Genomic DNA, 55,937 nt, shown 5'->3' with positions numbered 1-55,937 from the left:
TCGCGCCCTCCGGGATCCGCTCGGCCACCACCGCGCAGTTGAGCAGGTGCCGCTCCCAGATCCGGGGCGCCTCGCGGGGCCCGATCAGGCCGCGGACCACGCCGTCGGTGACCAGCAGCTCGGCGTACGCGGCGGCCAGGTCGATCCGCTCGCCGAAGAGGGTGCGCGCCGCACCTGCCAGCTCCGGCGGCAGCACCGCGTCGGCCGGCGAGGGGACGCGGCCCTCGGCCGTCCCCGGGGCGGCATCGGCGGGTGCGGGCGAGCCGGGCCGGGCAGGCGACGGCCCGGGCGGCGTGCCACCCGGGCCGGCCGCGGCGCCGGCCGCGGTGTCGTCGTGGGTCACCCGGTCAGTCCGCCGGCCGGACGATGATGCGCCGGTTCGGTTCGACGCCCTCGGACTCGCTCTCCACGCCGCTCATCGCGTTGACGACGTCGTGCACGCACTTGCGCTCGAACGCGGACATCGGCTCCAGACGCACGGGCTCGCCGTACTCCTTGACCTTCTCGACGGCGTTCTTGGCGACGGCCGCCAGCTCCTTGCGGCGGTTCGCCCGGTAGCCGCCGACGTCGAGCAGCAGCCGGCTCGGCGTGCCGGTCTGCCGGAAGACGGCGAGCCGGGCGAGCTCCTGGAGCGCCTCCAGGGTGGCGCCACGCTGGCCGACCAGATTCTGCAGCCGGCCACCGACCACCTCGACGACCGGCCGGCCGCCGGAGACCAGCTCGTCGATGTCACCGTCGTAGTCGAGGATGTCGAGCAGGCCCTCGACGTAGTCGGCCGCGATCTCGCTCTGCCGGAACAGGTCGCTCTCGCCGACGGGCTTCTTCTCCTTGGTGCCCGGCTCCTCGTCGGTCTCCTCGGTCTCGCCGTTCACCGCAGTCGGCTCGATCCCCTCGGCGTCCAGGGACTGCTCAGCGCGGGGGGTGCTGGTGTCGGTCACGGTCTCATCTCCGTAGTCGCTCGGCCGGACCGTCGGGTCCGCTGGTTTCCCGGGGCCGGCGGGAGGTCGCCGGTGCCCACGGGCACGTCTGTCGTACGGGCAGTCTCGCCCGTGACCGCGCCGCGCGCGGCCGGTTCCGCCCGGCGCCGGCCGTACGGCGGCTGCGCGGTGCGGAACGGGCCGCCGCCGGTTCCCCGACGGCGGCCCGGAGGTCCTCAGCCCTGCCGCTTGGCGGGGCGGCCCTTCTTGGGGTTGGCCGGCTTGGCGCCCGGCTTGGGGCCGGCGACCTTCGGCGCGGCCGGCTTGGCCGGGGCCTGGGGGGCCGGCTTGGCGCGGCCCAGCAGACCACCGGTCTTGACCGGCTGCACCGGGTTGCGGGGCGAGGCACCCGGCTTGCTGGTGGCGGTCGCCGGCGGCGGGAACTTGCGCAGCACCCACTGCTGCTGGCCGAGGGTGAAGAGGTTGTTGGTGACCCAGTAGATGATCACACCGATCGGGAAGATCGCGCCGGAGATGAGCAGCGACAGCGGGATGCCGTAGAGCATCAGCTTCTGGATCATCCGCTGCTGCGGGTCCTCGGCCCAGCCGGTCTTGAGAATCATCTGGCGGCTGGTCAGGTACGTCGTGCCCATCATGATCAGGACCAGGATGCCGGCGATGACCTTGACGGTGGTGCCGTTGGCGCCGAGGCGGGCGAGCTCGTCGGCGGTCGACCCGAACTTGCCGGCGATCGGGGCGGTGAAGAGCTTCGCGGCCGACGCGCTCTCGAACTGCCCGACCGTCCACCCGTAGAGGGTCTTGCCGCCGTTGGCCGGGTCGAGCCGGCGGAGCACGTGGAAGAGACCGAGGAAGACCGGGATCTGGAGGAACATCGGAAGGCAGCCCATGAGCGGGTTGGCCTTTTCCTTCCGGTAGAGCTCCATCATCTCCTTCTGGAGCGTCTCCCGGTCACCCTTGTGCTTCTCCTGCAGCGCCTTCACCTGTGGCTGGAGCGCCTGCATCGCCCGCTGCGACTTGATCTGCTTGACGAAGACGGGGAAGAGGATCACCCGGACGGTGACCACCAGGAAGACGATGGCGAGGATCCAGGCCCAGTTGGTGCCGATCACCGCCGCGTCCGGCACCCCGATGGCGTCCCAGGCCCCATGCCAGGCCAGCAGGATCCACGAAATCGCGTAGTAGATCCAGTCGAGACTCAATTCTCAGGCTCCAGTCACATCGGCACGGCGGCGGCCGCCCGGCTCCGGCACCGGGTCGTGTCCACCTGGGTGGAAGGGGTGGCAGCGCAACAACCGCCGGACCGTCAGGCCAGCTCCCCGGATCGCGCCGTGCCGGCCCACCGCCTCCAGGGCGTAGGCGCTGCACGACGGGTAGAACCGACAGCGGGCCGGCAGCGCCGGACTTATCCACCGACGGTACGCGATGATGGGCCCGCTCAGCACCCGGGCACCGATCGTCGCGGGCCGCGGCGCGGCCGGTCCGGCGGTCACCGGGACCGCCTGCCCCGGGGTGCCCGCGCGGCGGCGATCGCCGCGTCCAGGTCGGCTCCGAGCCGCGGGTACGACGCCTCGGCCGCGGCCGGCAGCGCGCGTACGACCAGGGTGCTCCCCGAGGGCAGCTCCGCCAGCCGCTCCCGGACCAGGTGGCGCAGGCGGCGGCGGACCCGGTTGCGGACCACGGCGTTCCCGACGGCCTTGGACACGACGAAGCCGGCGCGGGCCGGCACGGAGGGTTGCTCCGCACCGCTGCTCCGCGCCGGCTCCGGCGAGGTTGCTGTCGCTGCGTCGGGGGTCGACGGCAGGCTCAGGTGGACCACGAGCGCGCCGCGGCCGGCGCGGCGGCCACCCCGGACCGCTGCGGCGAAGTCAGTGCTGCGCCGCAGTCGCTGTGCGGCCGCCAGCACGACTGCCCACGTCCCCCGGACCGGACCCGGTCGGCCTCAGGCCGACAGGCGGGCGCGGCCCTTGGAGCGACGGGTCGAGATGATGGCGCGGCCGGCACGGGTGCGCATGCGCAGCCGGAAGCCGTGGGTCTTCGCGCGCCGGCGGGTGTTCGGCTGGTAGGTGCGCTTGCTCACGTCAGGCTCTCCGTTTTCGTACGCCCCGGGCGAGGGGTCGCCGGGGTCGTGTGGTGGTCCAGGCCACCTCGGCGGTGGCCCCCGATCGGTGCTGCCCGGCGATGCGGGACCTCGGCGATGCGGGGAAGCGACCGCGGACAGCAAGCACCCATCACCCTAGCAGAGGGCGAGAGAGCAGCCGTTCCAGCCTACGCAGGGGGGCAACCACCGTCAAACACCCCCAGCAGGGCGGACACCGGCACCCGGCCGCCGGCCGAAGCGGCGGTTTTCGCTGATGCCGCCAAGGGTCGCCGCGCGTCGGCGGTTGATGGCGCGGCGACAACGCTGTTACCGTGCCCGATTGCGGTCAGCGTCGAAAGGTCCGGTCGTCGCTGGGCGGGCAAGACCGGACAGGGTAGTGAATCGTTCGGCACGGTGAACCCGCTTCAGCGCCCGTTCAGGCAGGGGGCAGGTCCGACCCGCGTCCGGCGGGCGGCCACAATCGGTACGTACACAGGCTGTGGATAACTTGTGGACGAGGACCGGTGGGTCGTCCGGGTGGGTGTCGTTCCAGCCGTGGACGCGGCGGGCCCGGGACGGCCGACCGGAGAAGACGGCGGCGTCCGGAGCAGAGGCGAGGGGGGTGGCACGACGGTGACCGGCACGACCGACCTTGCCGCGGTGTGGACGGCGACGACCGACGAACTCGCCGACGAGATCATCTCCGCGCAGCAGCGGGCGTACCTGCGGTTGACCCGGCTGCGGGCCATCGTCGAGGACACGGCGCTGCTCTCCGTCCCGGACGCCTTCACCCGGGACGTGATCGAGTCCCGGCTGCGCCCCGCGATCACCGAGGCGCTCACCCGCCGGCTGGGCCGGCCGATCCAGGTGGCGGTGACCGTACGCGTGGCCGACGACGCCTCCGGGCGCCCCGCGGGCACCGTCTACCGCAGCGCCCCGGAGCCCGGACCGGCCGACCACGACGGCGGGCCGCGCGACTTCGGCGACGGGCCGGTGGCGTTCGACGGCGCCGCGGGGGGCTTCCTGGACGGCACGGCCCTCGACGCAGGGCAGCAGCCGCCGCTCATCCCCGAGCAGGCGCACCCGGAGCGGCGGCCCGACGGGCCGATCCCGGCCGACGTGGGGCTCCGCCCCGGCCCGGGTGACCGGGACGGCCAGGAGGCCCTGTTCAGCACGGCCTTCGCCGAGCCGCCGCGGCACGACCGGCCGGCGCCTGCCCGACGCGCGCCGGAGCGACGCGGCTTCGACGAGCAGGCCGCCCGGCTGGACCCGCCCACCGCCGACACCCGCGGCTTCGAGGCGCGTTACCGCGAGGACGCCGTCTCCCCCCGGGACCAGCACGTGATCCGGGCGCTGCCCCGGGACACCGGCACCGACAGCGGGCCCGGCCGGGGTGGCATGGATCACCGTCCGGGCGGCCGGGACGACCGGCGGCTGCCCGGCGGCGCCGAGAGTGGCGGCAACCGGCTCAACCCGAAGTACATGTTCGAGACGTTCGTCATCGGCTCGTCCAACCGGTTCGCCCACGCGGCGAGCGTGGCGGTGGCCGAGTCGCCGGCGAAGGCGTACAACCCGCTGTTCATCTACGGCAGCTCGGGGCTGGGCAAGACGCACCTGCTGCACGCCATCGGGCACTACGCCACGACGCTGGGCAACGCCCGCTCGGTCCGGTACGTCTCGACCGAGGAATTCACCAACGACTTCATCAACTCGCTCCGGGACGACAAGACCAGCGCGTTCCAGCGGCGCTACCGCGACGTCGACATCCTGCTGATCGACGACATCCAGTTCCTGGAGACCCGCGAGCGCACCCAGGAGGAGTTCTTCCACACCTTCAACACCCTGCACAACGCCAACAAGCAGATCGTGATCACCTCCGACCGGTCGCCGAAGCAGCTCGCCACGCTGGAGGACCGGCTGCGTACCCGGTTCGAGTGGGGGCTGCTCGCCGACATCCAGCCGCCGGACCTGGAGACCCGGATCGCGATCCTGCAGAAGAAGGCGGCGCAGGAGCGTCTCTACGCCCCGCCGGACGTGCTGGAGTTCATCGCCTCGCGGGTGTCGAACTCGATCCGGGAGTTGGAGGGCGCGCTGATCCGGGTGACGGCGTTCGCCAGCCTGACCCGGTCCACGGTCGAGCTGTCGCTCGCCGAGGAGGTGCTGCGGGACTTCATCCCCGACGGCGCCGGCCCGGAGATCACCGCCGACCAGATCATGGTCTCGACCGCGGACTACTTCGGGGTGAGCCTGGAGGACCTGCGGGGGCACTCCCGCTCCCGGGTGCTGGTGAACGCCCGCCAGGTGGCCATGTACCTGTGCCGGGAGCTGACCGACCTGTCGCTGCCCCGGATCGGGCAGGCCTTCGGCGGGCGGGACCACACGACGGTCATGCACGCCGACCGCAAGATCCGTCAGCAGATGGCCGAACGCCGCTCGCTCTACAACCAGATCGCCGAGCTGACGAACCGGATCAAGCAGAACACCTGAGGCGTACGCCCGCCGTCGCGTGGCGGACGACGGCGACGAGGACGCCCGGCCGGACCATCGGCCGGGCTTTTTTCGTTCTCCACAGCCGCCCGGGCTTGACCCTCGACATGGTGGAGACCACAGCATCTGGGGCGTGTCCGTCCACCGCCCCGATCGTTGTCCACATCTCGTTGTCCACTGCCTGTGGACAACTACCGTCCGTCCACCGCACGGTTACCCACAGGTTGTGGACAAACCCTGGGGACGAGGCTGTGGACGCCTGGGGACAACCCGTCCGTTGTCCACCGACGACGGTCGGCCTGTGGGCGAGCTGTTGAAGGTTCTGGGGATGAAGCCCGTCGGCCGGGTTCCGGCTGTCCACAGGACTGGGGAGAAAGCCGGTGGATTACCGGTGGACAACCGGTGGACAACGGTGGACAACCTGGGGGCGGACGCCGCCTGTGGATCGCGACACGGGTTGTACCCCCCGGTTCTCCACAGCCAAACCACCGGTGGATAACGTGTCTGACCTGCGCGAACGCGGGTTCTCCACAGTTTGCACAGGTGCGATGAAGATGACGAGTTATCTCTTCTAAGACAACAAAAACCAATCACCACCGTTGGGCTTTCTGTGGATCGGCCGGATCCGCCGTGGGCGGAGGCCGGCGGCACCTGGAAGTCCACGGGGTCGGGCGCACAGCCGATGCCCGCGCGCCCTAAGGTGCGATGGGTACCCGCACGGACAGGCGGGTCGGTAGGCAGCGGTCGGCATGAGAGAGTTGTCGCTGACGTCGACGCGGAGGCATTGATGAAGTTCCGAGTGGAGCGCGACGCGCTCGCCGAGGCCGTGGCCTGGACCGCGAAGAGCCTGCCAAGCCGGCCGTCCGTACCGGTGCTCGCCGGCGTGATGCTGCGCGTCACCGACGGGAACCTGCAGGTCTCCGGCTTCGACTACGAGGTCTCCAGCCAGGTGACCGTCGAGGTGCAGGGTGACGCCGACGGGGCCGCCCTGGTCTCCGGCCGGCTGCTCGCCGAGATCACCAAGGCGCTGCCCGCCAAGCCGGTGGACATCGCCGCCGTTGGCGCGCACCTCGAACTGGTCTGCGGCAGCGCCCGGTTCACCCTGCCCACCATGCCGGTCGAGGACTACCCGTCCCTGCCGGAGATGCCGGAGAGCGCCGGCACCGTCGACGCGGCCGCCTTCGCCGCCGCGGTGGCCCAGGTGGCCGTGGCCGCCGGCCGGGACGAGACGCTGCCGATGATGACCGGCGTACGCATCGAGCTCTCCGGCGGCACGCTGGCCATGCTCGCCACCGACCGCTACCGGCTGGCCCTGCGCGAGATGGAGTGGAACCCGGACGACCCCGAGGTGAGCATCAACGCCCTCGTGCCGGCCCGGACCCTGAACGACACCGCCAAGGCCCTCGGCCCGCTCGGCGGTCAGGTCACCATGGCGCTGTCCCAGGGCGCGGCCGGCGAGGGGATGATCGGCTTCGCGGGCGGCACCCGGCGCACCACCAGCCGGTTGCTCGACGGCGCGAACTACCCGCCGGTGCGCTCGCTCTTCCCGGCCACCCACAACGCCGAGGCCCGGGTGCCCGTCAGCACCCTGATCGAGGTCGTCAAGCGGGTCGCCCTGGTGGCCGAGCGGACCACGCCGGTGCTGCTCAGCTTCAGCGCCGACGGCCTGGTGGTCGAGGCCGGCGGCACCGAGGAGGCGCGCGCCAGCGAGGCGATGGAGGCCACCTTCACCGGCGACCCGCTGACCATCGGCTTCAACCCGCAGTACCTGATCGACGGCCTCGCCAACATGGGGGCCCAGTTCGCCGTGCTGTCGTTCGTCGACGCCTTCAAGCCGGCGGTGATTTCGCCCGCCGGCGAGGATGGCGAGGTCATCCCCGGGTACCGCTACCTCATCATGCCGATCCGCGTCTCCCGCTGATCGCGCCCGAGAAGACCCCGACGCACGGAGGTAGGAACACATGCAGCTCGGCCTGGTAGGGCTCGGCCGGATGGGCGGCAACATGCGCGAGCGGTTGCGCGCCGCCGGGCACGAGGTGGTCGGCTTCGACCACAACGCGGAGCTGAGCGACGTCGCGAGCCTGGCGGAGCTGGCGGAGAAGCTGGAGTCGCCGCGCGCGGTGTGGGTCATGGTCCCCGCCGGCGTCACCGACACGACCATCGACGAACTGGCCGGCGTCCTCGGCGAGGGCGACATCATCATCGACGGCGGCAACTCGCGGTTCAGCGACGACGCGCCCCGCGCCGAGCGGCTCAACGAGCAGGGCATCGGCTACCTCGACGTGGGCGTCTCCGGCGGCGTCTGGGGCCGGCAGAACGGCTACGCGCTGATGGTCGGTGGCGCCCAGGAACACGTCGACCGGCTCATGCCGATCTTCGATTCGCTGAAGCCGGCGGGCGAGTTCGGCTTCGTGCACGCCGGGCCGGTCGGCGCCGGACACTACGCCAAGATGGTGCACAACGGCATCGAGTACGGCCTGATGCACGCCTACGCCGAGGGCTACGAGCTGCTGGCGAAGTCCGAGCTGGTCACCAACGTGCCGGGCGTCTTCAAGTCCTGGCGCGAGGGCACCGTCGTCCGCTCCTGGCTGCTCGACCTGCTCGACCGGGCCCTCGACGAGGACCCGGAGTTGGCCGAGCTGAGCGGCTACACCGAGGACACCGGCGAGGGCCGGTGGACGGTCGACGAGGCGGTCCGGCTCGCCGTGCCGCTGAACGTCATCACCGCCTCGCTCTTCGCCCGCTTCGCCTCCCGCCAGGACGACTCGCCGGCCATGAAGGCCGTCGCCGCGCTGCGCCAGCAGTTCGGCGGGCACGCCGTCCACAAGCGCTGACCGGTATCCACAGCCTGTGTACGTCCGCCGGCTCGAACTGGTCGACTTCCGCTCGTACGAGCGGGTCGGCGTGGACCTGGAGCCGGGGGCGAACGTCCTGATCGGCGCCAACGGCGTCGGCAAGACGAACCTGGTCGAGGCGCTGGGCTACGTGGCGACCCTGGATTCGCACCGGGTCGCCACGGACGCCCCCCTCGTCCGGATGGGCGCCGCCTCGGCGGTGATCCGCTGCGCCGTGGTCCACGAGGGGCGCGAGCTGCTGGTCGAGCTGGAGATCGTCCCGGGCAAGGCCAACCGGGCCCGGCTGGGCCGCTCCCCGGCCCGCCGGGCGCGGGACGTCCTCGGCGCGTTGCGGCTCGTGCTGTTCGCCCCGGAGGATCTGGAACTCGTCCGGGGCGATCCGGCGGAACGCCGCCGTTACCTCGACGACCTGCTGGTCAGCCGCCAGCCCCGCTACGCCGGGGTGCGCGCCGACTACGAGCGGGTGGTCAAGCAGCGCAACGCCCTGCTGCGCACCGCGTACCTGGCCCGCAAGACGGGCGGGACGCGGGGCGGGGACCTGTCGACGCTGGCCGTCTGGGACACCCACCTGGCCCGGCACGGCGCGGAGCTGCTCGCCGGCCGGCTGGAGCTGGTCGCCGCGCTGGCCCCGCACGTCAGCAAGGCGTACGACGCGGTGGCGGCGGGCCGGGGGGCCGCCGGGATCGCGTACCGGCCCTCGGTGGAGCTGGCGGAGCCGACCACCGACCGGGAGACGCTCGCGGCGGCGTTGACCGCCGCGCTCGCCGAGTCCCGCTCCGCCGAGGTCGAGCGGGGCACCACGCTGGTGGGCCCGCACCGCGACGAGCTGGCGCTGACCCTCGGCCCGCTGCCCGCCAAGGGGTACGCCAGCCACGGCGAGTCCTGGTCGTACGCGCTCGCGCTGCGGCTGGCCGGGTACGACCTGCTCCGCTCCGACGGCATCGAGCCGGTGCTGGTGCTCGACGACGTCTTCGCCGAGCTGGACGCCGGGCGCCGGGAGCGGCTGGCCGGGCTGGTCGGCGGGGCGAGCCAACTGCTGGTGACCTGCGCGGTCGACGACGACGTGCCGGCGTCCCTGCGCGGCACCCGCTACGCCGTCGGCGAGGGGGCGGTGCGACGTGTCGGATGAGCAGCTTCCGCCCGCCCGTCTGGGCCCCGGCCGCGGCGGGCCGGTCGGCGGCGACACCGCCAAGCCGACCGGCGACGCCGGCGGCACGCTGGGCGGCGGGGACGCGCCGGCCGGCACCACCGGGCCGGAGCTGGCCCGGGCGGTGCTGGACGCGGCCCGGGCGCGCCGGGAGGCGGCGGCGCGCACGCGTCGGCGTACCCCCGGCGGCGGTGCGGGTGGCGACGGCGACGGCGGCTCGCAACGGCGGCTGCGCGGCTACTCCGGCCCGGGGCCGGACCCGCGCGACCCGCAGCCCCTCGGCGCGGTGCTCAACCGGTTGGTGAAGGCGCGCGGCTGGCAGCAGCCGGCGGCCGAGGCGACGGTGTTCGGCGCCTGGGAGCGGGTGGTGGGCCCGGAGGTGGCCCAGCACAGCCGGCCGGTGAAGCTGGAGGACGGCGAGTTGACCGTGGAGGCCCGCTCGACCGCCTGGGCCACCCAACTGCGGCTGCTGGCCGGCTCGCTGCTGAAGCAGATCGCCAGCGAGGTCGGCCACAACGTGGTGCGCAAGCTGCACATCCACGGCCCCGCCGCGCCGTCCTGGTCGAAGGGCCCGCGCCGGGTGCGCGGCCGCGGCCCCCGGGACACCTACGGCTGACGGTCAGCGACCGCCGCGCCGCGCCTCGCGCTCGGCGCGCTTGCGTTCCCGCTGCTCGCGACTCCACTGCTTGCGCCTCTCCAGGTCCTGCTTCCACGCCTCCCGGGCCTGGTTCGAGCCGCCCTGCACCGCGCCCTGCACCTCCGGAGGGCCCGCCAGGTGGCGGAAGGCCCAGGCCATGAAGCGCCCGCCCTCGCCCGGGGCCTTCGGTGCCGGCTTCTCCTCGCTCATGCCCGACCCTTCCGTTGGTGTGCAAACTATTGGTACCCCAATCGTTGGTACGATCGCAACGACGAGAGGAGGGAGCACCGTGCCCGACCAGTTCGACGACGATCCCCTGGCGCTGGAGCAGCAGGTGTGCTTCGCGCTCTCGGTCGCCGCGCGTGGGGTGGTCGCCGTCTACCGACCGCTGTTGGAGCCCATGGGGCTGACCCATCCGCAGTACCTGGTGATGCTCGCCCTCTGGCAGCACGCGCCCCTGTCCGGGCGCGAGCTCAGCCGCCTGTTGCAGCTCGACCCCGGCACGCTGTCGCCCCTGCTCAAGCGCCTGGAGGCGAACGGCTACGTCCGCCGGGAGCGGGACCCTACGGACGAGCGGAGCCTGGCGGTGACACTGACGGCGGCCGGCGAGGCCCTCCGGGCGCGCGCCGAGGCGATCCCGCCCGCGATCGTCGAGCGGCTCGGCCTGCCGATCGAGGACCTGCGGCACCTGCACGCCGCGCTCACCCGCGTCATCGCCGCCGCCAACCGCGCCGAGGCCACGACCCCGCCGGGTGCGGGCGGCCCGGGCGACCCCCGTCCGGCCGGCGCGGGCGGTCCGGTCGACGTCCCGGTGCCGGGCGACGCTCCGGTGCCGGGCGACCAGTGGGGGGCAACCCGGTCCGGCTGACGGGCGAGGTCCGGTCGGCGGGCCCGAGTCGGCAGACCCGCCCGGTCAGGCGTCGGCGTAGACGGCGAAGCCGCGGTCGGCGCAGCGCCGGTAGAAGGCCGCCAGCACGCTCAGCTCGGCGCAGGTGAAGTTCCACTGCGGCGGCGCCCCGCTCTCGTCACGCAGCGCGTCCAGCCGGCTGTCGAGCCAGCGCAGCTGCTGCTCGGCCAGCCGCCCGTCGGCCAGCAGCGACCGCAGCACCTGGCTGACCGAGTCGAAGGTCACCGCCTCGCCGTGCGGGCGGTGGCCCGCCACGAACCGTTCGATGCCGCCGGCGATCCAGGCACAGCCGTCCGGGTCGATCACCGGGTCCTCGTCCTCGGCGGCGGCGTCCGTGGCGTAGAGCACACCTTCCAGCCCGAGCAGCAGGTCCACCAGCTCGGTGTACGCGGTCGCCCGGACGGTTCCGGTCTTGGCGATCAGTTCGGCGAGCGCCGCGGTCGGCGCGGAGATGCGCGGCATGTCGACGATGTCGCCGAAGTCGACGAACTCCGCCGGCGCGACCGGGTCGTAGAAGCGGCCGGTCCGCGGCCACTGCACCGCGACGTTGTCCAGCCCCATCTGGCGTCACCTCATAACGAGCGTGTGTCGGTTCGATCGGGTCGATCGTCCGGTTCCGGCCGGAAAAGATCAAGGCCGCGCCACCGGCGCGGCGGGGCGGGTGTCTCCGGCCCGCCGGCCGACACCGATCGTCGGCCGGTCGCGCCCTCGATCGGACCCGTGCGTGTAGGGGGAGTCGCGGGCGGCGCGGTTCGGCCGGCTACGTCGGTCTGAGACGCCCCGCAGGGGTGCCGAGTGGTGGTTCTGTCGCTGGCGCACAGTAAGATTGACCCCGAGACGAAGACCCGGTGCGGAGCGACGAGACACGGGCCCGGTGCGGGGCCCGCGATCATTGTCCACGTCGGGTCGAGCCGATCGCGATCCGCGGGCAACCGCGGCGACCGGCGTGTGCGACCCGTACCCCGGATTGTCCCCGGTGCCGGTCCGCGCGCCGACGTCGCGTCCTGTCCGCCGAACCCGCGCCCGACGCGCCACCAGGCGCGGACGGCGCGAGAAAGTGGCCGAGGGTGGCAGCGCAGGACAAGCAGGAGTACGGCGCAGAGTCGATCACCGTTCTCGAGGGTCTGGAGGCGGTCCGCAAGCGGCCCGGCATGTACATCGGGTCGACCGGCGAGCGTGGTCTGCACCACCTGGTGTGGGAGGTCGTCGACAACGCGGTGGACGAGGCGCTGGCCGGGCACTGCGACACCATCGACGTGGTGCTGCTCGCCGACGGCGGGGTTCGCGTCACCGACAACGGCCGGGGCTTCCCGGTCGACCTGCACCCGAAGCTGAAGAAGCCGGGCGTCGAGGTGGCGCTGACCGTGCTGCACGCGGGCGGCAAGTTCGACGGCAAGGCGTACGCGGTCTCCGGCGGTCTGCACGGTGTGGGCGTGTCCGTGGTGAACGCCCTCAGCACGAAGATGGCGGTGGAGATCCACAAGTCCGGGTTCGTCTGGCGCCAGCAGTACCACAACTCCAAGCCGACCCCACTGGAGAAGGGCGAGGCGACCGACCGGACGGGCTCCGCGGTCTCCTTCTGGCCCGACGCGGACGTGTTCGAGACGGTCGACTTCGACCTCCAGACCATCTACCGCCGGCTCCAGGAGATGGCCTTCCTCACCCGCGGTCTCACCATCCACCTGCTCGACGAGCGGGTCCCGGAGGGCGAGGAGGGCAAGATCCGCGAGGTGACCTTCCGCTACGAGGGCGGCATCGCGGACTTCGTCCGGCACCTCAACGCCTCGAAGAACCCGATCCACAAGACGGTGGTCGAGTTCGGCGCCGAGGAGGAGGGCATGTCGGTTGAGATCGCCATGCAGTGGAACGAGTCGTACGGCGAGTCGGTCTACACCTTCGCCAACAACATCAACACGCACGAGGGCGGCACCCACGAGGAGGGCTTCCGCGCCGCGCTGACCAGCGTGGTCAACCGGTACGGCACCGAGAAGAAGCTGCTCAAGGGTGACGAGAAGCTCTCCGGCGAGGACATCCGCGAGGGCCTGGCCGCGATCATCTCGGTCAAGCTCACCAACCCGCAGTTCGAGGGCCAGACCAAGACCAAGCTCGGCAACACCCCGGTGAAGAGCTTCGTGCAGCGGGTCTGCAACGAGTGGCTGGTGGACTGGTTCGACCGGAACCCGGCCGAGGCGAAGATCATCATTCAGAAGGCGTCCCAGGCCGCCCGGGCCCGGATCGCCGCCCAGCAGGCGCGCAAGCTGGCCCGGCGCAAGTCGCTGCTGGAGTCCGGTTCGATGCCGGGCAAGCTGGCCGACTGCCAGTCCACCGACCCGCGCGAGTCGGAGGTCTTCATCGTCGAGGGCGACTCGGCGGGCGGCTCGGCGAAGCAGGGGCGCGACCCGCGGACCCAGGCGATCCTGCCGATCCGCGGCAAGATCCTCAACGTGGAGAAGGCCCGGATCGACCGGGTGCTCAAGAACAACGAGGTCCAGGCGCTGATCACGGCGCTGGGCACCGGCATCCACGACGACTTCGACATCGAGAAGCTGCGCTACCACAAGATCGTGCTGATGGCCGACGCGGACGTCGACGGCCAGCACATCCAGACGCTGCTGCTCACCCTGCTCTTCCGCTTCATGCGCCCGCTGGTCGAGCTGGGTCACGTCTACCTGGCCGCCCCGCCGCTCTACAAGATCAAGTGGAACAAGCGGGGCGACGACGCCCAGTACGCGTACTCGGACCGGGAGCGGGACGGGCTGATCGCGCTGCGCCAGCAGAAGAAGCCGAACGCGAAGCCGGACGACATCCAGCGGTTCAAGGGTCTCGGCGAGATGAACTACCCCGAGCTGTGGGAGACCACGATGAACCCGGCGACGCGTACGCTGCGTCAGGTCACTCTGGACGACGCGGCCACCGCCGACGAGTTGTTCAGCGTGCTGATGGGTGAGGACGTCGAGGCGCGCCGCTCGTTCATCCAGCGCAACGCCAAGGACGTCCGGTTCCTGGACATCTGACGGGGCTCGGCGGGCCGGCCGGTCATCCACCGGCCGACCTGCCGATCCACAGAGTTATCCACAGCATGGCCGGTTTCCACAGCCGTTATCCACAGCACGAAAACGACTCTGAGTCTGATAAGGGTTAACAGTGACCGATACCCCCGAGTCCACACCGAGCGAGCCCGAGGTTCCCGAGACCGTCGCCGCTGTCGTCGCGCACGACCGCATCGAACCGGTCGGGCTCGAGGTGGAGATGCAGCGCTCCTACCTCGACTACGCCATGAGCGTCATCGTCGGGCGGGCGCTGCCGGACGTCCGGGACGGGCTCAAGCCGGTCCACCGCAAGATCCTCTACGCCATGTTCGACTCCGGCTACCGGCCGGACCGGGGCTACGTGAAGTGCTCCCGCGTCGTCGGCGACGTGATGGGTCAGTTCCACCCGCACGGCGACTCCGCCATCTACGACGCGCTGGTCCGGATGGCGCAGCCCTGGTCGCTGCGCTACCCGCTGGTCGACGGCAACGGCAACTTCGGCTCGCCCGGCAACGACCCGGCCGCCGCCATGCGGTACACGGAGTGCAAGCTCGACCCGCTGGCGATGGAGATGCTGCGGGACATCGACGAGGACACCGTCGACCTGCAGGACAACTACGACGGCCGGGCCAAGGAGCCCACCATCCTGCCGTCGCGGATCCCCAACCTCCTGGTCAACGGGTCCGAGGGCATCGCGGTCGGCATGGCCACCAAGATCCCGCCGCACAACCTGCGCGAGATCGGCGCGGCGGTGCAGTGGTGCCTGGAGCACCCGGACGAGGACGAGGCCACCACCCTCGACGCGCTGCTCGGCATCGTCAAGGGGCCGGACTTCCCCACCCACGGCCTGATCGTCGGCACCCAGGCGATCCAGGACGCGTACCGCACCGGGCGCGGGTCGATCCGGATGCGGGCCGTGGTGGAGGTCGAGGAGGACAAGCGCGGCCGCCCCTGCCTGGTCGTCAGCGAGCTGCCCTACCAGGTGAACCCGGACAACCTGGCCGAGCGGATCGCCGAGCTGATCAAGGAGGGCAAGCTCGCCGGCATCGCCGACATCCGCGACGAGTCCTCCGGGCGCACCGGCATGCGCATCGTGCTCGTGCTCAAGCGCGACGCGGTCGCGAAGGTCGTGCTGAACAACCTCTACAAGCACACCCAGCTCCAGGAGACCTTCGGCGCCAACATGCTGGCGCTGGTCGACGGGGTGCCGCGCACGCTCAACCTGGCCCAGTTCATCCGCTACTACGTCGAGCACCAGATCGACGTGATCCGCCGGCGGACCGCGTTCCGGCTCCGCAAGGCCGAGGAACGGGCGCACATCCTGCGCGGTCTGGCCAAGGCGCTGGACGCCCTCGACGAGGTGATCGCCCTGATCCGGCGCTCGCCCACGGTCGAGGACGCCCGGCAGGGCCTGATCCGGCTGCTGGAGATCGACGAGATCCAGGCGACCGCGATCCTGGACATGCAGCTGCGCCGGCTCGCCGCGCTGGAGCGGCAGCGGATCCTCGACGACCTCACCAAGCTGGAACTGGAGATCGCCGACCTCAAGGACATCCTCGCCAAGCCCGAGCGGCAGCGGAGGATCGTCTCGGAGGAGCTCGGCGAGATCGTCGCGAAGTGGGGCGACGACCGGCGTACGCAGATCGTGCCGTTCGAGGGCGAGGTCTCGATGGAGGACCTCATCGCCCGCGAGGACGTGGTCGTCACGATCACCCGCACCGGCTACGCCAAGCGGACCAAGGTCGACCTCTACCGCTCGCAGCGGCGCGGCGGCAAGGGCGTCAGCGGCGCCAGCCTGCGGCAGGACGACATCGTCAGCCACTTCTTCGTCTGCTCGACCCACGACTGGATCCTGTTCTTCACCAACAAGGGTCGCGTCTACCGGGCCAAGGCGTACGAGCTGCCCGAGGCCAGTAGGGTGGCCAAGGGCCAGCACGTGGCGAACCTGCTCGCGTTCCAGCCTGACGAGCAGATCGCACAGATCATCGAGATCCCGAACTACCAGGTGGCTCCCTACCTGGTACTTGCCACGAAGAACGGCCTGGTGAAGAAGACTCGGCTCGAGGAGTTCGACTCCCCCCGATCCGGCGGCATCATCGCGATCAACCTGCGCGACGAGGACGAGCTGGTCGGGGCGGCGCTCGTCGCCCCGGAGGAGGACCTGCTGCTGGTCTCCAAGAACGCGCAGGCGATCCGGTTCAACGCGAGCGACGAGGCGCTGCGGCCGATGGGCCGGGCCACCTCGGGCGTGATCGGCATGCGCTTCAGCGAGGACGACGTCCTGCTGGCCATGGAGGTGGTCCGCGAAGGGCTGGACGTCCTGGTGGCCACGAACGGGGGATACGCGAAACGTACCCCGATCGAGGAATACCCGGTCCAGGGCCGGGGAGGTAAGGGCGTGCTGACTGCGAAGATCACCGAGCGACGTGGTGGTCTGGTCGGCGCGGTGGTGATCGACCCGGACGACGAGCTGTTCGCGATCACCAGCAACGGTGGTGTCATCCGGACTCCGGTGAAGCCTGTACGCCGTACGCGTGATCGGAACACAATGGGGGTCAAGCTGATGGACCTTCCGGACGGCGTGACTATCGTGGCGATTGCTCGCAATGCCGACGAGCCTGACGAACAGGACTAGTTGAATGACGGAGACACAGGCGAAGTCGGGGAACACGGGGACCTCGGCCAACCCGGTCGACGAGGAGGCCGCCAAGAGCGGCACACCAGCGACCGGCCGCGCGGCCGTGGGCCGGGCGACGGTCCCCGCCGACGCGCCTGCCCCGAAATTCACCCGGGCTCCCGGCATGACACCGCCGCCGGACAAGCCCTCCGAGGACGGGGACGCGGCGGACAAGACCGAGACGGTGGGGGTCGACAAGCCGGCCCCCGCCGCCACGGCGACCGCCGCCAAGCCGACGACGACCCAGCCGTTGAAGGTCGGTGCCGGCCAGTCGACCGGCACCACCGGCACGCAGCCGCGGATCACGGGCGCCACCGGCACCCAGCCCCGCGTCACCGGCACGGCCAAGCCGCAACCGGACGGCGGGCGGCCGACGGCGGCCGGCCGACCGGCCAACGGCGGTGGCCTGCCGCCGGGCATCAGCGGCGCGGCCGCCGTCGGGGCCGCGCGCGTCGGTGAGGCGGTACGCGCCGCGCGTACGTCGGTCAGCTCGGCCGCGTCGCGCGGACCGCGCCGGGCCCGGCTGAACCTCAAGCGCATCGACCCCTGGTCCGTGATGAAGTTCGCCTTCGCCGTCTCGGTGGTGCTCTTCATCGTCGTGGTCGTGGCCACCTCCGTGCTCTACCTGGCCCTCGACGCGATGGGCGTGTTCACCAGCGTCAACGACAGCCTGACCGACCTCGTCAGCGCCGGCGGTGGCCAGAGCACCAGCGGGTTCCAGATCACCGCCAAGGGCGTGATCCTCAGCTCGGCGCTGATCGGACTGGTCAACGTCGTGCTGTTCACGGCGCTCGCCACGCTCGGGGCGTTCGTCTACAACGTCTGCGCCGACCTGGTCGGCGGCATCGAGCTGACCCTCGCCGAGCGCGACTGAACCACCTCGGAAGCCGGGGCACCGCCGCCGCGCGGGCCCCGGCTTCCGTGCGTTCCCGGCACGCGCCGGACACCGAGCGACGTGGCACGGGCGGCGAAATCACCTGGGCCGGACACGGCGCCTCCGGTAGGTTCAGGGGGCGACGGTGACGCCGGATGTCCGGGTGGCCCCCGATTTGGGGGCGGGCGGGCGGATGGGTTAATGTTGCTCGTCGCTACGCGGGGCTATAGCTCAGTCGGTTAGAGCGCAGAGCTGATAACTCTGAGGTCGCTGGTTCGATTCCAGCTAGCCCCACCGCACATCGTCCGACGGCAGTCGAGCGCGAGGGGTAGGCCCCAATGTTCAAGAAGCTTCTGATCCTGGCCGGCGTCGTCGGGGTCGCGGCCGTCGTCGCCAAGAAGATCAAGGCTTCCAACGACGAGCGCGCTCTCTGGCACGAGGCGACCACCGCGCCCGACCTGCGCTGAGCACACCGCCACGGCCAACACCGGCGGCGTCGTCCGCCTCCCGGGGCCCTAGCTCAACTGGCAGAGCACTGCCTTTGCAAGGCAGGGGTTAGGGGTTCGAGTCCCCTGGGCTCCACCAGCACTTTCCTTGGTTGACCTCGGCCCCGAGTACAGCCATTCGTACAGCCAAGCGGTCCCGCCATTGCCTCCTTGCCAAGGATCCGGTCGATGGCCGAGGCCGCCTGGCGCGCCCGCGCCGGCGGGACGTGCCCGTAGGTGTCGGCCGTCATCCGGATCGTGGAGTGCCCGAGCAACTCCGTCACCGTGCGCAGCTCCTCGCCCTGGTCGAGCAGGAACGTGGCGAACGCCTGCCGCAGGTCGTGCAGGTGCAGCCATTCCAGCCCGGCCGTCGCGCGGAGCTGCTCGAAGCGCCGGCTCACGTTCCGCGGCTCCATTGGCCTGCCGATCGTGGGCGAACACCAGGCCGAGATCCGACCGCACCTCGCCGGCCGCAAGCCGTTCCTTCGCCTGACGCACCCGCTGCGACTCTAACGGCCGGACAGGCCAGTGCCGACGGCGGCAGCGGACGGCTCGACGTTGCGGAGATGTTGGGCCGCGGTGCGGACAACTACCACTTCGAAGAGCATCTAAGCTCTACACGCGGCGCGACCGTAACGGAGGAACATGGGTGATCAAGGCCGTCTTCTTTGATGTCGGCGGGGTAATTCTCGACGAGTCCCGAGAGTTCGGAACCTGGGCGGACTGGCTCGGTGTCCCACGGCATACGTTCTCGGCGGTCTTCGGTGCGGCGATCGCCCGGGGTCTGGACTGGCAGGAACCGTTCCGGGTCTTCCGGCCCGGTTTCGATCTCGCGGCCGAGCTCGAACGCCGAGCAGCCGCTGGTAAACCGGAGTCGTTCGGCGAAGAGGATCTCTACCCCGACGCGCGATCGTGTCTCACCGCCTTGAAGGACCAGGGCCTGCTCGTCGGCCTGGCCGGCAACCAGCCAGCTCATGCCGAGGCGACCCTCCGCGCGCTCGACCTGGCCGTGGATGTGATCGGCACGTCCCACGGTTGGGGCGTGGCGAAGCCGTCACCGGCCTTTTTTGAGCACGTCATCCGCGAAGGCGGCGGGGACGCGTCTTCGATCCTGTACGTCGGCGATCGGCCGGACAACGATGCACGCCCGGCCAAGGAAGCCGGCATGAAGACGTGCCTGATCCGGCGCTCTCCGTGGGGTCACATCCTCGACATGCCAGCCGTGTCTGAGCAGTGCCTGTTCCGCATCGATTCGCTGGACGAACTGCCTGCCCTGGTTGCGAAACACAACGCGGCACGCGGCTAGCTCGCCGATGGTGCGACGAAGCAAGGTGTTCAGAGGTTCGGGTCCTCTGGGCTCCACCAGCACTTCCCTTGGTCGATCCCGTTCCGAGTACAGCCGGCGGCCATGCGGTCACGCCGTCCAGGACGGCACGTAGGGTCGGCGCCATGCTTGAGTCCCAACGCGAAGCCGTGCCGAGCAACGACGGCGGCGAGCTCGATACCGCCCTCGCCTTCCTGTCCTTCGCGCGAAGCTGCGTGCTGAAGAAGGTCGCCGGTCTGAGCGAGGAACAGTTGCGGCGCCGCCTGGTCGTCTCCGACACCACACTGCTGGGCCTGGTGCAGCACCTGACGGATGCCGAACGGTACTGGTTCGGCTACACGTTCGCCGGTGACGCCCGCTACGCCAACGTCGACTTCGCGATGGTGGTCGGGCCGGACCGGGCCGCGGCTGAAATCATCGCCGGCTATCGGGCCGCGATCGCCGAGAGCGACGCCCACATCGTCGCAGCCGCCGACCCCGACGCCCGTACCGCGCAGCCGGTTTCCGACTCGCCTCGTACGCTTCGCTGGGTGCTCGCCCACATGACGGGCGAGACGGTCCGGCATGCCGGTCACGCCGACATCCTGCGGGAGCTCGTCGACGGTGCCACCGGCCGGTAGGAGATCGTGACTCGGGGCCGAGCGAGGACGTTCAGAAGGTGAGTTCGGCAGGCGCACCCTCGCCCACCCGACCGTCCACCGCCTCGCGCAGGAGGTCGGCGTGCCCGGTGTGCCGCGGTTCGAGTCCCCCGCATGCCACATGAGGTGGATGGTCGACGCGAGGATCTATTTCCCTGCGGCCCACGCCCGCACCTCGTGGGTCAGCCCCGCCGCGCTCACCGCCTGCCGTCGCCACGCCACGGCGGCAGCCGCGCGGGGACGCCGGCCCACCCGGTGGTCAGCCGGTCATCGTCCGCGGCTACCGGTTGAAGCGCAGCGGCGCATGCCGGACCAGTGCCGACAGCGCGTCCTCGGGGCACCGGCCCGAACTCCGTCAGCCTCGGGCCGGCCCACAGTCCACCTGACGCAGCAGGGCCAGCAGCCCGTGGCCGTCCTCGATCCGGGCGTCCGGTTCGACGCCCGGCAGCGGGGCCTCCCGGTCCGTGCGGGGAGACCGCATCAGGATGGCCGCGCCCGTGCCGGCGCGTCGGGCGCAGACGACGTCGCGGTGCACGCTGTCGCCGACGAACCAGCAGTCGCCGACCGGCACCCCGACGGCTCGGGCGGCCAGGAGCGCCAGCTGCGGGTTGGGCTTGCGGGGCCCGGCCTCGTCGCTGTAGAACTCCGCCGCGAAGAGCCCGGAGAGCCCGGCGGCGGCCAGGAAGTCGCGGTGGGCGGCACCGCAGAGCGTGTTGCTGACGACCGCCATCGGGAGCCCGGCGTCGGCGGCGTGGCGCAACGCCTCGGGGATGCCGGGACGTACCGCCCAGCGCTCCCGCCAGGTCCAGGCGTACGCCAGCGGGGTCGCCTCCCGCTCGACGGCGTCCCGGGCGGCCTGCGGCCAGGAGCGGGTCACGAAGTCGGCCCACACCTGGCCGTGCGGCAGCTCGACGGGATCGCCGGTCCTGCCCACGTCGTCGCGCCACAGGGCGTACGCCCGCGCGCCCTCGGCGAGGTCCCGGGCGATTTGCTCGTTTGGAACCGCGCCGTCGACGAGTGCGGCGAGGCGCCGCACCAGCCCCGGCGGGGCCGGCGGTTGGGCGGGCGCGTCGGCCAGGACGCCGCCGAAGTCCAGCAGGAGCGCCCGGGGGGTACGAAGCATGCCGCCATCCTCGCGCACCGGACGGGGGTGAGGAAGGAGCCTGCGGGCTGCTCGACGTGACCCGGGGAACGGTCGGGCACGCGCGACACCGCTGGCCGACCTGTACGGTTCGGCGGCCCATCGACTGCGGGTCCGTGGGCGGGATCCGGGGCGACTGTGGCAGGCGTTCGAGCGGGCTGGCGGCCGGGTCAGGATGGACCGCGAGGCCGTCGCCGGGCGTGGGTGGTGCCCGGGCGGTCACAGTTCCGCACGGCCGCCCACGAGCCGCCCGCCCCGGCAGGTTAGCGTCCCAGGTGTGACCACCGGATCCCCGCGCGTACTCCCGGCCGACAGCGGCATCGCCGAGGCCGCCTCCGTCCTGCGTACCGGCGGGCTGGTGGCCTTCCCCACCGAGACCGTCTACGGGCTCGGCGCGAGCGCGCTGGACGCCCGCGCGGCCGCCCGGATCTTCGAGGCGAAGGCGCGGCCGAGCTTCGACCCGCTGATCACGCACCTCGCCGACGCCGGCGAGTTGGAGAAGCTGGTCGGGGCGGTGCCACCGGCGGTGGCGGCGCTGGCCGAGCGCTTCTGGCCGGGGCCGCTGACGCTGATCGTGGACCGACCGGCCGCGATCCCCCCGATCGTCACCTCCGGGCTGGCGACGATGGCCGTCCGGGTGCCGGACAACGCGTACGCGCGGGCGCTGATCGCGGCGGCCGGGGTGCCGGTGGCCGCGCCGAGCGCCAACCGGTTCGGCCAGCTCAGCCCCACGCGGGCCGAGCACGTGGTGCGGGGCCTGGGGGCCGCCGTGGACGTGGTGCTCGACGGCGGGCCGACGCGGTGCGGGATCGAGTCGACCATCGTGGACGCCCGGGGTGGGCAGCCGGTCGTGCTGCGCCTCGGCGCGCTGCCGCTGGAGGCGCTGGAGGAGGCCGCCGGCCCGGTGACCGTACGACCGGGCAGCTCCGGGCAGCCCGTCGCGCCCGGCACGCTGGCGGCGCACTACGCGCCGCGTACGCCGCTGCGGTTGGCGTCGGGCGGGGAGCCGCCGGTGGCCGACGGGGTCCGGCGCGGCTTCCTGGCCTTCCGGGAGCGGCCGGCGGGCGACTGGGCGGCGGTCGAGGTGCTCTCCGCGGCCGGTGACCTGACCGAGGCCGCCGCGCGGCTGTTCGACGCGCTGCACGAGCTGGACGCCACGGGGGTCGGCGAGATCGTGGTCGAGCCGGTCCCGGAGGTCGGGGTCGGCCGTGCCATCAACGACCGGTTGCGTCGGGCCGCGGCCACCTGGCAACCGACGGAGTGAGGCCGGCGCGGGACACCGCGTGGGTTCGCCGGGGCGACGGTATCCGGCCGGCGGGTGCATGGGCCGGGGCGGCGAGGGTAGGAGAAACGGCAACAACCCCCCGGAAGTGAGGTGTCATGCCAATGCCGACCGCACGCGAGATCATGACGAACGACGTGACCTGCATCCGTGAGCAGGACGACCTCAGGACGGCCGCCAAGCAGATGGCCCAGCTGGGCGTGGGATCGCTGCCGATCTGCGGGGACGACAACCGGCTCAAGGGCATGCTGACCGACCGCGACATCGTGGTCAAGGTGCTCGCCGAGGGCCGGGACCCGGGCAGCGTCACCGCCGGTGAGCTGGCCCAGGGCGAGGCGGTGACGATCGGCGCCGACGACGACGCGGCCGAGATCCTGCGGACCATGAGCCAGCACAAGGTGCGCCGGCTGCCGGTGATCGACGGGCACGAACTCGTCGGGATCGTGGCCGTCGCCGACGTGGCCCGCTCCCTGCCCGAGCGCCCGGTGGGCGACCTCATCGAGGCAATCTCCGAGCGCGCCTGACCGCCCGCACGACCCGATCGCCGCCCTCCCGGCCCGGCCGGGTAGGCGGCGATCGGCGTACGCGGGGCAGCCCGGCATCGGTCCCGGATGGTGCTGCCGGCTCAGGCCGGCGGTGTGAGCGGGACGGTCTCGCCCCGGGCGATGGTGCGGACGCTCCGGGCGAAGCCGCGCCGGCGGGCCTCCGCCACGAAGTGGCCCAGCGGCGAGCGGAACACCGGATAGTCGTCGTAGTGGATCGGCACCGTGAGCCTCGGCCGGACCAGCTCGACCAGGTCCGCGCCCTGCCGGGCATCCATCGTGAGCAGGATACCGGCGACCCGCGTGCCGCCGAGGTGGATCAGCATCGCGTCGATGTCCGGGTACCGCTCGGGGATCTCGGCCAGCATCGGCCGGTTCAGCGTGTCCCCGGTGACGTACAGGCGGAACTCGCGGGTGCCGGCGCGCTCCAGGTCGATCATCGTGCCCATCACGTCGGGCAGCAGCAGGTCGAGCGCGCCCGGCCCGTGCTTCCCCGGCATCGAGGTCAGCCGCAGCGTCTCGGCGTCCCGGCGCAGCTCACGGGAGCGCCAGGTGGGCAGACCCTCGGCGGCCCGGAATCCCCAGCGGCGCAGCTTTCGCTCGGCGGCGGGGGTGGTGACGATCGGCAGCTCCCGGTCGAGTTCCCGGCGGGCCACCCGGTCGAAGTGGTCCCCGTGCAGGTGGGACAGGACCACCGCGTCCAGCGACGGCAGTTGGGCGATCCGCAGCGCCGGGTCGGTGCGCCGGCGCGACCACAGCCCCTTGCCCAGGTACGCGCGCTGCCCCCGGTGCAGGAAGTTGGGGTCGGTCAGCAGGGTGAACCCGCCGATCCGCAGCACCGTCGTGGCGGTGCCGATGAACGTGACCCCCGGCTGCGTCGTCAACATGCCCACCTCCACGGGAAGCCGTACCCGTGATCGGCGCGGCCATGCGGACCGGCGACGGTCACCGCCCCGACGCCGCGTCGCCCGCGCCGGCCGGGGTCTCCCCGTCGGAGCCGGGCCGGTCCGGCTCGTGGCCGGACCTCGGCAGGCGTTCCACCAGGCGGGTGAGCGCGCCGTTGGCGAAGGTCGCGCCGAGCGCCGAGCCCGTGGCGATCGTCCAGCCGACCGGCCCGAGCGGGGTGCAGCCGAAGAACTGGCTGAGCCCCGGCGTCTGCACGACCGCCACCAGCACCCCGGCCGAGGCGGCGGTGGAGGCGAGCACGGCCGGGCTGGTGCCGCCGGCCAGCATCGTCTGCCCGAGCTGGGTGCCGACCAGCGAGACCAGCGCGACGGTCCCCGCGCGCCTGCGCCGCCCGGTGTAGCGGGCCAGCGTCCAACCGGCGGTGGCGCCCAGCGTGGTGGCGGCGGCACGCAACCCGATCTCCCGGGTCATCGTCTCGCCGAGCGAGGTGTCCGGGCCCTCCCGGAGCAGGCCGTTGGCGTGGTCCGCGTCGGGGGGCCGGATCGCGATCGCCAACGCCGGGGCCAGGTCGGTGAGCAGGTTGACCAGGAGGAGCTGCCGTCCGGTGAGCGCCGACCGGCCGGTGGCGGCGGCGGTGAGCACGCTGAACGCGATCTCGCCCAGATTGCCGCCGACCAGGATGCTGAGCGCGTGGCGTACCGAGGACCACATCGCCCGGCCCTCGACCAGCGTGGCGATGATGGTCTCCAGCCGGTCGTCGGTGACCACCAGGTCGGCCGCCGCCCGGGCCGCCGGGGTGCCCCGTTGGCCGAGGGCGATGCCGACGTCGGCCAGCCGGATCGCCGGCGCGTCGTTGGCTCCGTCGCCGGTCATCGCGACCGTACGCCCGCACTTCTGCAACGCCTGGATGATGCGCACCTTGTGCGCGGGGGTGCACCGGGCGACCACGTCGGTGGCCGCGAGCCGCGCCGCGAGGGCGCCGTCGTCGAGCTGGTCGAGTTCCGTCGCCGTGACCACCCGCTGCTCGTCGTGGTCGCTGATGGTGGCCGCGATCGCCTCGGCGGTGGCCGGGTGGTCGCCGGTGATCATGATGGTGTGCACGCCGGCCTGGCGGATCCGGCGTACGGCGGGGGCGGCGCTCTCGCGCACCCCGTCGGCGAGGGCCAGGAAGCCGAGGAAGGTCAGGGCGTGCACCTGCTCGTCCGTGACGCCCGGCGAGGAGACCCGGCACTCGGCCACGGCCAGGATCCGGTGTCCCGCCCCGGCCCGGTCGGCGAGCATCGCGTGCAGCCCGGCGCGCCCCTGCTCGTCGAGCGGCTCGTCGCGTCCCCTCCGGGTCCGCCAGGCGGAGCACCGGGGCAGCACGGACTCCGGCGCCCCCTTCACGCTGAGCAGCAGCCGGTCCCCGGCGCGGCCGACCGTGGCGTGGTAGCCGCGGGACGGCTCGAACGGCAGGCCGCCGACCGGCTCCCACCCGTCCGCGCCGGTCTGCTCGGTCACCCCCGCCGCCTGGGCGCCGTAGCGGACCGCCCGGTCGGTCTGCTGGGGCAGCTCACGAGGGTCGGCGGCGGCCGGGGTGGCGCGCAGGGCGGCGGCGAGGGTCTCCGGCAGGCCGCCGTCGAGCTGGTCGACCGGCGCGTACCGGCCGTCGTCGCCGACCCCGGCGAGCATCAGCTGCCCCTCCGTGAGGGTCCCGGTCTTGTCGAAGCAGAGCACGTCCACCCGACCGAGCGCCTCGATGGTGCGCGGGTTGCGGACCAGCGCGCCGTGCTCCGCCAGCCGTCGTGCGGCGGCCAACTGGGCGGCGCTGACCAGGAACGGCAGACCCTCCGGCACGGAGGCGACGGCCAGGTTCGCGGCGGTGGCGGCCGTCTCCGCCAGCGGCACGCCCCGCGCCAGCCCCGCGCCGGCCACCGCCACCGCCGAGCTGGCGGCCAGCGGGAGCGCCGCCCGGGTCAGCCTGCCCAGCCGGGCCTCCACGCCGCTCGGCGGCGGGGCCTGCCGGGCCATCGCCAGGCTCCGCCCGGCCTCGGTCTCCGCGCCGGTGGCCACCACCACCGCCGTCCCGTGGCCGGCGGCGACCGTGGTGCCCTCGTACAGCATCGACCGCCGGTCGGCGACGGCGGCGGCGACGACCGGCTGGTCGGTCTTGGCGACCGGCAGCGACTCGCCCGTGAGCGAGGACTCGTCCGTCTCCAGGCCGGCCGACTCCAGCACCCGGCAGTCGGCCGGTACGGCGTCGCCCGACTCGAGGAGGACGACGTCCCCGGGCACCAGGTCCTCGGCCGGCAGCACCCGTTCGCCGCCGTCCCGACGCACCCGGGCGGTTACGGCCGAGCGGGACAGCAGCTCGGCGAGCGACCGCTCGGTGTTGTGCTGGTGCACCGCCCCGAGCAGGGCGGACCCGCCGACCACCCCGCCGACCAGGGCGGCGTCGACCAGCGAGCCGAAGGTCGCGGAGAGCACCGCCCCGGCGGCCAGCACCGGGGTGAGCGGGTTGGCCAGCTCGTCGACGAAGGCGCGCAACAGCCCGGTCGGTCCGGAGGGCTGCGCGGTCCCGTCGCCCCGGCGGCGCTCGGCCTCGACCGTGGTGAGCCCGTCCGGGCCGGTGCCGAGCTGGTCGAGGACGGCCGAGGACGGCATCAGGTGCCAGGCGGTGATCGTCGGCGCCGGGGACTCCGCCCGGTCGGGCAGCCGGTGCGCCCGTACGACGCCGTGCGCGAAGGCCAGCGCGGCCGCGCCGTTCACGGCGGAGAGGGACCTGCCCGGCAACCGCGCGGGCGCGGCGGTGAACGCCCCCAGCGCGCCGAGGCTCGTGCCGGCCAGGGCCAGGCCGATGTTCTGCCGGGTCATCCGGCGGGCCACCCCGGTCGCCTCGATCACCAGCGCCACCACGCCCAGGTCGGTGCCGACCAGCAGGTGCGCGCCCCAGGGCGGCAAACCCTCGGGGGCGGACATCCCCAGGCCGCAGTCGGCGACGCCGAGCGCGGCCCGGTTGCCGGAGACCACCATGACCACCGCCCCGCCGAACTGCAATGTCCGCACCGACTCGGCCAGCCGGTCGCCGCCGGGCAGGTGGGCGTCGGCGAAGCCGTACCGCCGGTCGTCGTCGCCGGCCACGACCACCCGCAGGCCGGCCTGGCGGGCGGCGGCCGGCAGGGCGTCGACGCCCGGCGCGGGCTCCGGCTCGAACCGCAGCACCGCGGCGAGGGTGTCGCCGTCGGCCAGGCCGAGCAGGGGGCCGCCGGCCTCGCGCAGCCGGCGGCTGTCCGCGGTGTCGCCCGGATGCTCGGCGTCCAGCGCGTCCAGCGGCCCGAGCCGCCAGCCGTCGGCGTGCCGCAGCTCGGCCGGGGCGGCCGGGTCGAAGAGCGCGATCGCGCGGGCCGCCACCTGCCCGGTGTCCGCCCCGGCCAGCGGCGCCAGGTCCGCGAGCACGCCGCGGTCGGAGCCGAGCACGGCGGCGTCCAGCACCACGGTGTCGATCTGGTCGAGTTCGCGCAGCACGCTGCGGTCCATCGCGATCACCCCGCGCCGGGCGAGGATCCGGCCGAGCTGTGCGGCGTACCCCTCGCGGCCGCTGCCGGGAGCCTTCGGCAGCGCGGAGAGCCCCAGCGCGGCGGCCCGCTTCCGGCCGACGACCGGCGTCGCGGCGGCCGCGGCGGCGGCGCCGGCGGCGAGCATCCGGGCGGCGTACCTCTCGACGGGGCCGTCCGGCTTCGGGCGGGGGCGCTCGACCTTCGGCGCCCGGGCGACCGCCCGCTCCGGATCGCCGGTCAGCCGCGGCTCCGCCCGCGTCCAGGCCCGGAGCTGGGCCCGGGCCTCGCCCCACTGCACGACCCGCTGCGCCCCGTCGAGCACGATTCCGGTCCACCCGCCGGTGAGGCCCTGCACGACCGCCTCGGCGAGCGGGAACAGCAGCTCGGCGCGGGGGTCGGCGCGCAGGCCCCGGTCGGCCAGCGCGTGCAGCTTCGGGTGCAGGTCGACCGCGCCGAGCAGCCCGGCGACCTCCGCGGGCACCGGGGTGAACGGCAGGATCCGGGTGGCGGCGGAGATGGTCAGGCCCAGGGCGTCGGAGGCCAGCGCGCCGAGGGTGCGCGGCGTGCGGGGCCCCTCCTCGGGCGGGTGCGGCGGGGGGATCTCGGGGTCCGGCTCGTGCGGGCAGGTGCGTTCCGCGCGGGCGACGGTGGCGATCAGGTCGCGCAGCTTCGGCTCCGGCGTGCCGACGGCCACGACCACCCGGCCGGACGGGGCGTTGACGCGGGCCCATGCCACCCCCGGCACCCGCTCCAGCGCCGCCTCGACCTGGCGGGCGAGGGTGTCGCCGCCGTTCTGGCAGACGCCGTGCACCTCGATGTGGTGCCGGCCGGGGCGGGACCAGACCCGACGCTTGGTCAGCCCTGCCACCCGGGCCAGCCGGGCAGCGGCGGCACCGACGCTCCGGGACGCCTCGCCGACGACCTGCGGCACGGCGACCGGCGGCAGGAGCCGGCCGGCGGCGGCGCCGACGCTCCGGGACGCCTCGCCGACGACCTGCGGCACGGCGACCGGCGGCAGGAGTCGGCCGGCGGCGCGGCCGAGCGAGGTCATCGAGGCGTACGACCGGACAGGCGCCGGCCAGGCCCCCCGCTGCCGCTGCTCCCGTCGTACGCCATCTCGCCTCCCACGCCTCCGCTCCGGCGGCCTGGTTTCCCGGCGGACCGCCCGTTATGCCCTCCGAGCAGGGGAAGTTTCTCCCGGGGAAGGGTTGGAGGCGGACGGGGAGAGACGGGTCACCCTTGACCTCAAGCCCGCTTGAGGTCCGAGGCTGACGGCATGTCGATCGCACTGCTCCGCCCCGAGGTGGACGCGTCGGACCAACGGGTCCGCGCCGACCGTCGACCGCTCCGGCTGCCGCTCCCGGCGGGTCGGCGGTGACCGCCACGGCGGCGCCGACCGTTCCGGTCCCGCCCGCGGCGGGGCTCTTCGCGCCCCGGCTGCGGGCGATGACGGTCGGCAGCGTCGCGCTGGTCTCGCTGCTCGCGTTCGAGGCGCTGGCGGTGGGCACCGCGATGCCGACCGTCGCCCGCAGCCTCGACGGGCTGGCCCTCTACGGGATCGCCTTCGGGGGGCCGTTCGCGGCCGGCGTGCTCGCGATGGTCGCCTCCGGCATCTGGTGCGACGCACGGGGACCCCGGGCGCCGATGTGGCACGGGCTGGTCTGGTTCGTGGTGGGGCTGTTCGTGGCCGGCAGCGCCACGGCCATGGGTGCCCTGGTGGCCGGTCGGATCCTGCAGGGGTTCGGGTCCGGCCTGCTGTCGGTGGCGCTCTACGTCATCGTCGGTCAGGCGTACCCGGAGGCGCTGCACCGGCGGATCTTCGCGGCGTTCGCCGCCGCGTGGGTCGTGCCGTCGCTGGTCGGGCCGGCACTGGCCGGGCTGATCGTGGAGCACCTCGGCTGGCGGTGGGTCTTCCTGGCGGTGCCGGTGGTGGCCGTGCCGGCGGTGCTGCTGATCCACCCCGGGCTGCGCGCGATCGGCGCGGGCACGACGACGGGGGTGCCCGCCGGGGCGACCGCCCGGATCGGCTGGGCCTGCGGGGCGGCGGTGAGCGCCGCACTGTTGCACATCGGGGGGCAGCAGCGCGGCGGCGCCGCCGCCGGGCTGGTGGCGGCGGCGCTGGTCGGGCTGCTGGTCTGCGCGCCGCGGCTGCTGCCGGCGGGATTCCTGCGCGCGGGCCGGGGCCTGCCGACGGTGATCGGGCTGCGTGGTCTCGCCTCGGCGGCGTTCGTCGGCGCCGAGGTGGTGATCCCGCTGATGCTCTCCCGGGAGCGCGGCCTGTCGCCGACGGCGGCCGGTCTCGTCCTCACCACCGGCGCGCTCGCCTGGTCGGCGGGCTCCTGGGCGCAGGGGCGGATGCCCGCGCCGCGCTCCCGGGCCACCCTGCCGAGGGCCGGGCTCGCCTGCATCGCGGCCGGTACCGCCGTGGTGACGCTCGCCGTCGTGCCGGCGGTGCCGGTGTGGGTCGGGGTGCTCGGCTGGGCCGGCGCGGGACTCGGCATGGGGCTGCTCTACCCGTCGCTGTCGGTGCTCACCCTGGAGCTGTCCGCCCCCGGCGAGCAGGGGCGCAACAGCTCGTCCCTGCAACTGGGCGACTCGCTCTTCGCGGCGACCGTGCTGGCACTCACCGGCGCCGTGCTCGCCGCCGGCGCGGCCCCGGGACCGGGCAGCTACGCCGGCACGCTCGCGGTGGCGTCCGGGCTGGCCCTGCTGGGCGTCCTGATCGCCGGCCGGGTGGTGCCCGGCCCGGCCGCGATCCGCGCGACCGGCTGACCCCCGCCTCCGCGGCGGGCGGAAGCCACCCGGGCCGGTTCGGGGATGTGGTGAATCGGCCCGGGCCGGTGGGTGCGGCCGGGAGGATGGGCGGGCGATGAACTTCCTGACCATCCTGCCGATGGCCGTGGTGATGGTCGCCGGGACGCAGCTGGTCGCGGCGGTCTTCCTCGCCTCGGCCGACCGGCCGCGCGCCGCCTCGCTGGGCTACCTGGCCGGCGCGGGACTCGTGGTGACGGGCGGGGTGACGGCGAGTTGGTCGGTCACCCGGGCCATCAAGATCAATGTCGGGGTGGGCGGGGGCCGCGCGGTGGGGAGCCGAATCGACCTGGTGGTGCTGGCGCTGCTGGGCGTCCTGGCGGTCGTCGTCTTCCTGCGCCGGCACACCACGGGCACTCCGAGGTGGATGAGCGGGCTCCAGCGGGCCAGCCCCGGCTACGCGCTGCGGCTCGGCGTGCTGCTCTTCCTGGCCATGCCGACGGACGACCTCACGATGGTCACCGTCGGGACGAGCGCCGCCCGGCACGGGCTGCCCTGGTGGCACCTGCTGCCGTTCGTCCTGCTCACCCTGGCGCTGCTGGCCCTGCCCCTGCTGGCGCTGCTGCTGCTCGGCCACCGGGCCGTGGCCGTGCTGCCCCGGATCCGGGACTGGGCCCGGCAGCACTCGTGGGTGGTCAGCGAGGTCGTCATCGCGTTCTTCGTGGTGCTGACGGCGGCCGACCTGCTCCGGTGAGCCGCCGCACAGCCGGTCACGCCCGCCGGGGCGGCCCCGTCAGCACCGTGGGCCGCGCGCGGGCGCGGGGGCGCTGGAGAAGGAGGAACCATGCGGGTGCTGGTCACCGGGGCGGGCGGTCGGCTCGGGCGGATGGTGCTGCCGCGGCTGCGCGGCGAGGGGTGGACCGTCCGGGCGACGAGCCGGCGGGCGCGTACCGACCCGTCCGTGGAGTGGGTGGTGGTCGACCTGGCCACCGGGGAAGGGCTCGCCGAGGCGGTGGCCGACGTGGACGCCGTCCTGCACCTGGCCTCGTCGCCGAACCGGGGGCGGCAGACCCACCGGGTCGACGTACTCGGCACCCGCCGGCTGGTCGTCGCCGCCGGCCAGGCGGGCGTACGGCACCTGGTCTACGTCTCGATCGTCGGGGTGGACCGGGTGCCGATCCCCTACTACCGGCACAAGCTCGCCGCCGAGCAGGTCGTGGCGGCCGGGCCGGTGCCGTGGACCGTGCTGCGGGCGACCCAGTTCCCGGAGTTCCTCGACGACATGCTGCGCGGCGCGAGCCGGCTCGGCCCGGTGCTGGGTGACCCGGCGGTGCTCGCCCAGCCGGTCGACCCCGCCGAGGTCGCGGAGCGACTGGTCCGGCGGCTCACCGCCGGCCCGCTGCACGGCATCGAGGAGTACGGCGGCCCGGAGGTGCTCCGGTACGACGCGGCGGTCCGGGCCTGGAACGCCGCCCGGCGATCCCGCCGCCCGCTGCTCCCGGTGCGGATCCCCGGGAAACTCGGCCGCGCCCTGCGTTCGGGCGGGCTGGTCACCGAGGCGACCCCGACGGGCGCCCGGACCTGGGCCGACCACCTGGTCGACACGTACGGGGGAACCGCCGCAAGATGAACGACCTGCGCGTTCACGTCCGGCCTACCGTGACGCCATGTTCGCCATGGTCGCCACCGTCATCCTCTACGTCGCCGGTTTCATCTTCCTGTACGGCGTGATCCGGCTCGCCATCCGCCACGCCCTGGAGGAGATGGAGGTGCGTCGGGTCCAGGCCGAGCGGGCGGAGGAGCTGGCCGCCGCGCGGGACCGCACCCTGCTCCGCGAGAACGGCTTCCTCACCGGCAGCTGACCCGGGTCCGTCCGTCCGGTGGCCGGTCGCCGGGCGGGCGGCACCGGGGCGGGGCAACCGGTCTGCGGAGCGGGCTCCGGCGGGCGGAGCGGGCCGGGTGGTGCGAGGATCGCAGGCGTGATGGGGACGCTGAAGACCGAACCTGCCCGCGCCCGGCTCGACCTGCTCGCCCCGCCGGTCGCCGCCGCCATCGGGCAGTGGCCCGCCGACGCCCCGGTGGACGTCGACGACGTGCTGGTGGCGTCGATCGACGCCGAACTCGCCGACACCGCCGCCTTCTGTGCGGCGTACGAGGTGGGGCTGGACGTGTCGGCCAACTGCGTGGTGGTGGCCGGCAAGCGCGAGGGCGTGACCCGCTACGCCGCCTGCGTCGTGCTCGCCACCACGCGCGCCGACGTCAACGGGGTGGCCCGTCGGGCGCTCGACGTCCGTAAGGCGAGTTTCGCGCCGATGGCCGACGCGGTGGAGTTGACCGGCATGGAGTACGGCGGCATCACCCCGATCGGCCTGCCGCAGGAGTGGCCGATCCTGGTCGACGCCCGGGTGATCGCCACCCCGCACGTGATCATCGGCTCCGGCGTGCGGCACAGCAAGATCGCCTTGCCCGGGCCGGCCCTGGGCGCGTTGCCCGGCGCTCGTGTGGTGGAGGACCTGGCCCGACCGGCCTAACCACTGAAGTGCGTCGATATCGTTGCACGTGAAACATCGGCCGGCCCGGACGGCGGCTCAGCCCGCCACGGACTCGCGGCGCTCCACCTCGGCCAGCGCGGCGAGCAGCGTCTCCGGTTCCTGGGCGCCCGTGATCGCGTACCTTCCCGCGAGCACGAAGGTCGGGACGCTGGTCACGCCGATCTGACGGGCGGTGGCCAGCTCGGCGGAGAGTTCGTCCACCCGCTCGTCCGAGTCGAGGAAGCGGCGCGCCTCCGCCTGGTCCAGGCCGACCTCGCCCGCGAGCGCGGCGAGCGCCTCCCGGGAGCCGACGTCGACCCCGTCGGTGAAGTGGGCGCGGTAGAGCGCGTCGACCATCTCGGCGGCGCGCCCGCGGTCGGTCGCCCAGGAGACCAGCCGGTGCGCGTCGAAGGTGTTCGCGGCGACCGCCCGGTCGAAGTCGAGCTTCAGTCCGGCGCCGGCGGCCACCTCGGTGACGTGCCCGAACATCTGCCGCGCCCGGTCCGGCCCGCCGAACTTGGCAGCCATCGCCTCGACCAGCGGGCGCGGCTCGGGCACCGGCGACGGGTCGAGCTGGAACGGCCGGTAGCGGACGGTCACCTCGCCGTCGTACGACTCCAGTGCCTGCTCCAGCCGGCGCTTGCCGATGTAGCACCAGGGGCAGACCACGTCGGCGTAGATCTCGATCTCCATGCCGGGTGACAACCGCCGGATCAGCCGATCTGTTCCCTGACCTGCCGCTTGAGCCGGGCCAGGATGGCCGTGCCGCCGCGCACCCGCAGCGGGCTGATCGCCTGGGCCAGCCCCATCCGCTGGTAGAGGTCGTCGGGGACGGCGAGCACCTCGTCCGGGCTCGCCCCGGCCAGCCCTTCGGCGAGGATGCCCGCGAACGCGCGGGTGGTGGGTGCCTCCGGCGGGCAGTCGAAGAGCGTCTCCACCGTCTTCTCCGGCGTCACCCGGGCGCGCAGGAAGAACGACGTCTGGCACTCCGGCACCTGCTCCATGCCCTCCCGGTCCGCGGAGCCGGCGGGCAGCGGCGGGATGACGTCGGCGTACTCCAGCAACATCTCCAGCACCACGTCGCGGGGCGCGGCGGCGAACTCGTCGACGATCTCGGACAGCCTGGCCGGCATGGAAGACATGCTCCCGAGGCTACCGCCGTCGCCGGTCCGCCCGCCGCGCGCCGGAAGCCCCGGTCAGACGGTCGGCGCCTGCTCGCTGATCTCGCTCAGCGCCGAGTTGGGGTCGAGCTGCATCGCGAGGTCGCCGAGGGAGACGATGCCGACCAGCTTGCGCTCGCTGTCGCAGACCAGCACCCGCCGGATGCCCCGCTCCCGCATCAGGGCCGCCGCCTCGGCGGCGGTCGAGTGCTGCTCGATCATCACCACCTCCCGGGTGACGATCGAGCCGATCGTGGTGGTGGCCGGGTCGCTGCGTTCGGCCACCGCCCGGACCACGATGTCCCGGTCGGTGAGCATCCCGGCGAGGGTGGCGCCGTCGGTGACCACCACGTCGCCGATGTCCGCCTCCTTCATCACCCGGGCCGCCTCGTCCAGGGTGGTCTCCGCGGGCAGGTAGATGACCTGCTTCGTCATCACGTCGCTGACCCGGTAACCGGTCATGAGAGCCTCCAGAACAACGTCCAGCCGATCGGACTGCGGTACCCCGTGGCGCGTCCGCTACACCATGTCCCCGCGCTCGTCGCGTACCTCCGCCACGAGTCGTTCCGCCAGCCCGTCGACCGGCAGCTCGACGCGCCCGTCCGAGGCCCGGTCGCGCAGCTCGACGTACCCCTCGGCGAGGCGGCGGCCGACCACGACGGCGCGCGGGATGCCGACCAGCTCGGCGTCGGTGAACTTCACCCCGGCCGAGACGTGCGTCCGGTCGTCGACCAGCACCCGCAGGCCGGCGGCGGAGAGCCGCCCGCCGAGCTCCAGCGCCGCGTCGAGCTGCGGCCCCTTGCCGGCGGCGATCAGGTGTACGTCGCACGGCGCGACCGACGCCGGCCAGACCAGTCCGCGCTCGTCGTGGTGCTGCTCGGCGATCGCCGCCACCGCACGGGACACCCCGATGCCGTAGCAGCCCATCGTCGGCCGGACCGGCTTGCCGGCCGGGCCGAGCACGTCGACGGCGAAGGCGTCGGTGTAGCGGCGGCCGAGCTGGAAGATGTGCCCGATCTCGATGCCCCGCCGCATGGTCAGCTCGCCGGTGCCGCAGGCCGGGCAGGGGTCACCGGCGCGCACCTCGGCCGCCTCGATCGTGCCGTCGGGCACGAAGTCCCGGCCGCAGACCACCCCCGTCGCGTGCCGGCCCGGCTCGTTCGCCCCGGTCAGCCAGGCGGTGCCGGGCGCGACCCGGGGGTCGACCAGGTAGCGGATGCCGAGCTTCGCCATCACCTGCGGGCCGATGTAGCCGCGGACCAGCTCGGGATGGGCGTCCCAGCCGTCGAAGACGTCCACGGTGGCCGGCGCGACCGCCGCCCCGAGCCGCTTGAGGTCCACCTCGCGGTCGCCGGGCAGCCCCACCACCAGCAGCTCGGCCTCCTCCGTGCCGGGCCGGCGCAGGTGGAGCACCACGTTCTTCAGGGTGTCGGCGGCGGTCCAGTCGTCCCGGCCGCCCAGCCGGCGGGCGTTGGCCAGCTCGACCAGGCTGGCGATCGTCGGGGTCTCGGGGGTGTCGTGCACCTCGGCAGCCGGCTGCGCGTCCGGGTCGCGGGCCGGCGGGGCGGGCGTCGTCACCGCCTCGGTGTTGGCGGCGTAGTCGCAGGCCGTGCAGCCGACGAAGGTGTCCTCGCCGACCGGCGTCGCCGCCAGGAACTCCTCCGACGCCGAGCCGCCCATCGCTCCCGACGTCGCGCGCACGATCGTGTGCTCCAGCCCGAGCCGGTCGAAGATCCGCCGGTACGCGCCCCGGTGCCGGTCGTACGCCGCCGCCAGGCCCGCCTCGTCGAGGTCGAACGAGTAGGCGTCCTTCATGAGGAACTCGCGCCCGCGCAGCAGGCCGGCCCGGGGCCGGGCCTCGTCGCGGAACTTCGTCTGCACCTGGAAGAGCGTCACCGGGAAGTCCCGGTACGAGGTGAACAGGTCCTTCACCAGCAGCGCGGCCAGCTCCTCGTGGGTGGGCGCGAGCAGGTGCTCGGCCCCCTTGCGGTCGGCGAGGGTGAAGATGTCGTCGCCGTACTCCGTCCACCGGCCGCTGGCCCGGTACGGCTCGGCCGGCAGCAGCGCCGGGAAGTGCACCTCCTGGTCGCCGATCGCCGTCATCTCCTGCCGGATGACCTCGGTGACCCGGTCCAGCACCAGCTTGCCCAGCGGCAGCCAGGTGTAGCCGCCCGGTGCGGCGCGGCGGACGTAGCCGGCCCGCAGCAGGAGCCGGTGGCTCGGCACCTCCGCGTCCGCCGGGTCCTCGCGCAGGGTCCGGAGCAGCAGGGTCGACATGCGCAGCAGCATTGGCGCAGCGTACGACCGGCCGCGGAGGAAGGGCGATCCGATTTGTCACCCCGGAGGAAATTTCCCGCCCCCGACGGCAACCACGCCGGATCGGGGCGACGTCTGGGGAGGCGTCACGATGATGCACCACCTGACCCCAAGGATCGGCTCGTGTGGACCCTCTCCTGAGTGAGTTCGACTCGTTCGTCCGGACCCGCACCCCGGCGCTGCTGCGGTCGGCCTACCTGCTCACCGGCGACCAACACCTCGCCGAGGACCTCGTGCAGTCCGCGCTGGCCCGGACCCACCGCTCGTGGAACCGGCTGCACCACAGCGGGAACGCCGAGGCGTACACCCGGAAGACCATGTACCACCTCCAGGTCTCCTGGTGGCGGCGGCGCCGGGTCGCCGAGTCGATGCCGGGCGACATGCCCGAGCCACGCGGAGGCGGCTCGGCCCCCGACCACGCCCAGCAGACCACGCTCCGGCTCACCCTGCGGGCCGCGTTGCAGAGGCTATCCGCCAAGCAGCGCGCCGTGCTGGTCCTGAGGTTCTTCGAGGACCGCACCGAGGCCGAGGCCGCCGACCTGCTCGGCGTCACCGTCGGCACCGTCAAGAGCCAGACCTCCAAGGCCCTGGCCAAGCTGCGCACCGTCGCCCCGGAACTCGCCGAGCTGTACGCCCTGGAAGGAAGCGCCCGATGAACGACGACCGCCTCCGGCTAGACCTGGCCGCGCTCGCCGACGAGGTCAGCCCGGCCGACCTGCGCGACCGGACCCTGCGTACCTCCCGTCGGCTCGGCGTCCAGCGCGCCGTCGCCACCTCCGCCGCCGCCGTGGTGGTGCTGGGCGCGGCCACCGGCACCGCGTTCGCGCTGATGCCCCGCGACGACGGCCCCGCGCCCGTGCCGGCCACCACCCCTTCGATCACCCTCACCCCGACCCCCAGCGTGACGCCGCCGACGGCCACCGCCTCCCCGGAGGCCAGGGTGAGCTCCGGGGCGGCGGGGCCGACCGCGACCATCGGGCGGGTCTTCTACGGCCCGCAGCCCGGCGGCGAGGGCCCGGCGCGCCTCTGGTCGTTCCGCCCGGGTTCCGCGCCCGTCCGGCTGCTTTCCGTTCCGGTACACGCGGCGATCGGCAACGCCGTCGTCTCGCCCGACGGCGAGCGGGTGGCCTGGGTCGACGACTCCTCGTACCTCCGGGTCGCCGACGTCGACGGCACGGACGCCCGGGTCTACCGCGGCGACCTCGTCGAGCCGGACTGCTGGACGCCGGCCTGGGCACCCGACTCCCGCCGGGTCACCGTGTCGCGCGTCGTCTCGGCGGAGCCGAGCGTGGTCACCGAGGTCGGGGTGGTCGAGCTGTCGACGGGGAAGTTCACCCGGATCGGCGACCTGCGGGGCTGCCACCCGCTCTGGTCCGCCGACGGCAAGGTGCTCGCCTTCCCTGACGGGTCGTCGGGGCGGGTCGTGCTGACGGACCAGCACGGACGGAAGAGCCGGTCCATCCCGAACGTGGGCGGGAACGCCGACAGGAGTTGCTTCGACGTCGCAAGCCTCTCGCCGGACGGCTCCCGGATCGCGCTGCGCCTGCGGGGGCCGGACGAGGAGTCGGGCGACGTGGCGCGGGAACTCGACGCCAACGCGGTGCTCGACACGCGTACCGGCAGGAAGGTCGACCTGGAACTCGGCGGCCGGAAGCTGCTCCAGGCGTACTTCCAGACGGACGGGACGCTGGTCGCCAGGGTCGGCGCCGGTGACCGCAACGTGCTCGTGATGCTCGACGGCGACGGCCGGAAGATCAGCGAGGTGCCGGAGCCGGCATCCCTGAAGGGGCAGCAGATCCTGGGCGTCTCCGGCTGAGCCGCCCCACCGCTCGTCCGGGGCCGTCGCGACACGGGGCGCGACGGCTCCGGCGTGTCCGGTGGGACCTCCGCCACGTCGGTCGGCCGGAGCGGTGACGGGCCGGCGGCCCCGGTGACAGACTGACCGACGGTCGACCGGGACGGCAGAGGGAGGCGCGCGTGCGCTGGCGCAGTTTCGTGGCGGTGGGGGACAGCTTCACCGAGGGCATGGACGACGCCTACCCGGACGGCACCTACCGGGGCTGGGCGGATCTCGTCGCCACCCGGCTCGCCGCCGAGGCCGGCCCCGACTTCCGCTACGCGAACCTGGCCATCCGGGGTCGGCTCTTCCCGAGCGTGGTGGCCGAGCAGGTGCCGGCGGCGCTCGCCATGAAGCCCGACCTGATCAGCTTCGCCGCCGGCGGCAACGACGTGCTGCGGCGCACCTTCGACCCGGACGCGCTGGTCGCCCGCTTCGACGACGTGGTGCGGGACCTGCGCTCCGGCGGCGCCGACGTGATCCTCTTCCGGTTCGCCGACGTGATGGCCCGGCTGCCCGGCCAGCGGCTCGTCGCGCCCCGGGTCCAGCTGCTCAACCAGGCCGTCGGTGAGACCGCCGAGCGGCACGGCGCGATCCTGGTTGACCTGTACGCGGACGACACCTACCTGAACCCGATGCTGTGGAGCACCGACCGGCTGCACCTTTCGGAAGCCGGGCACCGGCGGGTTGCCGGGCAGGTGCTGACCGCGCTCGGCGTCGGCTGCGACGAGGAGTGGCTGATGGTGCCCCCGCACCCGGCGCCGACGCCCTGGCTGGCCGCCCGGGCCGCCGACCTGCGTTGGGCCGGGCAGCACCTGGCCCCGTGGATCAAGCGCCGGCTCACCGGCCGCTCCTCCGGCGACACGGTCACCCCGAAGCGACCGGTGCTCGGCCCCGTCGGCGACTGAGTCGTGCTCACCCTGCACGCCGCGCCGCTGCTGCGGGCCGGCCCCGACGAGGCGCGGACCGCCGGGGCCGCCGTCGCGGTCCGGGCCGACCGGATCGTCGCGGTCGGCCCGCTGGCCGAGCTGACCGGGGCGTACGCCGGGGCCCGGGTCCGCCGCTGGCCTGGCACGCTCGGGCCGGGGCTGTTGCACGACGGCCCGCTACCGGCCGCCGACACCCCGCGCGAGCGGGTGCACGCGCTGCTGCGCAGGGGGGTGACCGCCGTGCTCGCCGAGCACGTCGCCGACCCGGCCCTGCGGGCGGCCGTGGACCGGGGCGACCTGCTGGTGCTGCCCGCCGCCGTGCCGCCGGCGCTGGTGCCCGGCGGGCGCGCGGACCTGGCCGTGTTCGACGCCGACGGCGCATGCCTGGTGACGGTGGTGGCGGGCCGGATCGCCCACCGCCGCGCCTGACCGGCCCGGACGGCGGCGGGCCCCATCGTGTCGGTGGGAGCCCGCCGCCGTGCGGTCAGGAGATCCGGGTCCAGGTGCGGACGGCCCCGGAGCCGACGCCGACGATCCGGGCGGAGCCGATGCCCACGACGACCGTGTCGTCGCGCAGCACGTCGACCCATGGGCTGTCGCCGGTCCCGGCCGTCAGCCCGGCGCGCAGCTCGGGCGAGTCGACGTAGCGTCCGTCGGCCCAGAACCCGACGCTGCCGTAGGCGCCGGTGACGGCGAGGACGCCGCCGTTGACCGCGGCGACGTCGTTGGTGTCGTCGGGCAGGTCCGGCCGCCGTTCCCAACGGTCCCCGACCCACTGCCACACCTTCCCGGGGGCCGCTGCGTCGAACTCGCCTTCCGCGACGGTGACCAGCCAGGCGTCGGCGCCGTCGGGGGAGACCAGGAGCCGTGCGGCCCCCGGCGCGGCCGACAGCTTCCGCCAGGTCGCCGCTCCGATGGTGTTGACCAGGACAGTGAACCGGTCGCCGTCGCGCACGGTCAGCCAGAGCCGCCCGTCGCCGCCCTCGACGAGCTGGCTTTCGGTCTCCGACGTGAGGGCCACCGGGGGCTGCGGCCGGACAGGGCCGGAGCCGACCCGCGCCAGCTCCGCGCGGCGGCACGTCGTGCCCCTCGCGCCGTCGTCGAGCCCGCTGGATCCCGGGCAGCGGACGAGGAACCCGCTGCGGGTCGCGACGCCGGCCTGCGCGGCCGGCGGCGGGGAGCCGACCGGGTGGCGGGACCAGGTCGCGCCGCCGTCGGTGGTGACGAGGTACGAGTCGCCGACGGCCACCGTGAGCGTCCGCTCGTCGACCGGCATCAGGTGCGCCGAGTCCGTCGGGGCGTCGAGCGCCGCCGTCGGCCGCCACGTCGCCCCGCCGTCGGTGGTCCGCCCGACGGCCCGCCGGCAGCCGGTCGCGCCCGGATCGTTCGGGTCGCAGGTGTCGAAGAGCGCCCAACCGTTCCGGGAGTCGACGAAGTGCAGGTCGGCCAGCGTCCCGGGCGCGCCGGGCAGGGCGGCCCTCCGTTCGGGAAGCGTGGTGGTGGGGGGCGGTGACACGGTGGGCGTCGGGGTCGGTGGGGTGGGCTCCCCGCCCCTGCCGGCGACGGCGAACGCACCGCCCGGCCCGGCCAGCAGGAGCGCGACCACGCCGGCCAGCAGGCCCCGCCTGCGCCGCCGTTCGCGGACGCGGCGCTGAGCGGCCGGTACGCCCGGGGGCCGGAACGTGGTCAGCGCGTCCGACTCGAACTCGGCGAACATCTCGTCCAGCGCGGTCTCACGCACGGTGGCCCTCCCGCCGCTCGGTGAAGTAGGTGGCCAGGGCGGTCCGGCCCCGGGACAGCCAGGAGCGGACGGTGCCCTCGGGGGCATCCACCTGCGCCGCGATCTCCGCGACGCTCAGGTGCGCCAGGTAATGCAGCACGACGGCCCGCCGCTGGTTGGTGGGCAGGGTGGCCAGCGCCCGGCTCAGCGCGACCCGGTCCGGTTCCGGCCCGGGTGTGTGCTCCTCCCGCTGGCGGGCCAGATGCCGGACGGCGGTACGGACCCGGCGCAGCCGGCTGGTGGCCAGGTTCCAGGCGACCCGGCGCACCCAGGCGGAGGGGTCGTCGTACGCGCTGATCCGGTCCCACCGCTCCAGCACCCGACAGAACGCCTCCTGGGTGAGGTCCTGCGCCTCCGCGTGGTCTCCCAGGTACGCGTAGAGCTGCACCGCGAGGCGGTGAAAGTGGGCCTGGTAGAAGTCGGTGAAGTCCACGGCTGGCCCGGCCGTCGGGGACGGCCCGGTCGATTGCCGTACGGTCATTGGCGATCCTCGGTGCTCGGCGGGTTCGCTACAGTCACGCGTGGGGCGTGTGGTTCGCTGCACCCGTTTCTCGCGGGCCGGTCCCGTCCGCGGGGATGCGGCGTACCTTGGGGATCATGTCTGTGCCGAGTGATCCTGATCCCCGACTCCAGTCGTACGCGGACCCACAGCGTTTGGTCACCACAGCATGGTTGGCCGAGCACCTCAGCGACGAGGGCCTCGTCGTCGTCGAGTGCGACGAGGACGTGCTGCTCTACGACACCGGCCACATCCCGGGCGCCGTCAAGGTGGACTGGCACACCGAGCTGAACGACCAGGTGACCCGGGACTACCTCGACGCGAAGCGCTTCGCCGAGCTGTGCGCCGCCAAGGGCATCGGCCGGGACGACACGGTCGTCTTCTACGGCGACAACTTCAACTGGTGGGCGGCGTACGCCCTCTGGGTGTTCTCGCTCTTCGGCCACCCGGACGTGCGGCTGCTCGACGGCGGCCGGCAGAAGTGGGTCGCCGAGGGACGCGAGCTGACCCGGGACAAGCCGGCCCGGCCGCCCGCCGACTACCCGGTGCCGCAGCGCAACGACGCGCCGCTGCGGGCCTACCGCGAGCAGGTGATGGCGCACGTCGCGGCGGGCCGCCCGCTGGTCGACGTCCGGTCGCCCGGCGAGTACACGGGCGAGATGCTGCACATGCCGGACTACCCGCAGGAGGGCGCGCTGCGCGGCGGGCACATCCCGGGCGCGGTCAACAAGCCGTGGAAGTCCGCCGCGAACGACGACGGCACGTTCAAGTCGCCCGACGAGCTGCGCGCCATCTACGCCGACCAGCTCGGGCTCGCGCCGGACGACGACATCGTGGCCTACTGCCGGATCGGCGAGCGGTCGAGCCACACCTGGTTCGTGCTGCGGCACCTGTTGGGCTACCCGCAGGTGCGCAACTACGACGGCTCGTGGACCGAGTGGGGCAACCTCGTCCGGGCCCCCGTCGTGAAGGGCGACCAGCCCGGCGGCCTCGCGAGCTGACCCCGGCCCGACCGGGGTCACGTCGGTTTCGGCAGTTCGGCGACCACCCGGAAACCGCCCTGCGGCCCGGCCTGGGTCACCAGCGACCCGCCCACCAGGGCGAGGCGTTCCGCCAGGCCCTTGAGGCCGGAGCCGGCCGCCGGACGGGAGGACGGCGGGCCGGTGCCGTCGTCGGTGATCTCCAGCCGGATCTGCCGTGGGGTGTGCGCCATGACGATGTCGACCCGGGTGGCCCCGCTGTGCCGGACGACGTTCGTCGTCGCTTCCCGCACCACCCAGCCGAGCACCGCCTCGGACTCCGGATCGAGCGGTGGACCGGAGAGCTGGACGTCCGCCGACATGCCTGCCGCGGTCAGGGCCGACCGGGCCCGGTCCAGTTCGGTGGCCAGGCTGCTCTCCCGGTAGCCCGAGACGGCCTCCCGGATCTCGGTCAGGGCCTGTCGGCCGACGGTCTCGATGTCGGACGCCTGGGCGGCCGCGCGCGCCGGGTCCCGCTCGGCCAGCCGGCGCACCGCCTCGGCCTTCACGACGATGACAGACATGCTGTGCCCGAGCAGGTCGTGCAGGTCGCGGGCGAACCGTAGGCGCTCCTGGTCGACCGCGGACCGGGCAAGTTCCTCCCGGGTGCGGCGGAGTTCCGCGGTCGTCGCGGCCAGGCCGAGGATCGCGGCCGTCACCAGGCCGGAGACGAAGGTGCCGTAACCGTTGATCATCGCCGCCAACGGGTCGTGGTCCCGCTCCCCGGAGATCACGCCGGCTGACCCGCCCAGGACGATCAGCGCCAGGACGAGGTGCTGACCACGGAGCACGGTGCCGCAGGCCAGCGCCAACGGCATGAACAGCTGGATCCAGCTACCGCCGTACCCCAGGGCCAGCGGATAGGTGACGACGGCCTGGGCGGCGAGCAGGCCCAGCGTGGTCCGGTGCGTACGGCGGCGGGAGCCGAACGCCCGGAACGTCACCGTGACGTAGAGAGCCACGAAGGTCAGCAGGCCGGCCCCGGCCAGCCAGGGCAGGGGCACGTCGACCCGGACGAGATCGGCGACGGCGCCGGCGGTCAGCATCAGCCACGGCAGGAAGGCCCGCCCGCTGGTCAGCTCGGGCAGCTTGTGGGCTTCCGCGTCCGCGCCCGGCCACCGGAACCTCCGCATGTCTCGGCCCTCTCCTGTCTGCTCGTGGTTACGTCTCGCGGCGACCGTCCCGGTCCCGTCGTCAGGCGCGACGGCTCGCCCGACGGTATGCGTAGCCGGCGTACGCGCCGAACAGCGCCAGCCAGGCGACCAGCACGAGAACCGTGTCGAGGCCCGGTACGGCGCCCCGCGTGGTGTCCCAGCCCAGCTCGCCCAGGCGGTGGGCCGGCGTCCAGCGGGCGACTGCGGCCAGCCAGCCGGGGAACTCCGAGACCGGGAACCACAGGCCGCCGACGAACGCGAGCACCAGGTTGGTCACCACGTTGGCCACGTTGGTGGTCTGGGCGGAGAGGGCGTAGCCGTTGGCGAGGCCGAGCACGGTGAAGGGCAGCGAGCCGACCCACAGCAGCAGGGCCAGCCCCAACCACCGACCGGGATCGAGGCGTACGTCGTTGACGATCGCCCCGGTGAGCAGCACCACCAGGATCGTCGGCAGGACCACCAGGGAGCCGGTCACGGTCCGCCCGGCGACCGCCTGGGCCGCGGTCAGCGGGGTGATGCGGAGCTGCCGGAGCCAGCCCGCCGCCTTGTCCTCGGCGACCGCCGTGCCGGCGGTCAGCCCGGCGCTCAGCGCGCCGTACGCGGCCAGGCCCACCATCGCCGTGACGGCCCAGTCGGAGGAGCCGTCGATGCCGCCGCCGACGTTGGTGAACATCAGGTACATCAGCACGGGCGTGCCGATGCCGAAGATGACGAATCCGGCGTCCCGGAAGGTACGGCGAAGTTCCAGGCCGACGTACTGGTACACCGGGGCGATCTGGCCGAGCATCAGGAACCTGCCTTCTGGGTCGGGACGGAGGGGGCGGCGGTGGGAGAGGTGAGGGCCAGGAAGGCGTCCTCCAGTCCGGCGGAGGTCACTTCGAGGCCCCGCACCGGTCCCCGTTGGGTCAGGGCGTGGACGGTGGCGTCGGAATCGGCCGTCCACAGGCGTACCCGGCCGTCGACGACCGCCACCGAGAGCACGCCAGGCAACGACGCGAGACCCGCGGGCGCCGGGCGGCCCTGGAGGTCGAAGGAGACGACGCTGGCACCGACGGCCTGTTTGATGTCGGCGCCGGTGCCGTCGGCGACGACCCGACCCCGGTCGATGACGACGACCCGGTCGGCGTTCTGGTCCGCCTCCTCCAGGTAGTGGGTGGAGAAGAGAACGGTCTTGCCCCGCCCGGTGAGCGCGCGCATCGACTGCCAGAACGAGCGGCGGGCCGCCACGTCGAGCGCGGCGGTCGGCTCGTCGAGGACCAGCAGGTCCGGGTCGCCGACGAGGGCGACGGCGAAGGTGACCCGCTGCGCCTGACCACCGGAGAGCCGGTCCACCCGCCGGCCGGCGAGTTCGCCGAGCCCGGCCAGGGCCAGGGCCTCGTCCACCGGCATGGGCTTCGGATAGGTGCCGGCCACGAAGGTCACCAGTTCGCGCACCTTGACCCGGGGAACGGGCTTGGCGTCCTGGAGCATCGCGCCGACCCGCCCGGCGCGTACCGCCCGCTGCGGCGCCTCCCCGAACAGGCGTACCTGGCCGGCGGTCGGCTCGTCCAGGCCCAGCAGCAGGCTGATCGAGGTCGACTTGCCCGCGCCGTTGCGGCCCAGCAGCGCGACCCGTTCGCCCCGCCCGATCGTGAGGTCGAGCCCGGCGACCGCTCGTACGTCTCCGAACGTGCGGACCGCGCCGGCAAAGGCCACCACCGGTTCCGCACCACCTGTCTCCGTCATGCCAGGAACGCTACGAGCGCAGGTCAGATGCCTTGTAGACGAAAATATCCGGACCCTGGCAGGACAAATGTCACTGCCCGGACGGTGCGGTCAGAGCCAGCCGCGTTCGTCGGCGATCCGGGCCGCCTCCGTACGGTTGCGGGCTCCGGTCTTGCCGATGGCCGACGACAGGTAGTTGCGGACGGTGCTCTCCGACAACCACAGCTTCACCGCGATGTCCGCCACCGTCGCGCCGCCCTGCCCCGCCGCCAGCACCTCCCGCTCCCGGGCCGTCAGCGGGCTCGGCCCGGCGCTGAGCGCGGCAGCCGCCAACGCGGGGTCGATCACCGACTCACCGCCGAGCACCCGCCGGATCGACGCCGCCAGCTGGTCGACCGGGCCGTCCTTCGACAGGAATCCCCTCGCCCCGACCTCCATCGCCCGGCGCAGGTAACCCGGTCGGCTGAACGTGGTGACGATGAGCACCCGGCAGTCGGGCAGTCGGGTGCGCAGCTCGGCGGCGGCGTCCAGCCCGGTACGACCGGGCAGCTCGATGTCCAGGACCGCGACATCGGGCCGGACGTCCAGCGCGACCGGCACGACCCTGTCGCCCTCGGCCACCTGGGCCACGACCGCCATGTCGTCTTCGAGGTCCAGCAGCAGGGCGAGCGCTCCGCGCATCATCCCCTGGTCCTCCGCCAGCAGGATCCTCACCGGTGCCGCAGGACCGGCCGACCGGGTGGTGGCGGCGTCGGGGGCGGCCGGGTCGGGGGCGCGGTCTCCGACCGAGGCGTCCGTCATGGCGGCCACGGTACGAGGCGGCGGAGGCGCGCCGGGGAGAGGGCCCCACGGCGGCCGGGGACGGCCCGGTCAGCGGGCGGCGAGCGACACCGCGCCGTACAGGTCCCGGGTGACGCCGGTGACCTCGCCGGTCTCCGGCCGCCAGCGCAGCAGCCCGCCCGGGTTGTGGCGCAGCAGCACCGCCCCCTCCCCGTCCCAGCCGAGCACCTCGCAGCAGCCCTTCCAGACGTCCCGGCCCAGGTCGAGCAGGTGGGTCACCGCGCCGGTACGGGCGTCCAGCACCGCGACCCCCTCCAGCCCGCTGGTGTTGCCGGCGCTGATCCAGCCGGCCCGGGCGAGCCGTTCGCCGCGCAGCCAGCCGCGCCCGTAGAACTCGTCGACGCGGTGGGCCGGGGGCAGCACGGAGGTGCCGACGGGCACCCGGTCCTGTCCGCGTCCCCGCTCGTCGGTGGCGACGCGGTGCAGCATCAGGCCCTCGGGCGGGCCGCCCAGCTCCAGCAGGAGGTCCGGCCGCCCGCCCGGGTCGGGCACGACCACATTCCAGGGCGATACCGGGATCTGCCGGCTGGCACCGGTGTCCGGGTCCACCTCGTACGTGGTGTCGTCGTCGCCGACGAGCAGCCGGTCGTAGGACCAGAGCGCGTGCTCCAGGTAGCCGGGGAGCGGGAACCGGCGGACCGCCGCGGTGGTGAGGTCGACCACGATCACCTGGCCGGTCTGGGCGAAGGCGGCCGTCCGCCCGTCCGGCGAGAGGCTGCCCGTCTTGAGGGGGACCGCCTCGTTGCCGTCGGCGTCGCGGGTGCGGGCCGGGGTGACGACGTCCAGCTCGCGGACGAGCCCGTCGTCGCCGAGCACCCGGATCGGGCTCTCCGCGCCGGTGTCGCGGTCGATTGGCTGGTAGAGGGCCAGCGCCCGGCGTACCGGGCGGTCCGAGAGCGTCGCGGAGACCGGGTCGCCGAGCCGGCCCAGCGGGTCGCCGGGGTAGCTCAGCTCGGCCGGTGGCCGCTGCACGGGTGGAGCGCTGTGGGTGGGGCCGGGCGTCGCGGTGGCCGGTGGCGGCGGGTCGGTCGGGCGCAGGGCCACCGCCGTGCCGCCGGTGAGCAGGGCGACCGCCACGGCGGCGGCGCCGGCGGCCCGGCGGGCGCGGCGGACGCGGCGGGCCCGCTCCCAGCCGGCCACCGCCGGGCGCGACGGCCGGACGTCCTCGGCGGCGACGGTGAGCAGTCGGTGCAGCTCCTCTTCCCTCACGGGTTCACCTCCATCCCGGTGACCAGGCCGTCGCCGGGCCGTCCCTCGTCGTGGCCCAGTTCCGGCGCGACCTCGCGGAGCCGGCGCAGCGCCGCGTGGCACTGGCTCTTCACGGTGCCGACGGTGACGCCGAGCGCCTCGGCGGTGGCCGCCTCGGTGAGGTCCTCGAAGTAGCGCAGCACCAGCACCGCCCGCTGCCGGGGCGGCAGGTGGCCGAGCGCGTCGCGCAGCGCGAGCCGCAGCGTCCCGTCTCCCTCGTGCGTCGCCCGCTCCGGCGGGTACGCGCTGAGCCACTCCCGGCGCCGCCGCCGCCAGGAGGAGACGGCGTCGCGGTAGAGGATGGCCCGCACGTACGCGGCCGGGTCGCCGTTGCGCACGGCGGGCCAGCGCAGGGCGAGCTTGAGCAGCGCGTCCTGGAGCAGGTCCTCGGCCTGGTGCCGGTTGCCGCAGACCAGGTAGGCCGCGCGCAGCAGCCGGTGCTGGTGGCACTCGACGAAGGTGACGTAGCTGTCGCGCCCGTCGTCGGTCGTCGCCGGTCCCATCCGCCCTCCCTCCGGCCGACCGTTCGGCGTCACCAGGCAGACGCACGGGGACCCGGAAAAGGTTGGGCGGCCCGAGCCGGCGTCGCCGTGGCGGTCAGGCGTCGGGCGTGCCGCGCAGGTAGCGCTGGACGGTCGGCGCTATCCAGGCGACCAGCTCGGCCGGGTCCGCGTCGACCATCGGGGGCAGCCGCAGCACGTACCGGGTCAGCGCCAGGCCGAGCATCTGGCTGGCGACCAGCCCGGCCCGCCGGGGGGCCTCCGCCGGGTCGGGGGCGACCCGGGCCGCCGCCGTGGCGAGCTGGCCGGCGAAGATGTCACGCATCCGCTCGGCCGCGGCCGGGTTGGTGGCGGCGGTACGCAGCAGCGCGACCATCGTCTCGTCGCCCTCCCAGCGGTCCACGAAGTGCCGGACCAGCAGCTCGCCGAGCCGCCCGGCCGGTACGCCGGTCAGCTCGGGCAGCCGCAGGTCGAACTCGGCCGCCGCCGCGAAGAGCCCCTCCTTGCTGCCGTAGTAGCGCATCACCATCGACGGGTCGATCCGCGCGTCCGCCGCGATGGCCCGGATGGTCGCCCGGTCGTAGCCGTCGGCGGCGAAGCGCTCGCGGGCGGCCCGCAGGATCGCCGCCCGGGTGGCGTCGGAACGGCGGGGGCGGGTCTGCGCTGCCTCGGTCATGCCCACAACCGTATGCCAACGCCTGTTGACATACCAGCGGCGGGCGGCCTAGCGTTGCCAACAACAGTTGGCCAACACCTGTTGGCATCGACGGCGATGGAGGTGGCCATGTTGCCCACGAGCACGGACGTACTGGTGGTGGGGGCCGGCCCGACCGGGCTGGCCGCCGCGCTGACGTTGGCGCGGCGCGGGGTCGGGGTGACGGTGGTCGACCGGCTGGACCGGCCGCCGGTGACCTCCCGGGCGGCGGTCGTGCACGCGTACACCCTGGAGGTGCTGGACCGGATCGGCGTCGGCGCGCCGCTGGTCGCCCGGGGCCTTCGCTCGCCGGGGTTCACCGTCCGCGACCGCGACCGGGTGCTGCTCACCCTGCCGTTTGGCACCCTGCCCTCCCGGCACGCCTACGCGCTGATGGTGTCCCAGTCGGTGACCGAATCGGTGCTCACCGCCGAGCTGGCCGCCCACGGCGTGCGGGTGCTGCGGGCGCACGAGCTGACCGGGCTGTGCCGCGACGGCGCCGGGGTCCTCGCCGATTTCGCCGGGACGACGGTGCGGGCCCGCTACCTCGTCGGCGCCGACGGCATGCACAGCACCGTGCGGGAGCGGGCCGGCATCGGCTTCACCGGCCCGGCCGGCGGCGAGGAGTCGTTCGTCCTGGCCGACGTCCGGGTGACCAGCACGCTGCCCCGCGACGAGGTGTCCCTCTTCCTCGCCCGGTCCGGCCCGCTCGTCTGGGCGCCGCTGCCCGACGGGGTGGTCCGGCTGGTCGCGGCGGTGGCCGACGCGCCACCCGAGCCCGACGCCGCCCACCTCCAGGCGCTGCTCGACGAGCGCGGCCCGACCCGGCGCCCCGACCGGGTGCGGGAGGTGCTGTGGGCCTCCCGGTTCCGGCTGCGCCATCGGATCGCCGACACCTTCCGCGCCGGTCCGGTGCTGCTCGCCGGGGACGCCGGGCACGTGCACAGCCCGGCCGGCGGGCAGGGCATGAACCTCGGCGTCTGCGACGCCGTGGACCTCGGCGAGACCCTCGCCGACGTGCTCGCCGGCGGCCCCGACACGCTCCTCGACGGGTACGCGGCCCGGCGCCGCCCGCTGGCGGAGGAGGTGGCCGGCTTCGCCGACCGGCTGACCCGGCTGGCCACCCTGCCCCCGTCCCGCCGGCCCGCCCGGGACCTGCTGCTCCGGCTGCTCTCCGCCGCGCCGCCGGCCCGGCACCGGTTCGCGATGCGCCTCTCCGGCCTGAGCCACCGCGAGCGGACGCCCCGCTAGCCTGCCCCGGTGGGGGCAGGTGTGGCGGGACTGGGGCGCCGTCCTGCTCAACGCGACGGGCGCCGCCCTGGCCGGCCTGCTGTCGCGGCGGTGGTGGGCGGGACGGCGGGCGACACCGGCGCGGCGGGTCGCAGCACCCGCCACGCCGCGAGGGTGACCAGCGCGAAGACCCCCGCGACCGCCGCCGCCACCGGCCCCACCCCGTACGCCGCGCCGCCCAGGCCGGCGAGCGCCGCCCCGACCGGCGCGGTGAGCAGGCCGACCATCCGCTGGGCAGACCCCACCCGGCCGAGCAGGCCGGCCGGCACGTGGCGCTGCCCGTACGTGGCCCAGAGGCTGTTCCACACGGTGGTGCCGGCGGCGAAGACGGCCAGCGCCAGCCCGCCCGGCACCGGGTGTCGGGCCAGCGCGAGCCCGGCCAGCGCGGCGGCCTGGACGGCGAGCACGGCGCGCAGCGCGGGCACCGTGCCGAGCCGGGCCGCCAGCCGACCCGCCCCCAGCCCACCGGCCAGCCCGCCGAGGACCGCCCCCGCGGCGAACAGCCCGTACCCGGCCGGCGGCACCCGCAGCACGTCGAGCGCGTAGAGCACCAGCACCGCCAGCAGTCCGCTGATGGCCAGGTTGCTCCCGGCGGTCAGCACGGTGAGCCGCCACAGCGTCCGGTCCCCCCGCACGAACCGCAGCCCATCGGCGGCCTCCCGCCACACCGACCGCCCCCGCCCACCCTCCGCGACCTTGCCGTCGTGGCCCTCGCGCCGCTGCTGGTGGGCGGGTTCGTCGGGGCACGAAGCGCGAGATCGCGAGGGTGGGGTGGGGCGCAGGGCGAGGGTGAGCAGGGCGGCGGCGGCGAAGGTCAGGGCGTCGAGGGCGAACGGCAGTGGCGCGGCGAGGGCGAAGAGCACCCCGGCGGCGGGGGCGCCGAGGAAGCCGCCGGCCACCGCCGTGCCGGCCTGGAGGCGGCCGTTGGCGTGGGGCAGGGCGGCCGGCGGAACCACCGACGGCAGCATCGCGAACGCGGCGGCGTCGAAGAGGGTGCCGAGCGCGGCGAGCAGGAACGCCGCCGCCACCAGCACCGCGACGCCCGCCCGGTCGACGGCCACGACAACCGCGAGCCCGCCCACCACGGCGGCGCGCAGCACGTCCACCGCCGCCATCGTCCGGCGGCGGTCCCAGCGGTCCGCGTACACGCCGCCGAGCAGGCCGAACAGCAGCGGCGGGAGCTGCCCCGCCACGGTCACCGCCGCGATCACCCGGGGATCGCGGGTCAGCGTCGCGGCCAGCAGCGCCAGGGCGGGCGTACGCAGGGCGTCGCCCAGGCGCGAGGAGACGGCGGCGGACCAGAGCAGCCGGTAGTCGCGGCCGAGCGGTGGTGCGGTCATGACGGCGAGCCTCGGGGCTCGACCGGGTCGAGGGTCAAGTTGCCCGGAAAGGGGGCCGCGCGTGTCGGTGATCATCGGTACGGTGGTCGCCGGCATCGGACCGGGGAGCACTCCAGCGTGGACCACACCTTCCAGGTCGACCTCCGTGGCGTGGTCGACCTGCTCAGTCACCACCTCTACGGCAGCCCGCGGGTCTACGTCCGTGAGCTCCTGCAGAACGCCGTCGACGCGATCACCGCGCGCCGGGCGGCCGACCCCGACGCGCCCGCGCTGGTGCGCGTGGAGCCCCCGGAGCTGACCGGCGACGGCACCCTGCGGGTGCACGACACCGGCATCGGCCTGACCGAGGCGCAGGTGCACGAGCTGCTGGCCACCATCGGCCGCAGCTCCAAGCGTGACGAGCTGGGCTTCTCCCGGCACGAGTTCCTCGGCCAGTTCGGCATCGGCCTGCTCTCCTGCTTCCTGGTGGCCGACGAGATCCGGGTCGTCACCCGGCACGGCGACCACCCGACGGTGCACTGGACCGGCCACTCCGACGGCCGGTACGCGGTCGAGCTGGCCGCGCCCGGCGCCGGGCGGGCCGAGCCGGGCACCACGGTGACGCTGGTGCCGCGCCGCGACGCCGACCAGTGGTTCGGCACCCCGACCGTGGTCGACCTGGCCCGGCTCTACGGCTCGTTGCTGCCGGTCACCGTCCGCGTCGGCGACGTGGTGACCACCGCCGGCCCGCCGCCCTGGCCGACGACCCCGGGCGCGCCGGTCGACCGGGCCGCGCTGGTTCGCTACGCGCGGGAGACGCTCGGCTTCGACCCCTTCGACGTGCTGCCGCTGTCGGTGCCGGAGGCCGGCCTGACCGGGGCCGCCTTCATCCTGCCGAACGCGGTGAACCCGGCGGCCCGGGCCGGCCACCGGGTCCACCTCAAGCGGATGCTGCTCACCGAGCACGCCGACGGGCTGCTGCCGGACTGGGCCTTCTTCGCGCACTGCGTCGTGGACGCCACCGAGCTGCGGCCGACGGCCAGCCGGGAGGCGCTGTACGAGGACAGCCTGCTCGCCGCCACCCGGGAGGCCCTCGGCGACCAGGTGCGCGGGTGGCTGGTCCGGCTCGCCAAGCACGACCCGCGGCGGCTCGCCGAGTTCCTCCAGGTGCACCACCTCGGGGTGAAGGCGCTCGCTCTGCACGACGACGAGATGCTGCGCCTGGTCGACCAGTGGTGGCCGATGGACACCAACGTGGGCACGCTCACCCTGGCCGAGTTCCGGCAGCGGCACGGGGTGGTCCGCTACGCGGCCAGCCTGGACGAGTTCCGCCAGCTCGCCGCCGTCGCCGCCGCGCAGGACCTGGCGGTGGTGAACGGCGGGTACACCTACGACACGGAGCTGATCGAGCGGCTGCCGACGGTGGACCGCTCGGTGCTGATCGAGCGGCTGGAGCCCAGCGATCTGACCACCCGCTTCGAGAGCCTCGACCCGCAGGTCGAGCTGGCCCTGCGGCCGTTCCTCACCGGTGCGCAGCGGGCCCTGGAGCGACTCGGCTGCGAGGTGGTGGTCCGGGCGTACGACCCGGTCTCGCTGCCGGCGCTCTACCTGGTCAGCCGGTCGGCGGCGTTCAACGACCAGCTCGCGGCGAGCCGGGACCGGGCCGACGAGCTGTGGGGCGGGGTGCTGGACGCGCTGGCCGCCTCGGCTCCGCCGGACCGCCCGCAGCTGGTGCTCAACCACCGCAACCCGCTGGTGCGCCGGGTCACCACGCTGACCGACCCGGAGCTGGCCGGGCTGGCCGTCGAGGCGCTCTACGGGCAGGCGCTGCTGCTCGGGCACCATCCGATCCGCGCGGCCGACGCCGCGCTGCTGAACAGTTCCTTCCTCGGCCTGCTCGGCCGGGCCGTGCCGGGACAGGAGTGAGCGATGAGCAGGGAAGACGAGGACCTGTGGCGGGTGCTCCGCGAGGTCGACAACATGCCGTACGGCGCCGGGCAGATCGCCGCCACGGAGCAGTTGCTGCGCCGGGTGGACGCCGCTGACGACCGGGAGCTCGCCTTCGTCGCCCGCATGCAGGCCACCACCGCGTACGTCTACGGCGGCGAGCCGGCCAAGTCCTTCGTCACCTTCTCCTGGTGCCTGGCCGAGTTCGACCGCGACCCGCAGCCCTACCACGAGCGCTACGCCCACCAGCTGCTCTGGCACTTCAAGTACATGGTCACCGGCCTGCTGCGGTTCCCCGAGATCCCGCTGGACCGCGCCAACGCGGTGCTCGACGACATGGAGCGCCGCTACCGCGAGGGCGGCCACAGCCTCCAGGCCGTCCACAAGCACCGGTTCCAGGTGGCGGACCATCTGGGCGACGCCGACGCCGCCGCGCACTGGTACCGGCTCTGGCAGACCACCCCCCGCGACCAGCTCTCCGACTGCGCCGGCTGCGACCCCACCACCCAGGTGCAGTACCTCGCGGACACCGGCCGGCACGCCGAGGCGGTCGCGTTGGCCGAGCCGGTCCTCGCCGGCCGGCTCAGCTGCACCGAGCAGCCGCAGGCCATCCTCACCGCGCTGCTGCTGCCCTACCTGCACACGGGCCGCCCGGAGCAGGCACGCGACGCCCACCGGGAGGCCTACCGCCGGCTGCGGGGCAACCTGTCGGACCTGTGGGACATCGGCAACCACGTCGAGTTCTGCACGCTGACCGGCAACGACGCCCGCGCGGTGGAGATCGTCGAGCGCCACCTCGACTGGCTCGACCGGGCACCCTCGCCGGCCGCCGCCATGCACTTCGCCGCGACCGGCGCCGCCGCGCTGCGCCGGGCCGGCGAGCTGACCGTCTACCGGCGGGCGGCCGGCGACCGGCCGGCCGGCGAGGTCGCGGCGTCGGCGCTCGCCGCCGAGCTGACCGCGACGGCGACCGCGCTGGCCGCCCGGTTCGACGCCCGCAACGGCACCTCGTACCAGTCGGAGTGGATCGCCCGGCGGCTCGCGGCCGAGCCGACCGGCGAGCACCTGCCGCTCTCGGCCAGCCTGCGTCGTCGCCCCGTCCGGGGAAGCGCCGGCCCGGCCGCCGACCGCGCCCCGGCGCCGGGTGCCGCCGCCACCGTGCCGGTGCCGGCCGACGCCGATGCCGACGCGCTGCTCGACTTCGCCGAGGAGCGGCTGCGCCGCCACGACCGCGCGGCGTTCGGGGCCGCGTTGGCCGCCTGGGACGACCGGTTCGGCGCCGGAGACCTCCCGGCGCCGACGGCGGCCCACCGCCTGGAGCTGCGCGCCGCCGAGCTGGGCGACGGGGAGGACGTGCCGGCCACGGTCGCGGCCCACCGGGCGGCGCTCGCCGCGTACCGGGAGCTGGGCGACGAGGTCCGCGGGCAGATCGTCGCCGGGCGGCTCGGCGTGCTGCTGGCCATGGCCGACGAGAGCGCGGACGAGGGGCTGGAACTGGTTCGGGCGTCCGCCGACGTACTCGACCGGCGGGGCGACGACCGGCAGCGGGCCGCCGGGCTGGGCCGGGTCGCGCTGGCGCTGATGCACCGGGAGCGCTGGTCGGAGGCGGTCGACGTCCTCGACCGGGTGCCGGCCGACGCCGGCGGCGACCCCTGGCTGGCCGCCCGGATCGCGCTGCACCGGGCCCACCTGCTCGAACAGCTCGACCGGGCGGCGGACGCCCACGAGACCGCCGCCCGCGCCCGCGACCTCGGCCGGGACCTCGGTCTCGGCGACGTCACCACGGCCGCCTGCCTCACGTACGCCCGTACGGCCGACGACCCGGCCGAGGCGGTCGCCGCCTGCGACGAGGCGTTGCGGGTGGCGCCGGCCGAGGCGTGGTTGCCGGTGCGGGTCGCCCGGGCAAGGGCGCTGATGGCCGCCGGCCGGGCCGCCGACGCGGTGGACGACTTCGCGGAGGCGGTGACGCTCTGCGTCGAGCGGGGCGCCGAGGGGGACGCCTTCCTGCGCTGGGAGCTGGCGAACGCGTACCGGGTCGCGGGTCGGCTGGGCGAGGCGGCGGAGGTCGCGGAGGAGGCGGTGCTCGGGCTCGACCGGCTCGGCGCGCAGGCCGAGGCGGACCGGTGCCGGCACCTGCTGGCGGGCGTCTACGAAGGGCTGGGCGAGATCGACCCGGCGCTCGCCCTGCTGGAGCAGCTCGCCGTGAACCTGGACGGCCCGGACAACCTCCCGCACCGGGCGCAGGTGCTGGAGGAGGCCGGCGGGATCCTCTACGACGCCGACCGGGACGCGCTGGCGGCGGCCCGGTTCGCGGCGGCGGCGACCGCGTACCGGCAGGCCGACCTGCCGGTCGACGAGTTCCGGGCCCGCCGCCGGGAGGCGTACGCGCAGCTCTGGTCCGGTGACGTGGCGGCGGCCCTGCGCACCGTCGAGGTGCTGGACAAGCTGGCGGCGGGGCTGGCCGGGCAGCCGGACGAGCCGCCGCCGGTCACGTACGAGCTGGCCCTGGCGGCCGAGGCCGGGGCCCGGGTGCTGATCGCCCACGGCCGGGAGGCCGAGGCGTACGACCGGCTGGCCGGGGTGCCCGCCCGGCTCCGGTCGATCGAGGCGTTCGGCGAGGCCGCGCAGGTGGAGGTCCTCACCGGCGAGCTGCTGCTGCGGCTGGACCGGCCGGCCGCGGCGGAGCCGCTGCTGCGGGAGGTGCTCGGCGGGCTGCCCGCCGGTTCCCGCCCGGTGCAGCAGGCCGCCTGGCTGCTGGCCCGGGCGCTGGACCTGCTGGACCGCCCGGCCGAGGCCGCCGCCCTGCGGGACGAGTACGGCCTGGATCACGAGCACTGAGGCTGCGCCGTCCGGGCCGGGTTCCCGGCACCCGGCCCGGACGGAGGCGACCGGTGGGTAACCAAGCCTCCACGTCGTCACATACTCGGTCTACGCTTG

General features: G+C 74.2%; 51 protein-coding genes, 2 tRNA genes and 2 pseudogenes (1 of these 55 cut by a window edge). 29 read left to right on the top strand and 26 right to left on the bottom strand.

All coding sequences use genetic code 11. The annotated features are described in order from the left end of the window. From rsmG to rpmH, 6 genes are all read right to left on the bottom strand, one after another. Positions 1–343: the 5' end (the start) of a 16S rRNA (guanine(527)-N(7))-methyltransferase RsmG gene (gene rsmG, locus ACGF7U_RS19110; RefSeq protein ID WP_393108307.1), read on the bottom strand. It extends 518 nt beyond the left edge of the window; only the first 343 of its 861 coding nucleotides appear in the window; the start codon lies at positions 341–343; its stop codon lies beyond the left edge, outside the window. A gap of 4 nt (positions 344–347) precedes the next feature. Then, positions 348–938: a protein jag gene (locus ACGF7U_RS19105; protein WP_393108305.1), complete on the bottom strand. Its 591-nt coding sequence runs from the start codon at positions 936–938 to the stop codon at positions 348–350. Between the two features lie 215 nt (positions 939–1,153). After that, positions 1,154–2,137 carry a membrane protein insertase YidC gene (gene yidC, locus ACGF7U_RS19100; RefSeq protein WP_393108303.1) on the bottom strand — a complete coding sequence of 328 codons (984 nt, stop codon included), beginning with the start codon at positions 2,135–2,137 and terminating at the stop codon, positions 1,154–1,156. Positions 2,138–2,140: 3 nt separating this feature from the next. Further along, the gene (gene yidD, locus ACGF7U_RS19095) at positions 2,141–2,380 is read right to left on the bottom strand and encodes a membrane protein insertion efficiency factor YidD (protein ID WP_393108640.1); all 240 of its coding nucleotides are present in this window, start codon (positions 2,378–2,380) and stop codon (positions 2,141–2,143) included. Positions 2,381–2,424: 44 nt separating this feature from the next. Beyond that, the gene (gene rnpA / locus ACGF7U_RS19090) at positions 2,425–2,841 is read right to left on the bottom strand and encodes a ribonuclease P protein component (RefSeq protein ID WP_393108301.1); all 417 of its coding nucleotides are present in this window, start codon (positions 2,839–2,841) and stop codon (positions 2,425–2,427) included. Between the two features lie 36 nt (positions 2,842–2,877). Continuing rightward, positions 2,878–3,015, bottom strand: coding sequence for a 50S ribosomal protein L34 (gene rpmH, locus ACGF7U_RS19085; RefSeq protein WP_091100492.1), 138 nt, complete (start codon positions 3,013–3,015; stop codon positions 2,878–2,880). Positions 3,016–3,648: 633 nt separating this feature from the next. On the opposite strand from rpmH, the gene dnaA reads away from it, so the two are divergent. From dnaA to ACGF7U_RS19060, 5 genes are all read left to right on the top strand, one after another. Beyond that, positions 3,649–5,502, top strand: coding sequence for a chromosomal replication initiator protein DnaA (dnaA, locus tag ACGF7U_RS19080; RefSeq protein ID WP_393108298.1), 1,854 nt, complete (start codon positions 3,649–3,651; stop codon positions 5,500–5,502). Positions 5,503–6,289: 787 nt separating this feature from the next. Beyond that, on the top strand, positions 6,290–7,423 hold the full coding sequence (dnaN, locus tag ACGF7U_RS19075; protein ID WP_393108296.1) for a DNA polymerase III subunit beta: 1,134 nt from the start codon (positions 6,290–6,292) through the stop codon (positions 7,421–7,423). Between the two features lie 40 nt (positions 7,424–7,463). Continuing rightward, the gene (gnd, locus tag ACGF7U_RS19070) at positions 7,464–8,336 is read left to right on the top strand and encodes a phosphogluconate dehydrogenase (NAD(+)-dependent, decarboxylating) (protein ID WP_393108294.1); all 873 of its coding nucleotides are present in this window, start codon (positions 7,464–7,466) and stop codon (positions 8,334–8,336) included. 16 nt (positions 8,337–8,352) lie between these two features. Then, the gene (recF, locus tag ACGF7U_RS19065; protein ID WP_393108292.1) at positions 8,353–9,486 is read left to right on the top strand and encodes a DNA replication/repair protein RecF; all 1,134 of its coding nucleotides are present in this window, start codon (positions 8,353–8,355) and stop codon (positions 9,484–9,486) included. After that, positions 9,476–10,120 carry a DUF721 domain-containing protein gene (locus tag ACGF7U_RS19060; RefSeq protein ID WP_393108290.1) on the top strand — a complete coding sequence of 215 codons (645 nt, stop codon included), beginning with the start codon at positions 9,476–9,478 and terminating at the stop codon, positions 10,118–10,120. The genes recF and ACGF7U_RS19060 overlap by 11 nt, the downstream gene beginning before the upstream one ends. 3 nt (positions 10,121–10,123) lie before the next feature. Here the strand turns inward: ACGF7U_RS19060 and ACGF7U_RS19055 are convergent, their stop codons facing one another. Beyond that, positions 10,124–10,351 carry a hypothetical protein gene (locus tag ACGF7U_RS19055; RefSeq protein WP_393108288.1) on the bottom strand — a complete coding sequence of 76 codons (228 nt, stop codon included), beginning with the start codon at positions 10,349–10,351 and terminating at the stop codon, positions 10,124–10,126. A 79-nt stretch (positions 10,352–10,430) separates the two neighbouring features. Between ACGF7U_RS19055 and ACGF7U_RS19050 the strand changes: the two are divergent. Next, positions 10,431–10,865 (top strand): annotated as a pseudogene (locus ACGF7U_RS19050) (MarR family winged helix-turn-helix transcriptional regulator); the annotation flags it as partial. A 189-nt stretch (positions 10,866–11,054) separates the two neighbouring features. Here ACGF7U_RS19050 and ACGF7U_RS19045 read toward each other — a convergent pair. After that, entirely contained in the window at positions 11,055–11,609 is a 555-nt protein-coding gene (locus tag ACGF7U_RS19045) for a hypothetical protein (protein WP_350677718.1), read from the bottom strand. A 506-nt stretch (positions 11,610–12,115) separates the two neighbouring features. Between ACGF7U_RS19045 and gyrB the strand changes: the two genes are divergently transcribed. The 6 genes from gyrB (at position 12,116) to ACGF7U_RS19015 (ending at position 18,213) form a co-directional block, all read left to right on the top strand. Then, positions 12,116–14,062 carry a DNA topoisomerase (ATP-hydrolyzing) subunit B gene (gene gyrB, locus ACGF7U_RS19040; protein WP_393108286.1) on the top strand — a complete coding sequence of 649 codons (1,947 nt, stop codon included), beginning with the start codon at positions 12,116–12,118 and terminating at the stop codon, positions 14,060–14,062. A 130-nt stretch (positions 14,063–14,192) separates the two neighbouring features. Beyond that, entirely contained in the window at positions 14,193–16,712 is a 2,520-nt protein-coding gene (gene gyrA, locus ACGF7U_RS19035; protein WP_393108284.1) for a DNA gyrase subunit A, read from the top strand. Between the two features lie 4 nt (positions 16,713–16,716). Beyond that, on the top strand, positions 16,717–17,628 hold the full coding sequence (locus tag ACGF7U_RS19030) for a DUF3566 domain-containing protein (protein WP_393108282.1): 912 nt from the start codon (positions 16,717–16,719) through the stop codon (positions 17,626–17,628). A 220-nt stretch (positions 17,629–17,848) separates the two neighbouring features. Then, a tRNA-Ile gene (locus tag ACGF7U_RS19025) sits at positions 17,849–17,922 on the top strand. 44 nt (positions 17,923–17,966) lie between these two features. Continuing rightward, on the top strand, positions 17,967–18,095 hold the full coding sequence (locus ACGF7U_RS19020; protein ID WP_208818042.1) for a DLW-39 family protein: 129 nt from the start codon (positions 17,967–17,969) through the stop codon (positions 18,093–18,095). Between the two features lie 42 nt (positions 18,096–18,137). Continuing rightward, positions 18,138–18,213: transfer RNA gene (locus ACGF7U_RS19015), tRNA-Ala, on the top strand. A gap of 184 nt (positions 18,214–18,397) precedes the next feature. Here the strand turns inward: ACGF7U_RS19015 and ACGF7U_RS19010 are convergent. Further along, positions 18,398–18,529 (bottom strand): annotated as a pseudogene (locus tag ACGF7U_RS19010) (site-specific integrase); the annotation flags it as partial. Positions 18,530–18,762: 233 nt separating this feature from the next. On the opposite strand from ACGF7U_RS19010, the gene ACGF7U_RS19005 reads away from it, so the two are divergent. Together ACGF7U_RS19005 and ACGF7U_RS19000 are read left to right on the top strand one after the other, a co-directional pair. Next, a complete protein-coding gene (locus ACGF7U_RS19005) occupies positions 18,763–19,419 on the top strand; it encodes an HAD family hydrolase (RefSeq protein ID WP_393108280.1) in 657 nt (218 codons plus the stop codon). A 143-nt stretch (positions 19,420–19,562) separates the two neighbouring features. After that, complete coding sequence (locus ACGF7U_RS19000) at positions 19,563–20,057, top strand: DinB family protein (RefSeq protein ID WP_393108278.1); 495 nt, start codon at positions 19,563–19,565, stop codon at positions 20,055–20,057. Positions 20,058–20,430: 373 nt separating this feature from the next. On the opposite strand, the gene ACGF7U_RS18995 is transcribed toward ACGF7U_RS19000, so the two are convergent. Further along, positions 20,431–21,198: an HAD family hydrolase gene (locus tag ACGF7U_RS18995; RefSeq protein WP_393108276.1), complete on the bottom strand. Its 768-nt coding sequence runs from the start codon at positions 21,196–21,198 to the stop codon at positions 20,431–20,433. A 295-nt stretch (positions 21,199–21,493) separates the two neighbouring features. Here ACGF7U_RS18995 and ACGF7U_RS18990 point away from each other — a divergent pair, with 295 nt between their 5' ends. Further along, on the top strand, positions 21,494–22,480 hold the full coding sequence (locus ACGF7U_RS18990) for an L-threonylcarbamoyladenylate synthase (protein ID WP_393108274.1): 987 nt from the start codon (positions 21,494–21,496) through the stop codon (positions 22,478–22,480). 122 nt (positions 22,481–22,602) lie between these two features. Further along, on the top strand, positions 22,603–23,022 hold the full coding sequence (locus ACGF7U_RS18985; protein ID WP_393108272.1) for a CBS domain-containing protein: 420 nt from the start codon (positions 22,603–22,605) through the stop codon (positions 23,020–23,022). 101 nt (positions 23,023–23,123) lie between these two features. Here the strand turns inward: ACGF7U_RS18985 and ACGF7U_RS18980 are convergent, their stop codons facing one another. Beyond that, positions 23,124–23,927, bottom strand: a complete 804-nt coding sequence (locus tag ACGF7U_RS18980) for an MBL fold metallo-hydrolase (RefSeq protein ID WP_393108270.1) — start codon at positions 23,925–23,927, stop codon at positions 23,124–23,126. Positions 23,928–23,985: 58 nt separating this feature from the next. Beyond that, a complete protein-coding gene (locus ACGF7U_RS18975) occupies positions 23,986–28,533 on the bottom strand; it encodes an HAD-IC family P-type ATPase (RefSeq protein WP_393108268.1) in 4,548 nt (1,515 codons plus the stop codon). Between the two features lie 395 nt (positions 28,534–28,928). Here ACGF7U_RS18975 and ACGF7U_RS18970 point away from each other — a divergent pair, with 395 nt between their 5' ends. The 5 genes from ACGF7U_RS18970 (at position 28,929) to ACGF7U_RS18950 (ending at position 32,764) form a co-directional block, all read left to right on the top strand. Then, on the top strand, positions 28,929–30,254 hold the full coding sequence (locus tag ACGF7U_RS18970) for an MFS transporter (protein ID WP_393108638.1): 1,326 nt from the start codon (positions 28,929–28,931) through the stop codon (positions 30,252–30,254). A gap of 97 nt (positions 30,255–30,351) precedes the next feature. Next, positions 30,352–30,987 (top strand): GAP family protein, encoded by a 636-nt coding sequence (locus ACGF7U_RS18965; RefSeq protein WP_393108266.1) that lies wholly within the window; start codon positions 30,352–30,354, stop codon positions 30,985–30,987. A 90-nt stretch (positions 30,988–31,077) separates the two neighbouring features. Next, positions 31,078–31,863: an SDR family oxidoreductase gene (locus ACGF7U_RS18960; RefSeq protein WP_393108264.1), complete on the top strand. Its 786-nt coding sequence runs from the start codon at positions 31,078–31,080 to the stop codon at positions 31,861–31,863. A 37-nt stretch (positions 31,864–31,900) separates the two neighbouring features. Beyond that, complete coding sequence (locus ACGF7U_RS18955; protein ID WP_393108262.1) at positions 31,901–32,095, top strand: hypothetical protein; 195 nt, start codon at positions 31,901–31,903, stop codon at positions 32,093–32,095. Between the two features lie 120 nt (positions 32,096–32,215). Then, positions 32,216–32,764 (top strand): YbaK/EbsC family protein, encoded by a 549-nt coding sequence (locus ACGF7U_RS18950; protein ID WP_393108636.1) that lies wholly within the window; start codon positions 32,216–32,218, stop codon positions 32,762–32,764. Between the two features lie 57 nt (positions 32,765–32,821). On the opposite strand, the gene ACGF7U_RS18945 is transcribed toward ACGF7U_RS18950, so the two are convergent. The 4 genes from ACGF7U_RS18945 to ACGF7U_RS18930 are packed head-to-tail and all read right to left on the bottom strand — an operon-like array spanning position 32,822 to position 36,213. Further along, positions 32,822–33,457, bottom strand: a complete 636-nt coding sequence (locus ACGF7U_RS18945; protein ID WP_393108260.1) for a DsbA family protein — start codon at positions 33,455–33,457, stop codon at positions 32,822–32,824. 20 nt (positions 33,458–33,477) lie between these two features. Further along, complete coding sequence (locus tag ACGF7U_RS18940) at positions 33,478–33,906, bottom strand: SufE family protein (RefSeq protein WP_393108258.1); 429 nt, start codon at positions 33,904–33,906, stop codon at positions 33,478–33,480. Between the two features lie 54 nt (positions 33,907–33,960). Continuing rightward, entirely contained in the window at positions 33,961–34,386 is a 426-nt protein-coding gene (locus ACGF7U_RS18935; RefSeq protein ID WP_393108256.1) for a CBS domain-containing protein, read from the bottom strand. Between the two features lie 57 nt (positions 34,387–34,443). Continuing rightward, a complete protein-coding gene (locus ACGF7U_RS18930; RefSeq protein ID WP_393108254.1) occupies positions 34,444–36,213 on the bottom strand; it encodes a proline--tRNA ligase in 1,770 nt (589 codons plus the stop codon). Positions 36,214–36,365: 152 nt separating this feature from the next. On the opposite strand from ACGF7U_RS18930, the gene ACGF7U_RS18925 reads away from it, so the two are divergent. The 4 genes from ACGF7U_RS18925 (at position 36,366) to ACGF7U_RS18910 (ending at position 39,435) form a co-directional block, all read left to right on the top strand. Further along, positions 36,366–36,896 carry a SigE family RNA polymerase sigma factor gene (locus tag ACGF7U_RS18925; protein WP_393108252.1) on the top strand — a complete coding sequence of 177 codons (531 nt, stop codon included), beginning with the start codon at positions 36,366–36,368 and terminating at the stop codon, positions 36,894–36,896. Next, positions 36,893–38,056 carry a TolB family protein gene (locus ACGF7U_RS18920; RefSeq protein WP_393108250.1) on the top strand — a complete coding sequence of 388 codons (1,164 nt, stop codon included), beginning with the start codon at positions 36,893–36,895 and terminating at the stop codon, positions 38,054–38,056. Before ACGF7U_RS18925 ends, ACGF7U_RS18920 begins: the two co-directional genes overlap by 4 nt. 161 nt (positions 38,057–38,217) lie before the next feature. Next, positions 38,218–38,985: an SGNH/GDSL hydrolase family protein gene (locus tag ACGF7U_RS18915; protein WP_393108248.1), complete on the top strand. Its 768-nt coding sequence runs from the start codon at positions 38,218–38,220 to the stop codon at positions 38,983–38,985. 3 nt (positions 38,986–38,988) lie between these two features. After that, positions 38,989–39,435 carry a hypothetical protein gene (locus ACGF7U_RS18910; protein ID WP_393108246.1) on the top strand — a complete coding sequence of 149 codons (447 nt, stop codon included), beginning with the start codon at positions 38,989–38,991 and terminating at the stop codon, positions 39,433–39,435. Between the two features lie 55 nt (positions 39,436–39,490). Here the strand turns inward: ACGF7U_RS18910 and ACGF7U_RS18905 are convergent, their stop codons facing one another. Further along, on the bottom strand, positions 39,491–40,747 hold the full coding sequence (locus tag ACGF7U_RS18905) for a hypothetical protein (protein ID WP_393108244.1): 1,257 nt from the start codon (positions 40,745–40,747) through the stop codon (positions 39,491–39,493). Then, positions 40,740–41,267 (bottom strand): RNA polymerase sigma factor, encoded by a 528-nt coding sequence (locus ACGF7U_RS18900; protein ID WP_393108242.1) that lies wholly within the window; start codon positions 41,265–41,267, stop codon positions 40,740–40,742. The genes ACGF7U_RS18905 and ACGF7U_RS18900 overlap by 8 nt, the downstream gene beginning before the upstream one ends. Positions 41,268–41,383: 116 nt before the next feature. Here ACGF7U_RS18900 and ACGF7U_RS18895 point away from each other — a divergent pair, with 116 nt between their 5' ends. Beyond that, positions 41,384–42,286 carry a sulfurtransferase gene (locus tag ACGF7U_RS18895; protein ID WP_393108240.1) on the top strand — a complete coding sequence of 301 codons (903 nt, stop codon included), beginning with the start codon at positions 41,384–41,386 and terminating at the stop codon, positions 42,284–42,286. 17 nt (positions 42,287–42,303) lie between these two features. Here the strand turns inward: ACGF7U_RS18895 and ACGF7U_RS18890 are convergent, their stop codons facing one another. The 7 genes from ACGF7U_RS18890 to ACGF7U_RS18860 form a co-directional block, all read right to left on the bottom strand. Then, positions 42,304–43,437, bottom strand: a complete 1,134-nt coding sequence (locus tag ACGF7U_RS18890; protein WP_393108238.1) for a sensor histidine kinase — start codon at positions 43,435–43,437, stop codon at positions 42,304–42,306. Between the two features lie 61 nt (positions 43,438–43,498). Further along, entirely contained in the window at positions 43,499–44,245 is a 747-nt protein-coding gene (locus ACGF7U_RS18885; protein ID WP_393108236.1) for an ABC transporter permease, read from the bottom strand. Further along, on the bottom strand, positions 44,245–45,183 hold the full coding sequence (locus ACGF7U_RS18880) for an ABC transporter ATP-binding protein (RefSeq protein ID WP_393108234.1): 939 nt from the start codon (positions 45,181–45,183) through the stop codon (positions 44,245–44,247). The genes ACGF7U_RS18885 and ACGF7U_RS18880 overlap by 1 nt, the downstream gene beginning before the upstream one ends. A 90-nt stretch (positions 45,184–45,273) precedes the next feature. Next, complete coding sequence (locus ACGF7U_RS18875) at positions 45,274–45,963, bottom strand: response regulator (RefSeq protein WP_393108232.1); 690 nt, start codon at positions 45,961–45,963, stop codon at positions 45,274–45,276. 69 nt (positions 45,964–46,032) lie between these two features. Continuing rightward, the gene (locus tag ACGF7U_RS18870; RefSeq protein ID WP_393108230.1) at positions 46,033–47,211 is read right to left on the bottom strand and encodes a hypothetical protein; all 1,179 of its coding nucleotides are present in this window, start codon (positions 47,209–47,211) and stop codon (positions 46,033–46,035) included. After that, positions 47,208–47,753, bottom strand: coding sequence for a SigE family RNA polymerase sigma factor (locus ACGF7U_RS18865; protein ID WP_393108228.1), 546 nt, complete (start codon positions 47,751–47,753; stop codon positions 47,208–47,210). The genes ACGF7U_RS18870 and ACGF7U_RS18865 overlap by 4 nt, the downstream gene beginning before the upstream one ends. A 94-nt stretch (positions 47,754–47,847) precedes the next feature. After that, positions 47,848–48,426 (bottom strand): TetR family transcriptional regulator, encoded by a 579-nt coding sequence (locus tag ACGF7U_RS18860; protein ID WP_393108226.1) that lies wholly within the window; start codon positions 48,424–48,426, stop codon positions 47,848–47,850. A 108-nt stretch (positions 48,427–48,534) separates the two neighbouring features. Between ACGF7U_RS18860 and ACGF7U_RS18855 the strand changes: the two genes are divergently transcribed. Next, on the top strand, positions 48,535–49,695 hold the full coding sequence (locus ACGF7U_RS18855; RefSeq protein WP_393108224.1) for an FAD-dependent oxidoreductase: 1,161 nt from the start codon (positions 48,535–48,537) through the stop codon (positions 49,693–49,695). Between the two features lie 47 nt (positions 49,696–49,742). Here ACGF7U_RS18855 and ACGF7U_RS18850 read toward each other — a convergent pair whose 3' ends face one another. After that, the gene (locus tag ACGF7U_RS18850) at positions 49,743–51,074 is read right to left on the bottom strand and encodes an MFS transporter (RefSeq protein ID WP_393108222.1); all 1,332 of its coding nucleotides are present in this window, start codon (positions 51,072–51,074) and stop codon (positions 49,743–49,745) included. A gap of 117 nt (positions 51,075–51,191) precedes the next feature. Between ACGF7U_RS18850 and ACGF7U_RS18845 the strand changes: the two genes are divergently transcribed. Both ACGF7U_RS18845 and ACGF7U_RS18840 read left to right on the top strand, forming a co-directional pair. Further along, positions 51,192–52,979: an HSP90 family protein gene (locus ACGF7U_RS18845; protein WP_393108220.1), complete on the top strand. Its 1,788-nt coding sequence runs from the start codon at positions 51,192–51,194 to the stop codon at positions 52,977–52,979. Between the two features lie 3 nt (positions 52,980–52,982). Further along, the gene (locus ACGF7U_RS18840) at positions 52,983–55,838 is read left to right on the top strand and encodes a hypothetical protein (protein ID WP_393108218.1); all 2,856 of its coding nucleotides are present in this window, start codon (positions 52,983–52,985) and stop codon (positions 55,836–55,838) included. Positions 55,839–55,937: the final 99 nt, after the last annotated feature.

Origin of the sequence: Micromonospora sp. NPDC047670, assembly GCF_043204915.1 — a bacterium.
Lineage (GTDB): Bacteria > Actinomycetota > Actinomycetes > Mycobacteriales > Micromonosporaceae > Micromonospora.
Note: the sequence above shows the minus strand (reverse complement) of the source record. Positions and strands in the feature narration are given on the sequence as shown.

Excerpts from the sequence above, each read along its gene's own strand:
- ACGF7U_RS18860 (WP_393108226.1), bottom strand. The coding sequence starts at position 48,426 with ATGACCGAGGCAGCGCAGACCCGCCCCCGCCGTTCCGACGCCACCCGG.
- ACGF7U_RS18970 (WP_393108638.1), top strand. The coding sequence starts at position 28,929 with ATGACGGTCGGCAGCGTCGCGCTGGTCTCGCTGCTCGCGTTCGAGGCG.
- ACGF7U_RS18880 (WP_393108234.1), bottom strand. The coding sequence starts at position 45,183 with ATGACGGAGACAGGTGGTGCGGAACCGGTGGTGGCCTTTGCCGGCGCG.
- ACGF7U_RS18960 (WP_393108264.1), top strand. The coding sequence starts at position 31,078 with ATGCGGGTGCTGGTCACCGGGGCGGGCGGTCGGCTCGGGCGGATGGTG.
- gnd (WP_393108294.1), top strand. The coding sequence starts at position 7,464 with ATGCAGCTCGGCCTGGTAGGGCTCGGCCGGATGGGCGGCAACATGCGC.
- ACGF7U_RS18935 (WP_393108256.1), bottom strand. The coding sequence starts at position 34,386 with ATGACCGGTTACCGGGTCAGCGACGTGATGACGAAGCAGGTCATCTAC.
- ACGF7U_RS18920 (WP_393108250.1), top strand. The coding sequence starts at position 36,893 with ATGAACGACGACCGCCTCCGGCTAGACCTGGCCGCGCTCGCCGACGAG.
- ACGF7U_RS18890 (WP_393108238.1), bottom strand. The coding sequence starts at position 43,437 with ATGCGGAGGTTCCGGTGGCCGGGCGCGGACGCGGAAGCCCACAAGCTG.
- ACGF7U_RS18995 (WP_393108276.1), bottom strand. The coding sequence starts at position 21,198 with ATGCTTCGTACCCCCCGGGCGCTCCTGCTGGACTTCGGCGGCGTCCTG.
- ACGF7U_RS18945 (WP_393108260.1), bottom strand. The coding sequence starts at position 33,457 with ATGGAGATCGAGATCTACGCCGACGTGGTCTGCCCCTGGTGCTACATC.
- ACGF7U_RS19020 (WP_208818042.1), top strand. The coding sequence starts at position 17,967 with ATGTTCAAGAAGCTTCTGATCCTGGCCGGCGTCGTCGGGGTCGCGGCC.
- ACGF7U_RS18885 (WP_393108236.1), bottom strand. The coding sequence starts at position 44,245 with ATGCTCGGCCAGATCGCCCCGGTGTACCAGTACGTCGGCCTGGAACTT.
- ACGF7U_RS18930 (WP_393108254.1), bottom strand. The coding sequence starts at position 36,213 with ATGCTGCTGCGCATGTCGACCCTGCTGCTCCGGACCCTGCGCGAGGAC.
- ACGF7U_RS18875 (WP_393108232.1), bottom strand. The coding sequence starts at position 45,963 with ATGACGGACGCCTCGGTCGGAGACCGCGCCCCCGACCCGGCCGCCCCC.
- ACGF7U_RS19030 (WP_393108282.1), top strand. The coding sequence starts at position 16,717 with ATGACGGAGACACAGGCGAAGTCGGGGAACACGGGGACCTCGGCCAAC.
- ACGF7U_RS18955 (WP_393108262.1), top strand. The coding sequence starts at position 31,901 with ATGTTCGCCATGGTCGCCACCGTCATCCTCTACGTCGCCGGTTTCATC.
- ACGF7U_RS18855 (WP_393108224.1), top strand. The coding sequence starts at position 48,535 with ATGTTGCCCACGAGCACGGACGTACTGGTGGTGGGGGCCGGCCCGACC.
- ACGF7U_RS18840 (WP_393108218.1), top strand. The coding sequence starts at position 52,983 with ATGAGCAGGGAAGACGAGGACCTGTGGCGGGTGCTCCGCGAGGTCGAC.
- ACGF7U_RS18940 (WP_393108258.1), bottom strand. The coding sequence starts at position 33,906 with ATGTCTTCCATGCCGGCCAGGCTGTCCGAGATCGTCGACGAGTTCGCC.
- ACGF7U_RS18980 (WP_393108270.1), bottom strand. The coding sequence starts at position 23,927 with ATGTTGACGACGCAGCCGGGGGTCACGTTCATCGGCACCGCCACGACG.
- ACGF7U_RS19055 (WP_393108288.1), bottom strand. The coding sequence starts at position 10,351 with ATGAGCGAGGAGAAGCCGGCACCGAAGGCCCCGGGCGAGGGCGGGCGC.
- ACGF7U_RS18965 (WP_393108266.1), top strand. The coding sequence starts at position 30,352 with ATGAACTTCCTGACCATCCTGCCGATGGCCGTGGTGATGGTCGCCGGG.
- ACGF7U_RS18985 (WP_393108272.1), top strand. The coding sequence starts at position 22,603 with ATGCCGACCGCACGCGAGATCATGACGAACGACGTGACCTGCATCCGT.
- ACGF7U_RS18865 (WP_393108228.1), bottom strand. The coding sequence starts at position 47,753 with ATGGGACCGGCGACGACCGACGACGGGCGCGACAGCTACGTCACCTTC.
- ACGF7U_RS18850 (WP_393108222.1), bottom strand. The coding sequence starts at position 51,074 with ATGACCGCACCACCGCTCGGCCGCGACTACCGGCTGCTCTGGTCCGCC.
- ACGF7U_RS19000 (WP_393108278.1), top strand. The coding sequence starts at position 19,563 with ATGCTTGAGTCCCAACGCGAAGCCGTGCCGAGCAACGACGGCGGCGAG.
- ACGF7U_RS18950 (WP_393108636.1), top strand. The coding sequence starts at position 32,216 with ATGGGGACGCTGAAGACCGAACCTGCCCGCGCCCGGCTCGACCTGCTC.
- ACGF7U_RS19045 (WP_350677718.1), bottom strand. The coding sequence starts at position 11,609 with ATGGGGCTGGACAACGTCGCGGTGCAGTGGCCGCGGACCGGCCGCTTC.
- ACGF7U_RS18900 (WP_393108242.1), bottom strand. The coding sequence starts at position 41,267 with ATGACCGTACGGCAATCGACCGGGCCGTCCCCGACGGCCGGGCCAGCC.
- dnaN (WP_393108296.1), top strand. The coding sequence starts at position 6,290 with ATGAAGTTCCGAGTGGAGCGCGACGCGCTCGCCGAGGCCGTGGCCTGG.
- ACGF7U_RS18895 (WP_393108240.1), top strand. The coding sequence starts at position 41,384 with ATGTCTGTGCCGAGTGATCCTGATCCCCGACTCCAGTCGTACGCGGAC.
- ACGF7U_RS18975 (WP_393108268.1), bottom strand. The coding sequence starts at position 28,533 with ATGACCTCGCTCGGCCGCGCCGCCGGCCGACTCCTGCCGCCGGTCGCC.